This is a genomic window from Coprococcus sp. ART55/1, assembly GCF_000210595.1.
Taxonomy (GTDB): domain Bacteria; phylum Bacillota; class Clostridia; order Lachnospirales; family Lachnospiraceae; genus Coprococcus; species Coprococcus aceti.
Map to the genome: position 1 here is coordinate 2,330,129 of NC_021018.1, position 49,275 is coordinate 2,379,403.

A 49,275-nucleotide genomic window follows, 5' to 3' on the forward strand; every position below is an offset into this window, starting at 1 on the left:
TAGCTGAATGGTATTGGGTTTACAAAAGATAAAACTATACTTATAATAGAAAAATGGCTTTTTTTGTCATGTTTTGGGCATTTGTTATTGATCAGATGTACTCTGATAGTAATGTGTGCATGCCAGGTTGTTTTGATTCGTACAAATGTCATAATAAATCATTACAACAATTCTAGTACGTTGATTTTTCAACATACTAGAATACTAAAAAGTGGAATAATACTATAAGCGAACAATATATCAGAATATATCAGGAGGTAACGAACATGGGAATCATGAAGAATATCGCACAGTCAGAGGTACTTAAGCTCAAGGATCAGGTGGCATATCAGGAGGGACAGGTCGTAAGTAAGACACTTGCCCAGAATGTATGCATGAGTATAACCTTATTTGCATTTGACAAGGATGGGAGATCAGCACACACGAGTCTGACGGAGATGCATTTCGTGACGTGCCTTGACGGTGTGGGCGAGGTGACAATAGACGGTGTCAAGTATGAACTCCACGAGGGCGAGTCAATAGTAATGCCTGCAAAGCATCCACATGCCGTATACGGCAAGGAGCAGTTCAAGATGCTTCTGGTGGTTGTGTTCCAGTTGTAATTGAATCACGGAGAAAACCAATGAAAAAAGCACTTGTGGTATTGATCGTAATGGTGTGTCTGGCAGCCGGAATATGGGGAATCTTCATGCTGAGAGGCAGCGCGGGGAAAGCCGGAGGCCACGTAGAAAATGACAATGGAAATACAGGCGTAGCTGCTGATGTCACGGAGAGCGGAACTACGACAGAAGAGCAGACCGCGGATAGCCAGGAAACGACGGAGGTGACCGAGGAGGAGAAGCCGAGTCTGGTGGATGAGACACTTGCTGGGATGACGCTTCATGAAAAGGTCTGTCAGATGATGTTTGTGACTCCTGAGGAGCTCACGGGAGAGGACGGCGTGACTGTGGCAGGGGATGCGACCAGACAGGCTCTGGAGAATTATCCTGTTGGCGGTATCGTGTACTTTGCGAAGAACCTTGAGAGTCAGGATCAGGTGAAGGAGATGATCGACAACTCCCAGAAGTACAGCAGTATAGGATTATTTGTGGCGACCGACGAGGAGGGCGGCGTAGTAAACCGCCTGATGGATACTGTCGGAACCACATATATAGGCTCCATGTACTATTACAAGGACGACGGAGACGAAACGGCATATGAGAACGCATACACCATAGCAAATGATATGTCGGCGCTTGGCTTCAATCTCGACTTTGCGCCGGTGGCGGACGTGTGGTCGAACCCAGACAATACGGTTATCGGCGAGCGCGCATACAGCGATGACTACGCCCAGGCGGCAGAGCTCGTTGGAAATGCGGTGAAGGGCTTCAACGACGGAGGAGTCATGTGCACCCTGAAGCATTTCCCGGGGCATGGAGACACGGCGGAGGACTCACATTATAGCAGTGCCTATGTGCATAGAACAAAGGAAGAGATTATGGCGGATGAGATGCAGCCGTTCAGGTCGGGTATAGAGGCGGGGGCAGAATTTGTCATGGTCGGACATCTGATCGTCCCGGATATAGACGAGGCTCCAGCCACTCTCTCATACAAGATAGCGACCGGTATTCTTAGGGATGAACTGAAGTTTGAAGGAGTTGCCATAACCGATTCATTTGAGATGGAATCCATAGCGGACAATTACAGTGTGGATGATGCGGTAGTGATGTCGGTAAAAGCCGGAATGGATATGATACTGCAGCCGAAGGATATGGCGTCGGCGGTGAATTCCATAGAACAGGCAGTGGCGGACGGCGAGCTGTCAGAGGACAGGATAGACGAGAGCGTCCGAAGGATACTCACCCTGAAGGAGAGCCGCGGACTGCTCAAATAGCAAACTATGTAGTAATCAAAACTATTTAACCTTGTTATATATATTACATTGTGGTAAAATTATTTTTATCTGGGGTGCAAAAATGCACTGTCAGCAGATAGAATGAAAAATACGAGGTATGAGATGAAAAGAGTAGTTGTAACAGGCATGGGTGCTGTGACACCTATAGGAAACAGTGTAGAAGAATTCTGGGATAATATAAAGAAGAATACAGTTGGTATCGGAGAGATCACAAAGTTTGATGTCAGCGATTACAAGTGCAAGCTTGCTGCTGAGGTGAAGAACTTTGATCCAAAGCAGTATATGGATCCAAAGGCGGCAAGACGTATGGAGCCATTTTGTCAGTATGCCATAGCAGCTACAGGCGAGGCAATCAAGGATGCAGGTCTTGACCTTGAGAAGGAAGACAGAACAAGGATCGGAACATGTATAGGAAACGGACTTGGCGGTGTGGCAACCATAGAGAAGGAGCACAAGAAGGTTGTAGAGGGCAAAGCGAACAGAGTCAGTGTAATGATGGTTCCTATGATGATATCCAACATGGCTGCGGGCAATGTTGCAATACAGTTTGGCCTTGAGGGCAAATGTACTGACATAGTTACAGCCTGTGCCACAGGAACAAACTCTATAGGAGAGGCTTACAGATATATACAGGCAGGAGAGGCCGATGTCATGGTTGCAGGTGGTGCAGAGTCACCTATCTGTGAGACAAATGTATCAGGATTTATCTCAATGACAGCGCTTTCAAGTGCAGAGGATCCTATGAGAGCGTCCATACCATTTGACAAGGACAGATGTGGATTTGTAATAGCAGAGGGCGCAGGAGTTGTTGTACTTGAGTCACTTGAGCATGCTCAGGCGAGAGGTGCCCAGATCCTGGCTGAGGTAGTCGGATATGGTTCAACCTGTGATGCATATCACATCACATCCCCTAAGGAGGATGGAAGTGGTGCAGGACGTGCCATGAAGCTTGCCATGGAGGAGGCCGGAATCACACCTGCTGACGTTGACTACATCAACGCACATGGAACAAGTACCCATCACAATGACCTCTTTGAGACAAGAGCCATCAAGTATGCTATGGGCGATGACGCATACAACGTGAACATCAATTCCACAAAGTCCATGATAGGACATCTGTTTGGAGCTGCCGGAGCAGTTGAGTTCATAACATGTGTGAAGTCCATAGAGGATTCATACATCCATCCAACAGTTGGTCTCCGCGAGACAGAGGGTGAGATGGATCTCAACTACACCATGGGCGAAGGTGTACACAAGGATATTACATATGCGCTCAGCAACTCACTGGGATTTGGCGGACACAACGCAAGTATACTTGTGAAGAAGTTCGAGGCATAATACAGGCAGGATTACTGATAATTACATATAACAGGAAAACATCACTTCAGACACAGGGGTGATGTTTTTTTGTGCGCTGTCCCAGGTTAATAAAATAAATATTTGGGGGACACAAACTAATAAAACCACAAAACAACACAAAAAAACATGAAAAACAAATGAAAACCAGAAAAACCCACAAAATGTGTTGACAATCCCACATGGCGTGGCTATGATACAAAGCAAAACAGAAGCGCGTATCTGATTTTAGAGTGCAAAGGGGCACGGAGATAGAACTGTAAAGTTTCATCTCTGTGCCCCTTTTGTTTTAACAGGGAAATCTTTTGGAGGTGGAATATGGCTACTAAATCAAGCATTATGGACACTAACAGCTACAGTGATGACTACAGTTCACTGCTCAGTAACACGACAAGGGATATGATAAACCGCCGTGAGAAATGGATGGGTGGTGCATACAGACTTTTCTATAGAAAGCCGGTCAACCTTGTGAGAGGACAGGGACAGTACCTCTGGGATGCAGAGGGGAATAAATATCTGGACATGTACAACAATGTGGCAGGAATCGGTCATTGCCATCCTGCTGTGGTCGAGGCAGTTACAGAGCAGATGAAGCTTTTAAATACCCACACACGTTATCTGCATGAGAGGATCATTGATTACAGTGAGGATCTGCTGAAGATGATGCCGGACGAGATAGACAAGATAATGTTCATGTGTACCGGTTCTGAGGCAAATGACCTGGCACTCCGAGTGGCACAGGAATACACGGGCGGCACCGGAATCATAGTTTCAAGGGAGGCGTACCACGGAACAAGTGCTCTGACATCTGGATGTTCACCAGCCCTTGGAAGTGAGCAGCCACTGCTTCCGAATGTAAGACTCATTGAGACCCCTGACTATTACAGACATGGCGGTACACCTGAGGAGTTCACCGCATGGTACTCAGGAGAGATGCAGAAGAAGATCGATGAGCTGGAGGCAGCAGGATATAAGTTCTCATGCTTCCTTGCAGATTCTATATTCTCATCAGATGGAGTACATCCGAATCCGGTCGGTTTCCTGAAGGCGGCCATCGATGTGGTACATAAGAATGGCGGTGTATTCATAGCTGATGAGGTGCAGCCGGGATTTGCAAGAACGGGAGATGCGTTCTGGGGATTCGCCAGACATGGGATCATACCTGACATGGTGACAACAGGAAAGCCTATGGGTAACGGAATCCCGATATCAGGACTTGCCGCCAAGCATGAGGTACTCGCCGCATTCAGCGACAAACTTCCATATTTCAATACATTTGGAGGAAATCCAGTGGCTATCGCAGCCGCACAGGCTGTGCTTAATGTCATAAAAGAAGAAAAGCTGCAGGAGCATTGCAAGGTGGTCGGTGCAAAGCTTCTGAAAGCATTGCAGGAGGTAAAGGACAGACATCCTGATTCTGTGGGAGACGTCAGAGGCGCAGGCCTGTTCATTGGATTTGAGCTTGCGAAGAATGACGGCAAGAAGACTCCGGATCAGCAGAAGGCACTGGATGCCATCGAACTTCTGCGAGACAACAATGTACTGACTTCTGTTGCAGGCCCTTATGGAAATGTCTTAAAGCTTCGTCCGCCTATGGCATTCCAGGAGTGCGATATCGACTGGATAGCATCAACCCTCGATAAATGTCTGCATCAGCTTGAGTCATAGATAACACACGAAAAGGAGGAAGAATTATGAAAAAGAAGATTTGCTCAATACTTTTGGCAGCCGCACTGGCACTTACGGTGACTGCATGTGGAAGCTCTGGAGGAAGTACAGATGGGAGCACACAGGCAGTGACAACAAGCTCTGAGTCCAAGACGGACAAGGACACACTGGTGATCCTGGGAGCAGAGAACTGGCAGGCATCACTCAGCCCTCTGAAGCACACTTCCACGATGATGCTTCACGCAGAGGCCATAGCTCTGGAACATCTACTGGTCATGGATGAGAAGACACAGGAGCCACAGCCTAATCTTGCTACTGAGTGGTCATATGACGACAGTCAGACAGTCTTGACGGTCAAGCTCCGTGAGGGCGTAAAGTTCCACGACGGTTCAGACTTTACCGCAGAGGATGCCGCAGCATCATGTGAGGCATATTCAAGCTCACAGAACGTATCCGGTTCATGGTGGGCAGATGAGTTAAAGTGTAAGGTCATAGACGATTATACATTTACCATAACTCCGGCATCGGGAAAGCCTCTTGGCTCTTTGGTCAACATGCTTTGTTCAACTCCGATAATGTCCGCTGACGATCTTGCAGATCCTGAGAACACTCTGGATAAGAGATACAACGGAACCGGCCCATACAAGATGGTAAGCTTTGAGAACGATACAGCGACATATGAGCTGTTCGACGATTACTGGGGAACTCTTCCTAAGATAAAGAAGATCGAGTACAAGTACGTTGCGGATGCCACAACACGTCTGTCAGCATTGCAGTCAGGTGAGGCCGATGTCATCGAGCGTGTTGATTCCGATGCGGTGTCTGTGCTTGAGTCAGACAGCAATATCGTGGTTGACAAGTTTCTCACCACAGAGTGTAAGCACCTTATTCCAAAGTTCAAGATGCCGCCTATGAATGAGAAGCTTGTCAGAAAGGCGATAGCCTACGCGATCGATTATGACGGAATCGTAAATGATATATTTGGCGGATATGCAGAGAAGGCAGACAGCTTTATCTCCTCAACTATATGGGGCTACAAGGCTGTAGGTGGTGTCGGCGAGTACGATCCTGAGAAGGCTGCAGAGTGCCTGAAGGAAGCCGGCTATGAGAATGGCGAGGGCCTTCCAGAGCTCAACATTTACACATCCGTTGGTTTTTACCCTAAAACAAAGGAATATTACGAGTACATTGCAGCTTGTTTACAGGCTGTCGGTATCAACTGTAAGGTCGTTCCACTTGATACTTCATCATGGGGCGATGTGTTATATGAAGAAACTCCTTGCTACATGATCGACTGTGGATGGCAGCCATCAGGTATCGAGCCTGAGCTGAAGCTGAATTCATGGTATGCAGCAGGTCGAATCAGCCACTATGAGCCTACGGCAGAGCTTCAGGACATCATGGACAGATTCGCAACTGAGACAGACCCAGATAAGAGAAAGCAGATCCTTCAGGACGAGTACCTTCCGGCCCTGGCAGAGGAGATGCCTGATATCCCTATCATCAAGTCCATGACTATCTTCGGAGTAAGATCAAATGTCAAGGGTCTTGAGTACACAAGTGGTGCAGATTATATCTTCACAAATGTCACAAAAGAGTAAGCGCATAGCAATATATTAGATTCACAAAAAGGGGACGTGCATGTGTAAGGATACAGCATGTGGCCCTTTTTAAGAAGGGAGGAAATCAAAGTGCTGGGAACCGTTTTAAAAAGACTTGCACAGGGCATTTTTGTTACCTTTTGCGTTATATTTATCAGCTTTGTAATACTTCGGATGATACCGGGAGATCCGGCGAAGGTCATGGCTCCGACAGCAACAGTAGAACAGCAGCAGGCGATCAGAGACAGTATGGGACTGGAAAAGTCCATCCCGGAGCAGTTTAAAATGTACATGGTGAATCTGTTCCACGGAGATCTTGGAGAGTCATATTTCAAGAGCGATACAGTCCTGAATGTTATGGAGCAGGCCACACCTTTATCATTGATACTGCTGATATCTTCAGTGGTCATATCGATCATATTATCCCTGATCCTGGGAACCATCGCAGGACTAAATGGAAATAAATGGGAGGATCGTCTCATCTCGAGTATTGCGGTACTGTTCCAGTCAATGCCTAACTACTGGGTATCCTCCGTGTTGATCATTATTTTCTCAGTCAGACTTGGACTGCTGCCGTCAATGGATTATTCGGGACCTGCATCCTGCGTGCTCCCGACAGTTGCACTGGCACTTCCGCTCACGGCGGTGCTCACCAAGGTGGTGCGTTCCTCACTGATCGACAGTTACAATCAGGAATTTGTCAAGGTTGCATATGCGAGAGGAATATCGACAGTGGCGATATATTTCAAATACGCACTCAGGAATTCACTTATCCCTGTACTGATATCCCTAGGAACACAGCTTGGCTTTCTGGTAGGAAGTATCGTTGTTGTCGAGTATGTATTTAACTTCCCGGGAATCGGATACACGGTGTTAAATGCGATCCTTCGAAGAGACTACAACCTGGTCCAGGGAATTATCATTCTGTTTTCCGTATTCTTTATTGTTTTGAATATTGCCATTGATCTTGGAAGTATCCGTCTTGATCCACGAATGAGAAAAGCACAGGGAGGACTGTAATTATGAAGAAAAAAAGTAAATTTAGATCAGTCCTTCAGTGGATTGGTAAAAACAAATTATTTACACTTGGAATCATTATTGTAGGAATCTATCTCCTTGCCGGAATCTTTGCGCCGCTCATCGCGCCGTCGGACCCGGGCAAGGCAAATCCATCCATCAGATTATTGAAACCATTTCAGGATCCGGCACACTGGCTGGGAACTGATGCCATAGGACGTGATCTGTTCTCGAGACTTTTGTATGGAATCCGTACCTCAGTCATAATTGGTTTCTGCAGCGTTCTGCTGGCCGCTCTCATAGGACTGATAGTCGGAATCATATCCGGTCTCACAAGTCCGGGACCTCTGGATTCAGTGCTGATGAGAATCACCGATGTACAGATGGGATTCCCATTTATCGTACTTGCCATGATCGCACTCACACTGTTCGCACCTAATGAGGTGTCGGTAACCATAGTGCTGAGTCTGGCACTGTGGCCGGCCTATGCGAGAACGGTGCGGTCAAATGTAATACCCCAGAAGAGCACAGATTATATCGCAGCGGCAAAGCTCATGGGGGCGAGCTCATGGAGGATATCCACGAAGTATATCGGCAAGAATCTGATCCCTGCCATGCTTCCTCTCATACCGCTTGATATCGCCGGAATGATCATCAACGAGAGCTTGCTCAGCTACATGTCACTCGGTATAAATCCGCCAAAGATATCCCTTGGAAACATAATGTCCGATGCCCGTGGCTATATTGCATCTGATGCATGGTATATCATGATCCCCGGCATCGTTCTTATCATCATGGTTCTCGGACTGAATTTTATCGGCGACAATCTTCAGGTTCATTTCGATCCAAAGCTTCGCAAATAGGAGGATAACAGTATGGATAATAATACAGAAAAAGATACAGATGTGATCCTTGAGGTAAAGGATTTAAAGACCTATTTCAAGACCGGTCCGCACAAAGTCGTGAAAGCAGTTGAGGGAGTCAACTTCTCACTGCGGAAGGGCAAGGTGCTTGGAATAATAGGAGAGAGTGGTTCCGGCAAGAGCGTGACGGCGAGATCGATACTGAGGATCGTGGAATCTCCGGGTTACATAGCAGGCGGCGAGATCAGGTTCAAAGGTCAGGATATACTGAAGCTCCCGGAGAAGGAGATGAAGAGCATCCGTGGAAATGAGATCTCCATGATATTCCAGGATCCTACTACATCGTTCAATCCCTACATGACAATTGGAGCACAGCTTGCCGAGGCCTATAACGCACATACCCCATCGGGTTCAGAAAAGGCAAAACAGGAGATAATGAGAGTTCTCAAGCTTGTCGGAATAACCAACGGCGAGGAGGTCATAAAGAAATACCCGTGTGAGTTCTCAGCGGGTTTCAGACAGAGGATATTCATAGCGATGTCAATGATATTGTACCCGGATCTGCTCATAGCGGACGAGCCTACAACAAGTCTTGGAATCACCATTCAGGCGGAGATCATCGAAGCCCTCAGTGAGGTGCAGAAGCAGACCGGCATCTCCATCATGATAATCACCCACGACTTTGGCGTGGTGTCCCAGTTCTCAGACGACATATTTGTCATGTATGCGGGAAGATGCGTGGAGTCGGCATCCAAGAAGGATCTGCTCAGAAATCCAAAGCATCCTTATACGGTTGGACTTATCCGTTCTGTTCCGCTTCTCGAGGCTCGTAAGACGAAGAGACTGAAATCCATTCCGGGATTCCCGCCGGATATGTCAAATGTCCCGGAGGGATGTCCATTTGCTTCCCGTTGTGAATATGCGAAAGATATATGTCATAAAGAGGTGCCGGCACTGAAACCGGTTGGAGAGGGACATATGTGTGCCTGCCATTTCCCACTGGATTATGACATTAACGAAGATACAGAATTGGGGTGATCATATGAAGGATATAGTATTATCTTGCGATAATCTGCTGAAGCAGTATCCGGTGAAAAAGGGAATGTTCAACAAGGTTGTCGGACAGAAGAACATAGTCGACCATGTCTCGCTGGAGCTGGAAAAGGGCAAGACACTTGCGATCGTCGGAGAGTCGGGCTGTGGCAAGACGGTGCTGACGAGAGTCCTGCTGGGAATTGAGGACAAGACGGACGGAAGTATCGTATTTGAAGGAAAATCCGTGGACGATATGACGCCCCAGGAAAAGAGCGATATGAAGGCAAAGATACAGATGATCTTTCAGGACACTCTGGGATCGCTGCATCCGAGAATGAGTATCCGTGAATCACTTGAGGAGCCATTGATCCTGAATGGAGTGAAGGACAAGGAGGAGAGGGAGAAGATCATTCTGGACACACTTTCACAGGTCGGAATGGCACCGATGTTCCTTGACAGATACCCGCATCAGTTATCCGGTGGACAGAGACAGAGGATAATCATAGCGCGGTGTCTGGTCGTCACACCGAAGATCATATTTGCCGATGAGCCTATATCGGCACTGGACGTGTCATTGCAGGCACAGGTCATAAATATGCTGATGGATCTGCAGGACAAATATAAGTTGTCCATGCTGCTGATCGCCCACGATCTGGCTGTGGTGAGACAGATCGCGGATCAGATAAAGATCATGTATTTCGGAGAGATAGTCGAGAGTGCACCGAGCAGCGAGATATACAAGAATGCGCAGCACCCATATACAAAGGTTCTGCTCAAGGCGGCTCCGAGTATAAGCAAGGGACTTGAGGATGCGGGCTTTGACATAGACCTTAAGCCAGGTGATATACCTGATCCGGCAAAGCCGATGCCGGGATGTCCGTTCTGTACACGCTGTATATATGCGGATGAACGTTGCATGAAAGAGCGCCCGGAGGAGACAGAGGTATCACCGGGACATACGGTTCGCTGTCACAAGGCAGGACAGATATAACAGAGATTAAGGAGGAATCGTGATGGAATATAGTGCAGTCAGTACGATATGGATTATGGTAGGAACGGTACTCATTTTCTTCATGCAGGCGGGCTTTGCGATGCTTGAGACCGGCATGACGAGGGTAAAAAATGCAGGAAATATCGCCATGAAGAATCTGGTTGACTATTGTATCGGTTCGGTGACGTTCTGGTTGATAGGATTCGGAATTATGTATGGCGGCGACGGAGCTGTACTGGGCAAGATCAAAGGTGTGGCAATGGAATCGGTATATGGAGGCGGCATGCTTCCTGACGGGATCCCATTCTGGGCATTCCTGATATTTCAGACAGTATTCGCTGCGACGGCGGCGACCATCGTGTCGGGTGCCATGGCGGCGAGAACTAAATTTGCAGCATATTGTATCTACAGTCTGATGATAAGTCTGGTGATCTATCCTATATCGGGACACTGGATATGGGGAGACGGCTGGCTGGCACAGCTCGGATTCCATGATCTTGCCGGATCCACAGTTGTACATATGGTGGGCGGTGCCGCTGCATTTGCAGGAGCGTGGATGCTCGGCCCGCGTATCGGAAAGTATTCAAGAAGCGGAAAGTCGAAGAAGATACCGGGACACAGCATGCCGCTGTCAGTGCTTGGAATATTTATCCTGTGGTTTGGCTGGTTCGGCTTCAACGGAAGCTCGGTTCTGCCACTGACAGGAGATACGGTGTCGCTAGTTGGCAAGGTGTTCTGTAACACCAATCTATCCGCTGCGGCGGGAGCAGTCACAGCGATGTGTATAAGCTGGGCGTGGAAGAAGAAGCCAGATATCGCCATGACACTCAACGGCGCTCTGGCAGGCCTGGTTTCTATCACTGCGGGAGCCGACGTTATAAGTACGCCACTTGCGGTGTTGGTCGGAATCGTGGCCGGAGCGATAGTAGTTGGGGGAATGCATTTCATAGAGAACGTGGTAAAGATAGATGATCCTGTGGGAGCCATCGCGGCACACGGATTCGGTGGCCTGTGGGGAACTGTAGCGGTTGGATTGTTCTCAGACGGAACCGCCACAAAGACAAAGGGCCTGCTGCTCGGCGGTGGTGGCTACCAGTGCGGAATCCAGATCCTTGGCGGAATAGTTGTGTTCCTGTATGTATTTGCAGCTTCGGCACTACTGTTCAAGATCGTTCAGAAGACCATCGGCCTTCGTGTATCGGCTGAGGATGAGATGGATGGACTGGATATCAGTGAGCACGGATTTTCAAATACTTACACAGAGGTGCTGTCCTCAGACGGAATAAGCGCGCCTATGATGAATGTGCCTAAGATCGATGGCAAGGCATTTGACAGCCCAGAAAATGCGGAGAATCTTAACATATCCAAGGTGGTCATCATAGCGAGAAAGAATAAGCTTGACGCACTGCTTCACGCCATGAATGACATAAATGTAACTGGAGTTACGATCACGGATGTGACCGGATATGGTATACAGAAGGGAAATAATGACAAATATTACCGCAGCTCGGATGCGGATCTGAACCTGCTTCCTAAGGTGAAGGTCGAGGTCATAGTCAGCGCTGTACCTGTGTCCAGGGTTGTGGAAACTGCGGAGAAGGTGCTGTACTCCGGCAACTATGGCGATGGCAAGATATTCGTATACGATGTGAAAAATGTTGTGAAGGTTAGAACCGGAGAGGTTGGAAGAGAAGCATTGATTGATGAGAGCAAGTAGGAGAGGAGGCTTTTTTATGCGCAGGACAACAATTGATGAGGCGATCGCAAGGGTCGATGACTGGAAGGGCAAGGAGATCAGTTACAAGCCCGTTTCAGGAGGAATAACGAATCCGAATTTCAAAGTGGATGTGGAGGGAGAGCATTTCTTCCTCAAGATACCGGGAGCCGGCACGGATTACATAAACCGTGAAGTATGCCACGAGGCAAATATGATCGCGGACGAGAGCAAGGCAGGCCCAAGGGTCTATTATTATTTCGAGGATACAGGTGTTGAGATATTCCAGTGGCTTGACGGCTACCGCCAGGTGACATTTGGCGATGTGTATGACAAAGATATATTCCAGTCGATATTCGAGAGGATCAGGGACTTCCACCATCTCGAGACAAAGCCGCTGAACCTGAAGCAGAGCATATTTGAACAGGCGTGGGATATGAACGCAAGGGCGAAGAAGGGCGGCTATATATCACCGTTTAATGACAAGATGGAGTATCTGCTCTCTGCTATTGAGAAGGCGCTGGCGGGCAGTGAGGAGCTGTGTCCGTGCCACAATGATTTCTGGACAAACAACCTGATGTACAACGAGGAGACAAATGATCTGAAGATCATAGATTATGAGTATGCGTCCATGAATGATCCTTATGTGGATCTGGGGCTGATATCTGCTGTGAACTATTTCACCGAGGATATGGACGTGGAGATGATGAAGATATACGGCGGAGGCAAGGTTGATGAGAGAGCATTTGCTAGAATGAAGCTGAACAAGATAGCCTGCGATATCAAGTGGGCGTATTGGGCACTGTATCAGGCGGCCAGCTCCAACGTGGAGTTTGATTACATGAACTGGTATGGACAGAAGATGGCGAGACTGCAGCATTTCTGGCTCGATTCAAGGCTGGATTACTGGCTCGACGTTGCGAGGGAGAAGAGTACCCGTATCAGTTGATGATCAGCAGATCGTATTATGAAACCGGTTCAGGAAAGGGAGATGTATAGCATGAAGGATTATTATAAGAATATGGAAGATTCATGGGTAGAATTTGTCAGTAAGAATATACGCGCACAGGCATATTCCGGGGAGGAGAAAGCCACCTCGGAGGTGTTTATGCAGGCCATGGAGGAGCTTGGTATTGAGCATTTCCGCGATGAGTGCGGCAACGTGGTCGGAGTCATCCGCGGAGAGGGCGACGGTCCAAACGTGCTTCTGACTGGACATATGGATGTTGTGCCTGAGGGAAGCATAGATGCATGGAGTCCGTATTCGCCATTTGAACCGAAGGTGGAGGATGGAAAGTTATACGGCAGAGGCATAAGCGATATGCTTGCTGGCCTGACTTCGGAATTCTTTGCATTTATGGAGATCAAAAAGCTGGTGGATGCCGGGGCGAAGATATCGGGCAATCTTATATTTGCTGCAGTCGTCTATGAGGAGCCGGCGGAGAGTATCGGAACGATTTATCTTATGGAGCACACTCTTCCGGAGCACGGCCTTGATGTTGACCTGTGCTATCTGGGGGAGCCGTCAGACGGCAATCTTGCCATCGGACAGCGAGGCAAGATCGAGCTTGTCATAGAGGTGTACGGTAAGGTGGCGCACTCGTCCGCTCCGCAGGAGGGCATAAATGCTGTTGAGAAAGCGCTCCCTATAATGGATGCGATCATGCATAACTTTGGCAGTGAACCGCTCGTACATGAGATGGGTAAGACGTCCATGGTCATCACTGATGTGGTGGTAACACCGGGACAGAAGTATTCCTGTGTGCCGGACTATTGTGAGATCACAGTGGATCAGAGATATGTGCCACCTATGACCATAGAGGATACGGTGAGCAGGGTTCAGAAATTCCTGGATGAGCAGAAGAAAAAGGATCCTGAGCTCAGAGCTGTCGTTCATCCGAGAATGAATAAGAGGACGTGTTACACCGGTTATGAGGCGGAGGCGGCAAAGCAGCATCCGGCGTGGGTGACCGGCAAGGATAATGAGTATGTCGAGCTGACATACAGGACGCTTAAGGAGCTTGGTCAGGATGTTGAGAAGATATACTGGCAGTTTGGAACCGACGGAAGCGTTATATGCGGTAAATACAACATACCGACTATAGGATATTCGGGTGCGATGATGAGTCAGGCGCATCAGGCACAGGAGCATGTGGAGATCGACAGGATCCTCGACTGTATAGAGGGATATACTGCGGTTCTCTGCAGGCTGTATGGACTGGATATGCCGGAATAAAGGTTTACACGGCCCCGCTTATTTTGATACAATCATGTTGCAGGTTAGAAAACATAGGGCTCAGTTTATAAGGAAGTAAGGGAGGGGACAGATGTTAGCAGATCAGCGTAAACAGATAATATTAGATCAGGTAAATCTTAATCATTCGGTTACTGTTGCCAGACTGGTTGAGCTGCTGGGCGTGTCGACCGAGACGGTGAGACGTGATCTTGAGGATCTTGAAAATAACAACATGCTCACGAGGGTACACGGCGGTGCGGTTTCTGTGAAGAAGAGATACCGGTTTGAGGATATGGATGTCAGGGGCACATCCAATATGGAACTCAAGGAGCAGATAGCCAGGAAAGCGCTTGAGTATGTGAAGGATGGAGACACCATAGCGATAGATTCAGGCAGCACGGCGTCATTGTTCGCCATGGCATTGAAGGCGCGCAAATTTGACTCACTATCCGTCATAACCTATTCCTCGGAGGTGTTCTCCATATTATCGGAATGTGGAAATTACAGGATAACCCTGCTGGGCGGTGAATATCTCCCGAAGGAGAAGTTGTTTTATGGCTTCCTGACACATGAGGCGATGCAGAAACTGTATTTTTCAAAGGCATTTGTAGTACCTTCGGCACTTTCGGTCGAGGATGGCGCACATGATTTTATAAGGGAGACCTATGAGAATCAGTGCATGCTGATAGGCCATGCTAGCGAGGTATTTCTGCTGGCGGACAGCACGAAATTCGAGACAAAGGGAGATTTCAAGCTCAGTGATCTCCAGCCGGAATTCACCATCATAACCGACGATAAGCTTCCGGAGTCCGTATACAATATGTATAGAGATCACAAGCTGAACGTGGTAAGTTGATGACAGTCAAAAAAGTGTCTGTTTGCCTCTCTTTGGGTGTACAGAAGATCGATAAAATAGTATAATAAATGTGCTATATAAAAGATTGGACGGACAACTAAAGGAGGGTTATGGTTATGTACGAGAACAAGGATATGCTCAGTTGGCTTGGCTATTTTGCAGACATGATGAAGGTCAGTCCTGAGAAGATAAAGATGCTGAATATATGCGGAAAGCAGAAGAACGTTGTTCCGACTATAGACACACACAAGAGAGTTCTTATATTTGCAGATCAGAGTCATGAGGATCTGTTGTACACGCTTTGGGAGAAGGGCTTTGGCGAGTATGACATGTGGTATGCAGAGGGTGTGGAGCCCGGCGGCGAGGTTCATCATGACAAGTTGGAGAAGGTGCTGAACAGGAAGATAACAGGGTCAACAGTTATATTCATCATGAATGAGAAGACAAGGGAATCCGTCAGATACGGAATTGCAAATGATTTCTTCTCGGCTGGAACAGTACACTATGTCGGCAAGGAGATAAGAGCAGTCATCATGAGTCTGCTGGATGTGGATACGCATGACACCATCTTGGCACTCCAGGCCGAGAGTATAGTCATTGAGGCTGCGATCGTGGCAAGCGAGGGCAACATTATAGCCGTTGAGCCGGACGAGGGTTCGAGAAGATCCATGGAGGAGAATGTTGACAAGTTCGGAGTACATAATGTACAGATAATCCCAGATATGAGCGAGGAGACTCTGGCAGCCATACCTGTTCCGAGACTGGCATTCATAGTTGCAAATCATTATCTGGAGTCAGATATGGAGAGACTGCTCAAGATCAATCCGAATATGCAGTTTGTCATATACACACTTGATCTTGGAATACTTGCACAGGCAAAGCTCATATTTGACAAGCTCGGAATAAAGAATATGGAGGCTATTCAGATATCTGTATCCAAAACCAACAAGGACAACATGTTCGTTACCCAGCCGTCACCATGGCTTATCACCGGTGGAGCAGAGTAATCGACATCATAATATTTATATATAAGAAAAACCGCCTTTATGTAATAGGCGGTTTTCTTGTGTCCTCCAGACGGACGATTCCGAGGATCGTTCCCAGACAAATGATATCACTTGTGAGATACAGGGATCTATCACATCTGCTGACAGCTTCAAGGTATGGTGAGCCATCCTTTTCTGTATATTTTCTGATCATCTCGACTCCATTCTCGTTCAGGAATAACGCAATATCTCCGAAATGAGGAAAGTTTTGTTCCACGGCTATAATATCATCCTTAATATAGATAGGATGGAGCATATTGGTCGTGAGCCTCAGACAATAATCTGCATTTGGAAAATAATCGGCGGGTATCTCTATAAATTCTGTCGCGTGTGTTGAGTAGTCTGAATTGGAAGCAAGCGTGTGAGTTGAGGAAATACACGGAATCCTGCGCGTTTTGGCGCGGTACGCATCCGCTGAAGGAAGCTTCTTCTGCATGTGATCTTCAGAGTCCGCCATTAGCATGACCATCCGCTTGCCGTGGATGTTGAGTGTTCTGTATTTTTGCAGGAGATACAATTCCTCGTCCGTAAGGCTGCGCCTATGGAGAAATCCATCCATGGTACATCCAAGTGCGTCTGCGATGGATATCATAAGCTGTATTCCCGGGCTCTTGGTCTTGCCGCTCCTGATGGCTTTTATCGTATCCTCAGAGACATCTGTCAACTCAGCTAACTGACTGATCGTAACCCCGCGTTCAGCCATGACTTCCCTGAGTCTTTTCCCTATATCGTATTGTTGCTGCATGTAATTCACCTCAGTAACATTATATAATAGAAGAAACAGGCTTGTCCAGTTGAAAAGTGTAAGAATATACACTTTTGCGATTTGTGTATGCGCAGGAAAGTGTATGAACTGCTCTTTAATATGAAATTAAATATGATATAATGAATTTATCTGTTACATCGAGAGATGACAAGGGGGTCATTTTCTACAATAGTCTGTCACAATGGGGGTGACGGATTACGGCAGAGGGAACAAGGCTATCACGTGTCGAGCGTTAGGGCGTCGAACACGAGATAGCCTTTTTTCGTGGGGGCGAAGGACGGACGGCTGGGTATTCTTCCGCGGGGCGGGTATATCATCTGCTATATATGTGGTATCACGCTCTACTTCCTTCGCTTCGGCTTAGCTTCTATATGCACTCGTTTCCGGCCGCGATAAGGGCGATGCGGCTTCCAACTCGGCAAGAAGCATCGAAGCTCAGTCGTATTCGCTACCGATACCACATATATAGCAGATGATATACAGCCGCGGAAGAATACCCAGCCTGTTTCTGGCGGAAGGGTGATGGGAGTGGCGAATTTTACTTTGATGATTTGGAAGAAAAGCTAATTATAAACGAAATGTTAAAATTATAAAAAAAGTATAAACTGGTGATACACTAGGTTTTATGCGGGCTTCTTGGGAAAACTGTGACAAAAAACTGTTTTTGTTACGAAAAATAATACAAAAATAAAAAATGATTAAAATTTGACTATAAGGGCAAATAAATGACTTTAAATTTGTTTTGAATGGTGATAAAATACGCAAGCAAGGAGCGAGAGTAGCTTTTTAGAAAAAAAGATAGGGGAGTATGACCGTATGAATGTAGTATTTTTTGATGTAGACGGTGTACTGAATTCAGAAAAATTCCTGTGTGATAAACAAGGGGAGTTTATCAATCCAAAGAATGTGGCGAATCTTAAAATGATAGTTGATGCCACACATGCTAAGCTGGTTATGACCAGTGACTGGAGAAAACAGGTGATTGATAAGGATGTCAGTAAAGCTCATGTAAGAGAACTGATAGGCAGACTTGCCGATGCTGGAATGGAAGTATATGGGGCAACTTCTTCAGGGGATGAGCTCAGAAGCAAGTATGGGGATTATACCAGAGCCTGTGCAGTCAAGGATTATGTGACTGCGAATTCCGTAGAGGGATATGTCATACTGGATGATATGGATATGGACTGGGAGGCTCATGAACTCGATTCTCACTGGATCAACACAGAGAACGTACTTGTGGGGCTGTCTGAGGCAGATGCCATGAATGCTATTTCTATAATAAACCAATAATAAACTGGAATAGCATTTTGACATACAATAAAACAGTGTGAAAGGAAGTGATGTCTTACGGATCTGGCAGAAGAGTTATCCAATGAACTCCAATGCAAAACAGTATTTACAATACCAATATTTGGTGGAATACCGGTAACGGAATCTGTGGTGGTAACATGGATCATTATGGCAGTGCTTGTGCTGTTGTCGATTATCCTTGTAAGGAATCTCAAAGTTGAGAATCCGGGTAAGAAACAGCTTGTGCTGGAGACCATAATAACTACTTTTAACAACCTGTTCAAAGGTGTTATCGGAGAGGCGGGCATGAAGTATGTTCCGTATCTGATAACGGTTATTCTGTACATCGGCATGGCCAACATCATGGGTGTATTTGGCTTTAAACCACCGACAAAGGATCTGAATGTGACAGCCTCACTGGCCATCATGAGTATCATACTCGTACAGGTGGCAGGAATACGAGGAAAGGGGACAAAAGGCTGGGTCAAGAGTTTTGCAGAGCCGGTAGCAATAGTTGCACCGCTTAATGTACTTGAGCTTGTCATCAAGCCGCTGTCGCTGTGTATGCGACTTTTTGGTAATGTTCTCGGAGCATTCGTCATCATGAAGCTGATAGAGGCAGTAGTTCCACTCATTGTCCCTATCCCACTCAGCCTGTACTTTGATTTTTTTGATGGATTTTTACAGGCATTTGTATTTACTTTCCTGACTACGCTTTACATGCAGGAAGCGATGGAGTAAAGATTATCTGATTTTAAAAATGAAAATAAGAAGGAGAAAATGATATGAACGGATTATTAGCAATTGGAGCAGGTATAGCAGCATTAGTAGGACTTGGCGCAGGACTTGGAATCGGTCTTGCAACATCAAAGGCAGTTGAGGCTGTAGCTAGACAGCCGGAGGCAGACGGAAAGATCACAAAGCTTCTTATCATCGGTTGTGCCCTTGCAGAGGCAACAGCTATCTACGGTTTCGTAATCGGACTTCTTGCAATCATTCTTCTTAAGTAATCAGATTTTTGGTCAGATGGATATTTTAATAGAAATATCTAATAGAAATCTGGAATTGCAGAAGAGATGCGGATAATAGAAACAGAAAGATAGGAGTGGCTATATGATTGATATAGAATTTTCTACAATAGCATCACCATTATCAACTTAATAGTTCTGTTTCTTCTTTTGAAGAAGTTCTTGATAGGACCGCTCAACGATGTCATCAAGAAGAGAGAAGATATGATCGCTGGCACCATATCGGATGCCAACAATCAGAAGGCTGAAGCAATGAAACTCAAGTCTCAGTATGAGGATACCCTTGCAGGGGTTGATGCTGAGTGCAGGGATCTCCGTGAGAAATCCCGTGTGGAGGCCCAGAATGAGTACAGCCGTATCATAGATCAGGCTGATGCAAAGTCAGTCAAGATGATAAAGGATGCGGAGAAGACCATAGAGATCAAGCAGAACAAGGCACTTTCTGATATGCAGTCACAGATCGCAGAGCTTGCAATGGCAGCAGCCGGCAAGATCGTGGGCGGTGAAGGTGATGCGGAATCAGCAGGAGCTGCCATGTATGACGAGTTTTTGAATGAAGTAGGTGATTCAGGTGACACAGAAGGCAATTAATTACGGAATTGTCCTCTATCAGCTTGGAATCAGTCAGGACATGGTGGAGGAGATAAAGGCGCTTGTGGATGGTAGTCCGGAGCTGGTATATGCACTGGCAGATCCGGTGGTCAGCCACGCGGACAAGCGCAAGGTCGTTGACAGGGTATTTGACAGATTTGGCAATAAGGATCTGGTAAATTTCATGAAGACCCTGTGTGACAACGATGGATTTGACATGATACATGACATATTTGACGAGTATGAGAAGTATGCCAGAGAGCAGCAGGATATCCTTTCGGCAACTCTCTATTATGTCACACCGCCAACTGATAAGCAGAAGGCAGGTATCGAGAACTTCCTTATGAAAGAGTATGGAAGCAAGGCGGTACAGCTTTCTATGGTGGAGAAAAAAGAATTGATAGGTGGATTTGTCATAAGAACGGGAGACCGCGAGTACGACAGAAGCATTCTGGGCAGGTACAAATCCCTTAGACAGAAACTGGTTATGAGGTGATAAATTGAGTTCAATTAGTTCAGAGGATATTATTTCTATACTCAAAGAAGAGATAGAGAATTATGATTTTGACTCCAGGGACAAAGAAGTCGGTAAGGTCATCTATGTAGGTGATGGAATCGTAACCGTATACGGTATAGACAATGCCATGTACGGTGAGATCGTTGTTTTTGAGAATGGTGTCAAAGGTATGGTTCAGGATATCAGAAGAACAGAGATAGGATGTATTCTGTTCGGTCGTGATACAGGAATCAAAGAAGGAACAAAGGTCAGCAGAACGGGAAAGCGTGCAGGCATCCCTGTAGGCGATGCATTTATCGGACGTATAGTTGATGCCCTTGGAGCACCTATAGATGGAAAGGGCAGCATAGAGTCAACGGATTATCGTCCAATAGAGAATCCGGCTCCAAGCATAGTTGATCGTAAGTCGGTCAACCAGCCGCTTCAGACAGGAATCCTCTCGATAGATGCCATGTTCCCAATCGGAAGAGGACAGAGAGAGCTGATCATAGGAGACAGACAGACAGGTAAGACATCCATAGCGATAGATACCATTCTGAATCAGAAGGGCAAGGATGTCATCTGTGTATATGTGGCTATAGGCCAGAAGGCTTCAACAATAGCCAAGGTTGTAAATAACCTGAACAAATATGATGCCATGGACTACACGATAGTCGTTGCATCTACAGCAAGTGATTCAGCACCACTTCAGTATATTGCGCCTTATTCAGGTACAGCGATCGCTGAGTATTTCATGCATAAGGGCAAGGATGTGCTGATCGTGTACGATGATCTGTCAAAGCACGCTGTTGCTTACAGAACATTGTCACTGCTTCTCGGACGTTCACCAGGACGTGAGGCATATCCTGGAGATGTATTCTATCTCCATTCAAGACTTCTTGAGAGATCAAGTAAGCTTAAGGATGAGCTGGGCGGAGGCTCCATCACAGCCCTTCCTATTATCGAGACACAGGCAGGCGATGTATCTGCTTATATACCTACAAATGTTATATCTATCACAGATGGACAGATATTCCTCGAGAGCGATCTGTTCTTCTCAGGTATGAGACCTGCTGTCAACGTTGGTCTGTCGGTATCACGAGTTGGTGGTGCAGCGCAGACAAAGGCGATGAAGAAGGCCGCAGGAAGTATCCGTATCGATCTGGCACAGTACAGAGAGATGGAGGTGTTCACACAGTTCAGTTCAGATCTTGATGAGAACACCAAGGAACAGCTTCAGTATGGCAAGGGACTTATGGAGCTTTTAAAGCAGCCTCTGTGTAATCCGCTGTCAATGGCCGAGGAGGTTATCATTCTGGTAGCAGCTACCAATAAGGTATTCCTTCCAGTTGAGGTTTCAGAGGTCAAGAAGAAGAAACTTGAGATGCTTGAATACTTCCACAGTGCCCATAAGGATATCGTGGATGAGATCGAGGAGAAGCAGGTGCTTACCGATGAGCTGAAGGACAAGATAGTCGCAGCCGCTAAGGAGTTTATCGAGAGATAGATTTCAGGAGAAATAAGAAGATTCGTTGAGAGGTGATTTGATTGGCAAATACCAAAGAAATCCAGAATAGAATAAAGAGTATCAAGGATACTCAGAAGATCACCAATGCAATGTATATGATCTCATCTTCCAAGCTTAAAAAGGCGAGGACAGATCTTGAGAACACGGAGCCTTACTTCTACACACTCCAGGTTGCTCTTGCCAGAATGCTCAGACATGTTCCTGAGATGGAGCATCTGTACTTCGACAGCAGAGAGGGAATCAAGGAAGAGGACAGAAGGCGAGGTTATCTGGTCATTACCGCCGACAAAGGTATGGCTGGTGCCTACAACCACAATGTAATCAAGATCGCTGAGCAGGAGCTTGCAGCCCACCCAAACAGTGAGCTGTATGTAGTCGGCCAGGTGGGAAGACACTACTTCGCAAAGAAGGGAGTGCCTATAGATATACATTTCCAGTATACAGCGCAGAATCCTAGTCTTCACAGAGCCAGAGTCATAGCGGACAAGATGCTTGAGAACTATGAGAATGGCGATATAGATGAGGTATACATCATATATACCAACATGAAGAGCAGTGTGGTCGTTGAACCGCAGATGATACAGCTCCTCCCTATGAAGAGGACTGACTTCGCAGGCGTTCCTGCGGATGTGTTCCACGAGGAGATTACCATGGAGCCTTCACCGAAGGCAGTGCTTGACCGAATCGTGCCAAACTGTGTCATGGGATATATATACGGCGCTCTGGTAGAGTCCTTCTGCAGTGAGCAGAACAGCCGAATGATGGCGATGGACTCAGCCACAAAGAGTGCCAAGGAGATGCTGGATGATCTCAATATCAAATACAACAGAGCAAGGCAGGCAGCCATAACGCAGGAGATCACAGAGATCGCGGGCGGCGCCAGAGCTCAGAGAGACAGGAGCTAATAAGCTCAATAAATAATTGTAAAGGAGGTCTGATGTTTTGAAAAATGGTAAGATAGTACAGGTCATGGGACCTGTCGTAGACGTAGAATTTCCAGACAACGATCTGCCATACATCAAGGATGCTCTTGAAGTAGATAATCATGGAAAAAAATGTGTTATGGAAGTAGCACAGCACGTAGGAAATAATACAGTAAGATGTATCATGCTGTCCGCCAGCGAGGGACTTTCAAGAGATATGGAAGTCGTTGCGACCGGATCAGGAATCAAAGTTCCAGTAGGAAATCAGACACTTGGACGTCTGTTCAACGTGCTTGGTGAGACAATAGATGGCAAGGAGGATCTCTCAGACACAGAGCACTGGGTAATTCACAGAGAGCCGCCAACATTTGAGAATCAGAGTCCTGTCATTGAGATACTTGAGACAGGTATCAAGGTCATAGATCTTCTTGCACCTTACTCAAAGGGTGGTAAGATCGGTCTGTTCGGCGGTGCCGGAGTTGGTAAGACAGTCCTTATCCAGGAGCTTATCCAGAATATCGCATCCGTACATGGTGGATACTCAATATTCACCGGTGTTGGAGAGCGTTCAAGAGAGGGAAATGATCTGTGGACAGAGATGAGCGAGTCAGGCGTTATCGACAAGACCGCCCTGGTGTTCGGACAGATGAATGAGCCACCTGGAGCCAGAATGAGAGTTGCAGAGACAGGACTTACAATGGCAGAGTATTTCCGTGATGTAAATCATCAGGATGTGCTTCTGTTCATCGACAATATATTCAGATTTACACAGGCAGGTTCAGAGGTTTCATCACTTCTTGGACGTATGCCATCAGCCGTTGGTTATCAGCCAACACTTGCAAATGAGATGGGTGAGCTTCAGGAGCGAATCGCTTCTACCAAGGAAGGATCAGTCACGTCAGTCCAGGCCGTATATGTGCCAGCCGATGACCTTACAGATCCTGCCCCAGCCACAACATTTGCGCATCTGGATGCAAATACAGTTCTTTCAAGAAAGATCGTTGAGCAGGGTATCTATCCGGCAGTAGATCCGCTGGAGTCAAGCTCACGAATTCTTGAGGCTGATATAGTCGGCGAGGAGCATTATAATGTTGCAAGACGTGTACAGGAGATACTTCAGAAGTACAAGGAGCTGCAGGATATCATCGCAATCCTCGGTATGGAGGAGCTGTCAGATGAGGATAAGCTTACAGTTACCAGAGCCAGAAAGGTTCAGAGATTCCTGTCACAGCCATTCCATGTTGCTGAGAACTTCACAGGTATTCCTGGAAAGTATGTAAGTCTCAAGGATACGATCAAGGGCTTCAAGATGATCGTTGACGGTGAGATGGACGAGTATCCTGAGTGGGCATTCTTCAATGTAGGTACTATAGAGGAAGTAAAGGAAAAGGCCGAGAAAGGTCAGTAAAGGAAGTGCGTAGATGAATACATTTTATCTGAGAGTTATTTCCAGCAATAAGATATTCTTCGAAGGCCGAGTAGAGAAGATCATTCTTCCACTTGAAGATGGAGAGAAAGCGGTTCTTGCACATCACGAGAACATGGTCATAGCCACCAGCATAGGCGAGATCAGGATTACCACCAGCAAGGGTGAGCAGGTAGTCGGTGTTGTCGGTGAGGGCTTTGTTCAGATAGTAAATAACCGAGTTGTCCTTATCGTGGATTCCGCAGAGAAGCCGGAGGATATCGACAGGGTCAGAGCCAAGGAGGCAAAGATCAGAGCGGAAGAGAGACTCAGACAGAAAGAGAGTCTGAAGGAATACAAGCAGAGCGAGGCATCACTTGCCCGTGCACTCACAAGACTCAAAGTAACAGAGAAGATATAAAACCCAGCGCAGAAACCCCAAGCGCCTGCTTGCAGGCATTTGGGGGTTTCAAGCGGTTTTAACGAGAAGTCGTTCGGCGTAAGCCGAACATAGAGCGCGTCAGCGCGGGACTTCGAGTCTATTATAAAAGGCAGTGCCAGCAGCGGGACGATGAAACCGATGTGGCGTTGCCTTTTTATGTGCAGACACAATAGATAAAATGTTACTTGACAACTTTTGCCTTTACTGAGAAAATTACTAGATAGTATATGGTGAACTGTATATACAGTGAACTATGTATATAAGAGTTTATGAAAAAGAGGACGTGTGCATGTATATGCACACATTTTTGAGTTAAAGGTATTTGGTTAGAGGTATTTATGTTAAGATTTATTTGGGTAATAGTTTCGTGCTTGTTTCTGATCATGTACTATGTGCCAAAGATGTCGTATTATGCTAGACACCCGGAAAAATATGGTGAGGATATATGTTATCAGATGGCACAGGTTATGTGTAATCATGTGAGACGTCGTGCTTTTATCAAGACGGTTGCCACGGGTATGGAGAACCTTCCTAAGGAGGGCGGATATATCATGTATGCCAATCATCAGGGTAAGTATGATGTACTGGGAGTTATAGTTTCCCATGACAAACCGATTACGTATGTCATGGATGCCAAGAGGTCGAAGCTGTTCATAGCAGATCAGCTTACGGATCTTGTGAAGGCACAGAGACTTGACAAGGAAGACATAAAGCAGCAGGTACAGGTTATAAACGATGTATCCACGGAGATCAAGGCGGGAAGGAGATATATTTTATTCCCGGAGGGAGGATACGATCACAGTCACAATGAGCTCAAGGAGTTCATGCCGGGAAGCTTCAAGATCGCCAAGAAGGCGAAGTGTCCTATCGTTCCAGTCGTGCTGTATGATTCCTTCAAGCCATTTGAGGGATGGTCACTGAGGCGTGTGACGACACAGCTTGCATTTCTGGAGCCGATCCCATATGAGGTTATAGCGGATAAGACGACCACAGAGATCAGGGATATGGTCGTTGACAAGATCCAGAGGAAGCTTGATACGATGGAGACAATGAATTGTTGGTAACGATATATGGATAATTATTCTGAACGGGCAGGTCATGTTGATGATCTGCCCGTTCGGGTGTTACGGAAGCTTGGTGTTGACTATATCAAATCAGGTGAATACAATATAAAAGGGTATTTAACCACAAAAACAAGGATTGGGAAGTAGAGATATGGGACAGAGTAAAGAGAGAAACAGTAATGAAAAAAGCGGATTCCTCAAGAAGCTTATAATAGTTCTGGCAGTGGCGATCGTGGTAGTATTTGCGGTATTTTATGTGATCTATTACAGATTTTCATATCAGGCGGACAAGCTGGCAAAGGAGACCGCCCGCATATACGCATTTGGCGATGGCGGAGAGATGGCTGACATGATAGCCCCGGGATACGTGAAGAAGTTTGAGGATTCGTCAAAGGTTTTGTCGGTGAGTGACATACAGGACATATATATAAACAAGTTCAGAGCGTATACAGATGAGCAGGTCGGGGATATAGATACGATCGAGTGCAAGGTCACCGATATACAGGCGGTGAGCAATATAGAGGATGTGCAGCAGCAATTTGCGGACAACGGAGTTAAGGGCGTGTCCCAGTACAGAAGTGTGGAAGCCGACTGGATAGTGACAGGCAAGGATGGCGGCGAGGTCACGGTACACGTTCAGGAATGTATGTTGAAGTGCGACGATGGCTGGTATGTGGACTATGTCCGTATGCCGGATGAAATAGACAGCATGAGTACGCCGGTCGATTCCGGGGATGCTGACAGTGAGGAGACAACAGAGGCGGAGATCACTGAATAATATTGTGTGTATAAGATTGGAAGGGCATACAGTATACAAGAAAGAAGGCTGACAAAAAATGTATGATGTGAGATCCATGAAGGCAGAGGACTTCATAGATGATGGCGAGATCCGTGAGACGCTGGACTATGCGGATCAGAACAAGGACAATGTGGAGCTTATCGACAGTATCATAGAGAAGGCAAAGCTCAGGAAGGGGCTTACCCACAGGGAGGCATCCGTGCTTCTTGCGTGTGAGATGCCGGACAAGATAAATGAGATATATGATCTGGCGGAGCAGATTAAGAAGGACTTCTACGGCAACAGAATAGTTATGTTCGCGCCGCTGTATCTGTCCAACTACTGTGTAAATGGGTGTGTGTATTGTCCGTATCACATCAAGAATAAGCATATAGCCAGAAAGAAGCTCACCCAGGAAGAGGTGAGACGGGAGGTCATAGCACTGCAGGATATGGGTCACAAGAGACTGGCCATTGAGGCCGGTGAGGATCCTCAGATGAATCCTATCGAGTACATCCTGGAGTGTATAGACACGATATACAGCATCAAGCACAAGAACGGTGCAATAAGGCGTGTAAATGTAAATATAGCGGCGACCACAGTGGAGAACTACAGGAAGCTGCACGAGGCAGGAATTGGAACGTACATCCTCTTCCAGGAGACCTACGATAAGGAAGCGTATGAGAAGCTTCATCCATATGGACCGAAGCATGACTATGCATATCACACAGAGGCTATGGACCGTGCTATGGAAGGTGGTATAGACGATGTGGGTCTGGGAGTGCTCTTTGGTCTGGATAAGTATAGGTACGAATTTGCGGGGCTGCTGATGCATGCGGAGCACCTTGAGGCTGTTCATGGAGTTGGTCCGCACACCATCAGTGTGCCAAGAGTCAAGAAGGCTGACGACATAGATCCAGAGGCATTTGACAACGGAATAAGCGACGATGTATTCTGTAAGATCGCAGCATGTATCAGAATCGCCGTTCCTTATACAGGAATGATAATCTCCACAAGGGAGAATCCAACGGTCAGGGATGAGATCATAAGGCTTGGAGTGTCGCAGATAAGCGGTGGTTCAAAGACCAGTGTGGGGGGCTACTATGAGCCGGAGCCAGAGGATGAGAAGTCGGAGCAGTTCGATGTCAGCGACACGAGAACTCTGGATCAGGTTGTGAACTGGCTGATGACCAAGGGCTATATACCATCGTTCTGTACGGCATGTTACAGAGAGGGCAGAACCGGCGACAGGTTCATGAGCCTGTGCAAGAGCGGACAGATACAGAACTGCTGTCATCCGAACGCACTCATGACGCTGGAGGAATATCTGGTGGATTATGCTTCGCCGGAGACCGCGGAGATCGGCAGGAGACTCATACAGGATGAGCTGAAGAATATTCCGAATGAGAAAGTCAGACAGATAGTGGTCGAGAGACTTGACAGGATAAAGCACGGAGACAGAGATTTTAGATTCTAACACATTGTGGAGGAGCAAAATGAGTTTAAACGATACACCGTCGGCAAACAGAGTGCATATAGGTTTCTTTGGATGCAGGAACGCAGGCAAGTCCAGTCTGGTAAATGCAGTGACGGGGCAGAGCCTTGCTGTTGTGTCGGATGTGGCGGGAACCACCACGGATCCGGTGTACAAGTCCATGGAACTGCTTCCGCTTGGACCGGTGGTCATCATAGATACACCGGGAATAGACGATACCGGCGAGCTGGGTGAACTCAGGGTGTCGAAGACCAGACAGGTGCTTGCGAAGATAGATGTCGCTGTGCTGGTGGTTGATGGTTCGGTTGGCCTTTCGGCGGCGGACAGGGAGCTCACAGAGCTTTTCAAAGAGAAGAATATAAATTATATAATTGCGTACAATAAGAGTGATCTAGTTAAGGATGATATACAGGTTCAGAATTCAGCGGAGAATTCCATATGGGTCAGCGCAGAGCGCAGACAGGGAATAGAGGAGCTGAAGGAATTGATAGGAAAGCTCACGGTGACAGACACCATGACCAGGAGACTGGTCGGAGATCTGATACAGCCGGGTGATATGGTGGTGCTGGTCATACCGATAGATTCTGCAGCTCCGAAGGGCAGGCTGATACTTCCGCAGCAGCAGGTCATAAGGGATGTTCTTGAGACCGGAGCTACGGCTGTGGTGTGCAGGGACACGGAGCTTGAGGATACTCTGAGACGGCTGGAGGGGAATGTATCTCTGGTGGTCACTGACTCCCAGGCATTTGCAAAGGTTATGAAGATAGTGCCGGATGACATATATCTGACATCGTTCTCCATACTGATGGCAAGATTTAAAGGGCAGCTTGATGCGGCGGTAAATGGCGCATATGTCCTGGACAGGCTGAGGGATGAAGGCCAGCGTACAGATGCGGACAGCAGACCTCCAAGGATACTCATAGCTGAGGGCTGCACCCATCACAGACAGTGTGATGATATAGGAACTGTGAAGCTGCCAGGATGGATACGCAGATACACAGGACTTGAGCCTGAATTTACATTTGTCAGCGGAACGGAATTCCCAGAGGATCTGACAGGATATGATCTGGTGATACACTGCGGAGGCTGTATGCTGAATGAACGCGAGATGAAGAGTCGTCAGGGAAGGGCGGAGCAGCAGAGTATCCCGATGACGAATTATGGAACTGCTATAGCTCATATGAATGGGATTCTTGACAGGAGTCTGAGGATTTTTCAGACAAAGACGGACATATAAATATTTGGATGAAAGGTGATCGATATGGCAAAGACAGGTTTGGTACTTGAGGGCGGCGGCCAGAGAGGCATATATACCGCCGGAGTCCTGGATGTGTTCATGGACAATGATATAGAGGTCGACGGTGTCATAGGGGTGTCGGCGGGAGCCATACATGGACTCTCCTTTGTTGCGAGACAGAGGGGACGCAACATGCGTTACAATATGAAGTACAGGAACAACAAGCACTACATGAGCCTGTACTCCCTTTTAACTACAGGAGATATATGTGGTGAGCAGTTCTGCTACCACGATATCCCGGAGAAACTGGATCCACTTGACTACGATGCATTCCTTGCAAATCCTACGAAGCTCTATGTGGGATGTTCTAATCTGGATACAGGAGAGGCGGAGTATCTGGAGTGTACAGATATGAGAAAGCCTGAGGATGTGAATAAGGTGAGGGCTTCGGCATCCCTCCCACTGGTGTCCAATATTGTTGAGGTAGACGGAATGAAGCTGCTGGATGGAGGTGTATCCGACAGCATACCGATATTTGCATTCAGAAGGATGGGCTACAGGAGAAATATAGTAGTTCTGACAAGACCGGAGGGATACCGCAAGGGCCCGGACAAGATGCTCAGGCTGGAGGCCGGAAGGTACAGGGAGTACCCTGAGTTCGTTAAAAGATGTCACATGAGACACATGTATTACAACAAGACCCTGGACAAGCTGGAGGAGCTTGAAAAGGAGGGTGATACGTTGATAATCAGACCGAGTGAGACTATAGAGATATCAAGGCTTGAGAAGAAGCCGGAGATGATCGAGGCCATGTATGAGCTGGGTGTGTACGATGCAAAGGAGAAATTGCAGCAGGTTAAGAAATTCCTGCGTGAGAGTAAGGAAGAAAGCAGGGACTACACACATGGACAGGCGCAGCAACAGACGGCGGTTACACAGCAGACCCGATAATGGAATATATGACAGATTGATACTTTCGGGAATGGACATTCCTGAGAGTGTGGATACACAGAAGAAGGCACAGGAGAATCACAGCAAAATGGCTGAGACTCCTGTGCCTTCGCTCATACTGTCACTTTCGGTATCTACAATATTCACCATGCTGATTGCAACCTCCTACAATATTGTGGACACTTATTTTGTCTCAGATCTTGGAGAAAGCAGTGTGGCCGCAGTTGGGATCATGTTCTCTGTTATGGCATTGATACAGGCTGTGGGTTACACCTGGGGCATGGGAGCTGGAAGTGAGATAGCGAGACTCCTCGGTAAGCAGAAGAAGCGTGAGGCGGAGCAGACGCTTGCCACGGCACTGGCGGGAGGAATACTGTCGGGCGCGGTCATGGCGGTTATATTTGCCGTGTTCAGGGAGGATGTGGTAAGACTTCTCGGGGCCACGGACACAAGTCTTGCTCCTGCGGAGCAGTATGGAATATATATCATGCTCGCGGCTCCAGTTATGTGTGGTGCTTATGTCCTGAACAATGCCCTGCGGGCTGAGGGGCAGCCGTATCTAGCCCTGTTGGGTATTCTGGCAGGCGGACTGTCAAATGCGTTATTTGACTATATATTGGTGAGAGTGCTTGGACTTGGAATAGCCGGTGCAGGCATAGCGACCCTTGCCGGACAGGGGATAAGTCTTGCCATAATGTATATATGTGTCAGGTCAAGGTGCAGCGTGGTAAGGCTTCATGTGTCTGATGTGTGGAGCTTCAGATATGGGGTGCGTATAGTGAGAACAGGGCTGCCATCCTTCCTGAGACAGGGGCTCATGTGCCTTGCGGCGGTCATGATAAGCAGAAGCTGTAGGCAGTACGGAGATGGAGCCATGGCGGGCGTCACAGTTGCAAATAAGATATTTGCAGTCATATTTGCGGTGCTGGTGGGCTATGGGCAGGGATTTGCCCCGGTGTGCGGGTTTGCCTATGGTGCAGGACTTGAATCCAGAGTGAAAAGGTCGCTGAGATTTACCATGATAACTGCGGTGATATTCATGTGCGCTATGGGTGCTGCGACCTGGGTGTGGGTATCCGAGGTGGCCGGTGTATTCTTGCATGAAGGTGGCACTCAAGCTATGCAGCTTGCGGCGCTGTCTCTCCGGGCGCATGCCATATCCATGCCGTTTGCAGCTGTGTGTCTGGTGACCGGAATGTACTATCAGGCTCTTGGAGCATATGGAAAAGCCACCCTCATATCCGCCCTGCGGCAGGGAGTATGTTTTATACCATTGGTATTCATACTGCCGCGCATGTATGGCGTAGATGGAGTGGCTTTTGTCCAGGCCGCCGCCGATGTGCTGGCGGGGATTGTCTCGGCCTTTTATCTGCTATATACAAATGAAAAATAGTCCGTGTTTATCATCTCGTCCGATATATACAGCCGGTTTTCAACCTCCTCGATCATCTGATCCACGTATCCATCAGGGATCTGTGACTCAGGGACGAAGTAAGAGGTCTCCCCCGTGCTGGCATCGTACCTGACCTTGTCGGTCATAAAGCTTTGATCCGCGAAGATCACAAGCTCATCGGAATCGGACAAAATGTTGTGTCCTGCCAGGAGTCTTGAGTCAAAGTCGGCTCCGAGAAGGTTTAACACAGTTGGAAGTATGTCCACACTGGAGCAGAGCTTGTCGACAACTACTGGCTTCTCCATGGATGAGCTCCATATACCAAACTGGTTGTGGTGAAGCTCAAAGTCATCACTCTCTATGTCCTTGCCCGCAAGCTCGTTGTAGGTGCCGTCGCTGAGTCCGTAAGGATAGTGGTCAGGTGCCACGATGAACAGAGTGTTGTCCAGCTTGCCAGTCTCTTCCAGCTTATCCATCAGGAATTCCAGAGCCTTGTCAAGCTCCATCTGGGCTGCAACATAGGCTATGGCCTCATCTGAGTACCCTTTTTCAGAGAGGACATTCTCGGCTCCCTCCCTGTTAATCATACATATATACTGATTGTCGTAATTGTAAGGCAGATGGCCGGAGAAACTCATAAAATACATGTTAAATTTGTCATCCTGAATGAAATCCCCATACACAGCCTCCATACATTCGAGATCGGAATACATAACGTGGTCAGGAATATCCAATCCTGCGCCGATGGCCTTGAAGGTGGTGTAGCCCATATTCGGATGGGTTCTTGTTCTGTCGTAGTATGTGGCATCAAAGTCGTGGTAGCCGTAGCTCTTGTAGCCCTGTGCGTTCAGCATATTGCCGAGGGCGTATGGCTGGTAGGTGTCCGCGGATGCCTCAAAGCTCCATTTGGAGGATGCCGGATACTGGCTGAGGCAGTTGGTATATTCGCCGTCTATGGTGCTGTGATACCACAGTGGGTTGTAGAAGTTAGTAAATTCAAAGCCTTCGTGATAAATCTTGTACAGTGTCGGTGTGGCCTCCCTGGATATTCCATATGTACTGAGACTTTCAGCGGTGACAAATACCACATTGTACCCCTCGAACATGCCGGTGTATTCGTCCGTGTAAGTTGGCTGTACCCCCGAGAAATATGCCGTCAGGCTTTTAAGCTCCTCGTCATCTGTCTGATTATACAGACTTTGGAAATCTATGCTTTCATCGACCTGCGGAACATATACAGGCTCGTTGGCCTGGGTTGATCCTGCCGCCTGATCTGAGCCGCCGGTCTGAGAAGCTGATGAAAAATCTGTCTCGTCCGCAGATGCGGCATTGATATCTGATGCGGCAGTCTGTGCATCTGACTGATTATCTTCAATATCTGCAAGCTCAAATGTCTTGCTCTGGCTGCTCTGAGTCACCATGGTCACACAGTCTCTTCCCGTGGTGACCATGACTCCAAGCTTGTTCATGGACAGTTCAAGTACATAGCGTCCGTGGAACAGCGCATATGGAGTGTAGGCCGCAGTCCCGTGCACTGCCAGAATACAGATGGCAAGTACCCATGCAGCTGCGGAGATACCCAGCTGCACCAGCACTGCCCTGAGCACACCAGGCTTCTGCCCGATGCGGCATCTGCCAAATGAAAACCAGAACCTGTTCATGATGATAAGACATATAAGTGGCAGCAGGAACAGCACTATGATATACCAGTTGGATCGCAATGCTGAAAAAAGCACAGTCCTGAAGTTCATAGCATCCTGGGCACCGCCGATGGACACCAGACTCAAAAATGTTCTGAATATCTTATAGTATACAAATTGTGCAATATAGTAGATCGTAAATATACTCCACAGCAGGTAGGCTATGGCTGCATTTGCATATCTGTGCCAGAAGGAGGTCAGTGCTGACAGGGTAAGTCCGCATGCCAGCGCAAATGTCAGGGGATGTAGTATGCTGCTGCCTGCAGATCCATAAATTGCAATGTGAAACAGGAGCTCCATATAAATAAAGGCCAGCGGAAAGAATATGGAACGCCACAGCAGACCACTGTGTCTGCTTTGAGTTGTATCTGTTTTCATCTGGCATCTCCTTATTCGCGTGTGAGTATGTCGTCAAGTGCGCCCCTCACTCCTATAGGATCTGTGACCAGAAGAGTGTGGAAACCAAGCTTTGCGGCGGCATCGAGATTCGCCTGCCTGTCATCAAGAAAAATGGATTCCTCAGGAACAAGGTTATATTTGCTGCAGAGATGCTCATAGATGGCGGCGTCTGGCTTGGTCACGTGGTATTCATAGGAGACCACTCTTCCGTCCGTGTAAGGCAGGAAGTGGAATCTAGGCGTGTGGAGTGCAAACAGTCTTCTTGGGTAGTTGGACAGGAGGTAGATGTTGTAACCTCTGGACTTGAGATCCTTGAGCCACATGTCGGCTCCCGGGAACATGTCCACCACTTCATCGAGATTGTTCATGAACAGGTCTATGTAGCTGCTGCATTCCGGGCTGAGTTCCTTGAAACGTTTGATGAGCTCTGGCTCAGGCATATCGTCCAGGTCAAAATGATTCCACATAGGGAGGTTTATCATGTTGTGATCAAGAGTATCTATCACGTCCGCTGGTATGCCAAGTTTCTCCATGGTGCTTTTCCAGTGGAAGTCTACGAGGACCATGCCAATATCAAAGATTATATTTTTCATATGTATATTCCTTTCGTGTCATATGCTGCCGTATAAGTGCAGATTATGTCGTCACAGAAATTTTAACTCATAATAGGACAAAAATATACTCAAATATTTGCGGAAATGCTGACAAATACCTAATATGCTTGTTTACAGTTTTCCGGTCACAGTGTTACAATGATTAAATCGGCAATGTAAGGGGAAATACAGTGTATGATATACGTATTTGTGGACTTTGAAATGAATATGATAGATTCAGAGTATAAGAAGGAAAAGAAAATATGTAAGAGTGAGATCATAGAGATCGGTGCGGTTAAACTGGATGAAGATTATAATGAGATAGATTCGTTTAAGAGTTATGTGAAGCCGGCATATGGAACCATGGCTTCGCGTATAATAAAGCTCACAGGAATAACAGATGATATGGTGGAGGATGCTCCTTCATATGCTTTTGCCATGGGGAGCTTTATAGAGTGGTGTGCTGATGCCGATGTGATATACGCATGGAGTGAGAATGACCTGAGACAGCTCCGCAAGGAGGCCAGGCTGAAGGAATACACGCACCCCGGGCTGGAAAGTATCATATCAAGGTGGAAGGATTTCCAGAAGGAATATGCCAAGCTCATAGGAACGTCAAGAAGGATATCACTGTCGGACGCTGTGTTTTATCTGGGAGAAAACTTTCAGGGGGCAGAGCATGATGCCCTGTGGGATGCCAGGAATACCGCTGAGGTGTTCAAGCTCTCAAAGGATGAGAAGAATTTTTTCAGGATCATGGCCCCGGTCATCGATGTGTACAAGCCCAAGAAGAATCTGACATATTCCCTGTCCGAGGCATTTGGAGATATACATCTGGATGAATAGATATGTAATTGATGACTACATAGAATAATAATGTGGATTATTAGGAGGACTTCATGAACTGGAATAAGAGGGATACAGTGAGGACCGTGATTATATTGTGCGGTGTGGTGCTGTTTGCATATGTACTGTTTAATTTTGATAAGGTGTCCAGTATGTTCAGCTGGCTCATCAATATACTCATGCCATTTGTCATAGGATTTGCCATAGCATTTGTGGTGAATGTACCTATGAAGGGACTTGAAAAGGTATTGTTTAAGAATAAAGACAGCAGACTGTACAGGTTCAGGAGACCAGTGTGCCTCATACTGTCGTTCCTGTGCATAATAGCTGTTCTCACGTTTGCAATAACTATGATCATACCTGAGATGTCCAAGACTATAACTATGTTTGCAGAGAAGCTGCCATCGGCCATGGATGATATACAGAGGAAGGCGATCAAGCTGATGAAGGACCAGCCGGAGATAGTGGATAAGATAAAGAGTATCAATATTAATTGGGATGCACTTATATCAAATGTGGTTGGTATTGTGAAGAACGGCGGCAGCAGTGTATTGTCTTCCACGTTCTCCATTGCCAGCAGTGTGGTAGGCGCCGTGGTCGATGTTCTGGTGGGACTGTTCTTTGCGTGCTACATACTGGCTCAGAAGGAGACTCTGGAGAAGCAGGTAAAGGGTGTATTGTATGCGGTGTTCAGGGAAGAAAAGGCGGACCGATTCATTCAGACTTGTGTTCTTGCGGATAAGACCTTCTCCAAGTTCATCTCAGGTCAGTGCCTTGAGGCGTGCATACTTGGACTTATGTTTTTCATTACGATGACCATATTCCGTATTCCGTATGCGCTTACGGTCAGCATCATCATAGCAGTATTTGCACTGATCCCGGTTGTTGGAGCATTTGTTGGATGTTTTGCCGGAACGATTATGATCCTGGTAGAGGATCCGAAGCGTGCCATAGTGTTTCTGATCATATTTGTCGTGTTGCAGCAGATAGAGGGAAACTTCATATATCCTCATGTTGTTGGCGGTTCGGTGGGACTTCCATCTATATGGGTACTTGTGGCGGTCATGCTTGGAGGTGATATGTTGGGCATTCTGGGTATGCTCATATTTGTACCGCTTTTCTCCGTCCTGTATGCGATGTCTGAAGAATATGTGGTTAAGAGACTCAGAGACAAGGGCATATCGTGGAGGAAATATAATCTGGCATGCAACATCCCCGAGGGGCGATGGAATGGAAGGCTGGATGAGGAATGTGCGTCTGATGTCAGCAAGGTGGACGCCGGGCAGACCGGGACGAATGAGTCGAATGCACCGGGCAGTACAGCCGGAAGCGGCAATTCTGGAAAAAATAATACAGGCAGAAATAGCACAGAAAGAAATAACATAGAAAGAAATAACACAGGCAGAAACAGTAACAGAAATAAAAACTACAAGAAGAGAAAGAAATAACGGCTCATATATGGCATCATCTGTGTGGTGATACATATAGCCGTTCAGAAAGAAGGATATACACATGTACAGAGACATAGCGAAATTGGTTTTATACAGAGATCTTGGTGAGGACAGCATACTTATGAAGCTGTCTGGAATATTTGAGGATTTTGATCTCAAGAGGTGTGAGAATGCGGAGCTGTGTGCCCGGATTTATGATCAGATCAAGAGACTGCTCGATCTTGCGACCAGCTATGGATTCGACAAGAATCTGTGGCACAACTATCTGGCATTTATACTCATCACCAATGAGAACTCATTCAGTATAACCAGTGAGAAGGTGGGAGCAAATGACGGAACAGTTAATTATTTTGCAAAGAATGATTTCAGGATATTCAAGAAGCTGTTCGACTTTGATTTCTCAGAGATAGAGAGCGCACTTGGAATAGATTGTTTCTCAACTATCAACAATTACAAGTCTATTGGCAAGAAGGAGAGAATGTACAATAAGAATGTCAGCGAGAAGGTTCAGGCTGTCAGCAATGCGATAGAGGAGGCTGAGAACGAGGACCAGATATTTGACATAGTGACATCATTCTACAAGGCATATGGTGTTGGTATGTTCGGTCTCAACAAAGCGTTCAGGATCACCCGTGAGCATGGAGATCTGGAGTTTGTACCTATAAATAACACAGAGGATGTCATGCTGGATGATCTCATCGGATATGAGATCCAGAAGAAGAAGATCGTGGACAACACTGAGGCATTTGTGGAGGGCCGCAAGGCGAACAATGCACTTCTCTTTGGTGACAGTGGAACAGGAAAGTCAACCACGATCAAGGCGATCATCAACGAGTACTATGACAGAGGACTTCGTATGATAGAGATATACAAGCATCAGTTCCAGGATCTGTCGCAGGTCATATCGCTTATCAAGAACAGAAATTACAGATTTATCATATACATGGATGATCTTTCATTTGAGGAATTTGAGATAGAGTACAAGTACCTCAAGGCTGTCATCGAGGGTGGACTTGAGATCAGACCTGACAATGTGCTCATATATGCCACATCCAACCGCCGTCATCTCATCAAGGAGACATGGAACGACAGGAATGATATGGAGAATAACAATGGTATTCACAGAAGTGATACCATTCAGGAGAAGCTGTCACTGGTCAACAGATTCGGAGTCACGATCAGCTACAGCGCACCTTCACAGAAGGAATACTTTGAGATCGTCAAGGGACTTGCTGAGAAGGAGCACATCACCATGGACGAGAAGGAGCTCTGCGCAGAGGCAAACAAGTGGGAGCTTGCACATGGCGGCATAAGCGGACGTACTGCACAGCAGTTTATCAACTACCTTAAGGGGCAGGGATTGTAAAAATAATTGCTGTTGAACTACGGTTTATATTTTGTTATTATTAAGTTAATTTTGTAGAGCAAGATACTTTGATAAGGAGTGTGGAAAGATGATAGATCTTAGCAGCAAGAAAGGTAAGACACTGGTATCCAGAATAATTGTTGTGGTTCTGTGTATCGCAATGGTTGTTACACTTTTAGTTTCAGCATTCTAATAGGAAAACAGGTCGAATTGGAGAGTAGATATGAGAGGAAAGTTTGGAGAGCACCAGACGGTGCGATCGATACTTAAGAGTCTGCCACGTACTGTCCACGACGATGTGACGAGAGCCGGAATAGGAGATGACTATGCCCGGCTCTTGTTGCGTGATGGGGGTAGCGGAGACACCGGCGCAGCTAAAAGCGTGAATGTTGCGGCTGGTGTGTGCTGTGACAGCGGGTATATGGGACTCAGACTTGATATAGCGAGACTTTACAACAGTATAAGGATTGGCGGATATATGCCATGGGCGGCAGTAGATACCATAGTTATGCCTGATGACGATGAACGACGCATGAAGAAACTGCTCAGAAAGCTTGCGGGCATATGTGTGGAATATAAAGTAGATATTATTACGGGGCATACCGAGGTGAATAATGCTGTATCTGAGCCGGTTATAAGTGTGACTATGATGGGAAGGCATGCAGGTCAGGGCGAGGATATGCAGGAATTGCAGAATCAGGATGTTCACGGATACCAGATGCCTGCAGGACATGGTGTAGCTGGTACGCGAGGACTGAAATGGCCGGCTGGCATGGATATAGTTATGTGTGGACAGACCGGTGTTGGTGGAACCCTGAAGATCTATTATGATAATCAGAAGGAGCTTTTTGAGAGGTATTCGGAGAGCTATCTGAGACCTGTGGAGCAGCTCGAGCAGCTTATACTGCTTGGCGGCCAGGTTGACATAGCATTAGATCATGGCTGTATATATTCACACGACATATCGAGGGGTGGCGTATTTGCAGCTCTCTGGGAGATGGGAGATGCGCTGAAGTGCGGGCTTGAGGTATGTCATGACAATATACCGATACTTCAGGAGACAATAGAGATATGTGAGCACACCGGGGATAATCCGTATATGATAGATGGTTGTGGCGCAGCACTTTTTGTGGTTCCAGACGGAGACCATCTGACTGATAAGTTATACGAGGCAGGATATGAGGCTTCAGTCATAGGCCATCTTACGGAAAAAAGCGATAGGGTTGTGGTGCACGACGACGAGAGGAGATTTCTTACACCGCCAAGGTTTTTATAGGAGGAGTAGTATGCTAAATATAGTATTACATGAGCCGGAGATCCCGGCCAATACAGGCAACATAGGAAGAACATGTGTGGCAGCAGGCGCAAGACTGCATCTCATAGAGCCGCTGGGCTTCCAGATAAATGAGAAACAGCTGAAGCGTGCCGGGCTTGATTACTGGGACAAGCTGGATGTGACAACGTATGTGAATTTCGAGGATTTCCTTGCAAAGAATCCCGGAGCAAAGATATACATGGCGACAACCAAAGCCAGGAAGAAGTATACAGATGTGAAGTTTGAGGATGACGCATACATCATGTTCGGCAAGGAGAGCGCGGGTATACCTGAGGAGATCCTGGTTGATTATAAGGATACATCTATCAGGATTCCGATGTTCCCAGACATTCGTTCACTGAATCTGGGCAACTCTGTGGCAATAGTGCTGTATGAAGCACTCAGACAGAATGATTTCCCAGGTCTAGAGGAAGCGGGAAATCTACATCGTCTTAGTTGGAACATGTAGTGATAGAGGGGGAATATACATGGCGTATCCTACAAGTGGAAAAAAGATGCTGAACATATGCATTCTGGATATACTGAAGAAATATACGGACTGTGACCACACCATGGATCAGAAGGATATCATTGCGAAGCTCAAAGAGGATTATGATATAACTGTGGACAGAAAATCCGTAAAGGCAAATCTCAACTGTCTGGTGGATTATGGTTATGACATTGAGTATACCGAGACGGAGAGAGAGAAGAAGGACGGCACAAAGGAGACACTTACATCAAACTGGTATTATAATCACGAGTTTGACGATGCAGAGCTTCGAATGATGATAGACAGTATCCTGTTCTCCAAGACCATACCGGCTGGTCAGGCAAGCCAGCTCATAGACAAGATAGCAGGTCTGTCAAATATATATTTTACAAACAAGATGACGCATGTGAGCAGTCTTCCGGGTCTCGAGCACACCAGCAACAAGCAGACACTGTTCAACGTGGGAATGATAGATGATGCCATATCTGAGAAGAAGCAGATATCATTTGTTTACAATAATTATGGTGAGGACAAGAAGCTTCATCCGAGGCGGGAGGAGCCGTACGTAGTCAATCCGTATCAGATGGTGGCGAATGACGGAAAGTATTACCTCATCTGCAATTACGACAAGTATGACAATCTGTCGAATTACAGAGTGGATAAGATGACACAGGTCCAGATAGTTGACAGGCCTGTGAAGAACCGCACAGAGGTAAAGGGAATGGAGCATGGACTCAACCTTCCAAAGCATATGGCTGAGCATATCTATATGTTTGCCGATGAGCCGGTGACCATAGTGATGCGTGTCAGAAAGGCTGCCATATCGGATGTGGTGGATTGGTTTGGAAGAAACTTTGATGTGGTCGATGAAAATATAGCCAGACAGTACGAAGGCTTCAGGGAGACTGATGATGATGTAACTTACGTGCGGCTTGTGTGCAGCCGTCAGGCGATGGCGCACTGGGCGATGCAGTATGGAACCTCGGTGGAGGTCATTTATCCCACAGAGCTCAGAGCCCAGATCGGTGAGGCTGTAAAGGAAATGAATAACAAATATAATAATTAAAGAGATGGCTGTCAGTATAATTCAAAAAACTGGCAGCTTTTTTATAAAAAAAATCGCTTTTACCGCAAGAAAACACAGATTTTGATCGGAATATATATTAGAAACACACGGGGAGGTGAATGATATGGTAACTAGGAACAATTATATATCGAAGCTGAAACGGCATAATGAGAAAGCTCTGGAGTTTGTGGTTCAGGAATATGGAGGGCAGGTGAAAGCTGCTGTGTACAAGAATCTTTCGGGCATGCCGGAGGAAATTGAAGAGTGCATGGACGATGTGTTTCTGGATGTATGGAACAATATAGACAGATTTGACGAGAGCAAAGGCTCGTTCAGAAGCTGGATAACGGCAATTGCAAGATTCAGATCCATAGATTATCTGAGAAGATACAGCAGAAGATGTTCGGAGGAAGACATAGCAGACTATGAGAACAAGCTTGCAAATGACAACCTGCTGGAGATACTCAATGAGGAGATATCGGACAGCATGGAAAAGCTGCTGAGTGGTCTGTCGGACGAAGACAGGGACATCATTCTGAGGTACTACTGGGATGACCAGTGTGTAGATGAGATAGCGGAAGATTATGGGGTATCTTCATCATCTATCTACAGCAGAATGTCCAGAGCAAGAAGTCGATTGAAACAAGTGTAAAGGCGGTGAATGATCATGAAAAACGGAAAAGACAGAAATGTATATGATGTTATGAACGATGTAAATGTGGACATTGAGACCATGGATATGTCGGATGAAGAGAAGGATGCCTGTGTGAAGAGGCTCAGGCACAAGGTGAAGGCGAGGGAAACCGGAAGAAATCATGGATGGAAGACGGCGGCAGCGGCAGTGGCGGCTGTTCTGATCCTGTCGGGAGGCGGACTGACATATGCGGCAGAGAACGGCTCGCTGGCATGGTTTTTTGACAGTCTGAGCAGGGAGACAGGAAGTGTTATTCCATCAAAATATGTGGACGAGAGCTACATAAATAACGAGTATAAGGGCAGTGTAAAGGTGATAACCGAGTCCGATGCAAAAGTAAGCTTTGATCTGAAGAAGGTAGCAGTGGATGGCAATCAGGTCAACATTGCGATGGTGATAACATACGATGACTTTGACACAGAAAAATATGAGAGCTTTGATGCTCAGATGCAGATAATAGAAGGCGGTGCGAACATCGTCAGTGAATATGCGGGCAGCACGGCTCCTGGCGATGGAATCTCGCTCACGAACAAGCAGACAATGTCTGATATTGTATACAAGTTAAAAAAGAAAAATGCATACAAGGTGGGGGATGTCATCACCATGAGATGTAACAGCATTACCCTGTTCAACAAAAATAAATCAAGTGATGGCGCGGTCACCTATGTAGCAGACGAGGTGGATGGCCCTTGGACCTTACAGTTTAAGGTTCAGGATGATATGCAGGGACATAGTGTGGATGTATCCGGCATAGATGGCATTGAAAAATGTACAATAAATACAAAGGGCATAACCATTGACATTGCTGAAAATGCGGCGGTCGATGATGACTCGCTGGAGAATATAATACTTGAGATGACAGACAATAAAGAATTGAAAGATGTAGTATATGGAATCGGCAAGACCGGTGATGGCGACAGCATACAGAGAATGGAGTTGAACTTCACTAAGCCGATAGATGTTTCACAGGTGAAAAATGTGTGGATAGATGGTAGGAAATGTAAAGTGAAATAAATAGAGCCGGGGTATTACAACAGAGACATTCTCTGGGGTAATACCCCGGCTTTAATATTCTGCGATATCTTATGAGTCCTTGATCCTGAATTTGCCATTGCTCTTCACGCCGGACGATGATATGTCTGTATCGGAGTGGTGTTCAGTGTGCTCGACATGCACAGGCTTGATAGGCACCTGCATATCCTTCTCCTTAGGAAGAGAGAAGATAAATTCGCTTCCCTCGCCCTCCTCGGATGTGAGGGTGATCTGCTCGCCGTGAGCCTTGATGATCTCTTTGGTTATGGCCAGTCCCAGTCCGGTTCCGGTCTTGTCCTTGCCACGGCTCGGATCCGTCTTGTAGAATCTCTCAAATACCTTCTTCTGGGCATCCTTTGGAATTCCCACGCCTTCATCCTTGACGCTTGTATATATCTTGTTGTCCTTCTCAGTCACCTGAACCCTGATCTGGCGTCCCTCAGGTGTGAACTTTATGGCGTTGTCAACCAGATTGTATATAACCTGCTGTATCTTGGTTCTGTCGGCGTATACCACTGTGTTGTCGGTGAGGAATACGCTGTCCAGGAAAATTCCCCTGTCCTTGCACCTTTTCTCAAATGTGTTGATGGTCGGTGTGATGATATCCCTGATATCGAAGTTGGACTTGTCAAGCTGCAGGTCAAATGAGTCAAAGTTGTTCAGCTCCAGAAGTCCCTGTGTCAGCTTGGTCAGTCTCTGTGCCTCATTTAACACTATGCCGAGGTACTTCTCATGCTTTTCCAGTGGAATAGTGCCGTCCAGCATGGCCTCTATGTAACCCTTGATGGATGTGAGTGGCGATCTGAAGTCATGGGATATATTTGATATAAATGACTTCCTGTACTCATTTGAACGGCTCAGCTCATCTGCCATCTCCTCCATGTATCTCGCAAGTTCGCCGAATTCGTTCTTCGCGGTCACATTTACCCTGGCATTGAAGTTACCCTGGGCGTATGACTTGGACGTCTTGATGATCTCACGTATAGGCTTGAGCAGGCTGTTTGACATGAGCATAAGCGCGATCATGGCGATCAGCATGAGGATCAGGAATGGCACAAATGTCGTTGAAAGCATCCTGCTCTTTATATCCTGCTTGAATGTCATAGGTGATGTCAGGATGATAGTTCCCATGTAATTGTTCCACGAGTAGAGAGGCTGGCCAATCACCAGAGTGTCCTCCGAGAAATAGCCGCCAAATGTATTCTCGAAGCAGAATGATGCAAACAATTCATCCGGTTCCACATAATTCTTGAGGTTGTCATTTGTGCTGCTGTGTGAATCTGAATCCTTGGAAGATCCACCGGATTCACTGCTTCCTGAAGAGCTTCCCGACCTGAAAATAATGTTGCTGCGTTCATCGGTGAGCCAGATTCCCATGTCCAGGGTATCCGCCGCATGTTGAAGCTCCTTGTATAATTCCTTGCTGTCAATGGTTCCGTTGCTGTAATCAGTCATGGCGCCGTCGGCAAGCATTGTGATCTCGTTTTTCATGGTGGATTTGCGCTCTGAGAGAACAGAATTCTGTGCTGTTGATATACTGTACACCATGAGCAGTGCAAATATGATCACAACCAGCACTACGAATCCGACCACGATCTTGTCAAATGCTGTTTTCTTCATTATGATCTCCATTCAAACTTGTAGCCTATGCCCCATACAGTGGCAATGCTCCAGTTATGATTGTTGTTCAGCTTCTCACGAAGTCTCTTGATATGTACATCCACGGTTCTAGTGTCGCCCACATACTCGTATCCCCACAGCTTGTCCAGAAGCTGCTCTCTGGTAAATACCTGATTTGGTCTGCTGGCGAGGAAGTAGAGGATCTCCAGCTCCTTTGGCGGCATCTCAAGATTGTGTCCCTCAAAGGTTACTGTGTAGTTGGAGATATTTACGACCAGCCCGTCATACTCCACAAATGTACCTACATGGTCTGCACTTGTGACATCGTAAGCTGCGCTCTGTGGCTGCTTCTGTGCACTCTCAGTCATGGCTGACCTTCTGAGAAGGGCGCCGACCCTTGCCACCAGCTCATTGGAGTCAAATGGCTTGACGATATAATCATCTGCACCGATCTTCAGCCCCAGCACCTTGTCAAATACCTCACCCTTGGCAGAGAGCATGATGATAGGCGTGTTCGATGTCTTTCTTATCTCTGTACACACCTGGTAGCCATCCATTCCCGGAAGCATGACATCCAGGAGAACCAGATCAGGTGAATATTCCTCAAATAACTGTAGAGCTTCCGTTCCGCTTGCGGCTATCTCGGTCTCATAACACTCTTTGTTGAGGTAGAGTGATATAAGCTCTGCGATGTTCTCGTCGTCGTCAACGATGAGAATATTATTTTTGCTCATATATATAAACCTCCCAGTAAATTTATAATAATATAGTTTGTAAAAAATCCGAAGGCGTACACCGATTTCATTGTTGAAGCATTATTTTAAAGTTCCACTATGGTGACTCCCGCATCACCCTCTCCGAATTCTCCGAGACGGAAGGACTTGACATGTGGCTGTGATTTCAGGAACTGATGTATTCCCTTTCGAAGAGCACCGGTGCCTTTTCCGTGGATGATGGTGACTCTGTGCAGATGTGCCATAAGGGCATCATCAAGGAATCTATCCACAAGTGATGTGGCTTCGTCGACCGTCATACCGAGTACATTTATCTCAGGCTTGATATTCATCATCCTGTTCATGCTCTTGCCACCTGTGACTGTGGCCTTCTGCGGTTTCTTCTTTTCATGCTCAACCAGCAGAAGATCAGTAGGTGGAAGAGCCGCGCTGATTATACCCATCTGGACCTTCAGCTTACCCTTGGAGTCAGCCAGTGCCATGATGGTTCCCTCGGAATCCATGCTGATGACATGTACGGTATCGCCAACCTTGAAGTCGGATGCCTTGTGGTCTGACTTTACAGTTTTGCGCTTCTCCTCGTTCATCTTGCCGAGGTCGTTGATCTTCGCGCGGAGCTTCTGTCTCTCGGCCTCCATCGCTTTTGCATCGGCCTTTGCCGGGTTAGTGGTCCATTTGTTGTATTTCCTGATGGCGGCATCGGCCTCAGCCTTCGCCTCCTCTATGATCTCGGATGCCTCCTGACGTGCCTTTGCCAGAATCTCGGCTTTCTTGTCGGAGAGCTCAGAGTCTTTCATCTGTGCACGCTCCTGAAGCTGCTTTGCATCCTCCTTGAGTCTTGCAATGTCGGCTTTGTCCTGTTCAATCTCCCTCTTGCTTCTCTCAAGATCCGCAATCAGGGTTTCAAAGTCAACTGTATCGCTGTCGATATTGGCCTTGGCGCTCTCGATGATGCTATCGTCGATTCCAAGCTTCTTTGCTATGGCGAAAGCATTTGACTTTCCAGGAATACCGATCATCAGTTTATATGTCGGCTGGAGTGTTGCCACGTCAAATTCGCAGCTTGCATTCTCGACACCCGGTGTGCTCATGGCAAATGTCTTGAGCTCACTGTAGTGTGTGGTCGCCATACATCTGACACCCATGTTGTTCAGATGTGACAGGATGGCGATGGCAAGTGCTGCACCCTCTATAGGGTCCGTACCGCCGCCCAGCTCGTCGAAGAGGACCAGACTGCCTGGAGTTACGTGATCCAGTATGTACACGATGTTGCTCATGTGGGATGAGAAGGTGGACAGATTCTGTTCTATACTCTGCTCATCTCCGATATCGGCAAATACGTCGTCAAATACATTCAGTCTTGAACCGTCAAGTGCCGGAATATGAAGTCCGGACTGTCCCATGAGTGAGAAGAGTCCCAGAGTCTTAAGTGATACCGTCTTACCACCGGTGTTAGGACCGGTCACGATGAGGAGGTTGTAGTCCTCACCCAGTTTGATGTCCACAGGTACGACGGTGTGCTTCTCCAGCAGCGGATGTCTTCCCTGCTTTATATCGACAATCCCATCGGTGTTGAATATCGGTTCGGTTCCCTTGTAGCTTCTTGCAAATGATGCCCTTGCGAATATAAAGTCCAGTTCTGCCAGAGTGTCGAAGTCGTATTTGATATATTCTATCTCAGCCGCTGTCTGGGCGGAGAGTGATTCAAGTATCTTCTCGATCTCGGCAAGCTCCTGATTGTCCAGCTCCTTCAGCTCGTTGTTCAGGTTCACGATGGCCATAGGTTCGATGAACACTGTGGCACCGGTTGACGACTGGTCGTGTATCATACCGGGAAAATGGTTCTTGTACTCGGCTTTGACCGGTATACAGTATCTGCCATTTCTCATGGTTACCAGGTTATCCTGGAACATGGTCTGCTTGCTGGTATCGCTGACAAGTTTTGCAAGCTGGTTGTGCAGCTTTTCATTTGTCAGGCGCTTGTTCCTTCTCACTGCCTTGAGACCTGATGAAGCGTCATCGGCAAATTCGTTCTCGGAAATTATGCATCTGTGGATCTCTCTGGACAGATGCTCCAGAGGCATGAGCTCCAGGAATCTCGTGCGCAGGCTGTCCGGACATGTGGTGCCATCCGGGTTCATGCTCAATCCTAGCATCTTGTTGGAGGCCTTCTCCTCCTCGATCTGCTCCTTGCTGCGTCTTCTCGTATCTGTCATGCTTGTGCCCTCGTTCTCACCATATCTCTTGGCGGTGAGTGCGAGGTCCAGCATGCTTGCCACATCAAGCAGTTCTGCGGTTGTGAGGATTCCCTCAACCTCAAGTCTCTTTAGAGATGCCCCGATATCTTTAAGTCCTGCAAATGACAGATTGCCCTGGGTGTTCAGACGCCTTAAGGCATCCCTTGTCTCCTGCTGAAGAGCCTCGATCATTGCGAGATCCTTGCGGGGCTTTATGCGCTGACACTTCCTCTTCGCCATGGGTGATGAGGCAAATGTTGTCAGCATCTCAACTATTTTGTTGTATTCTATAACTCTTAATGTTCTTAGATTCATTTTCTGTGTTCCTTATTTGTTTTTAATGTCGTGTTCTATATTTTATGTATATAATTATGTAGATTTTGAATCGGATAGGTACTAAACATGATAAGTGCATGAAAAGCATAATTAAATATACATAAAGTCTCTAATTCTACACATACATAATTGATTATACCCCTTATAATTATAGAGCGTCAACATATTGCAGGTGTAGAAATAGGCACATTTTCCCTGATTAATTCAGCGGCTGTGGTTGCGGGAGAAACACAAAGCTGATATTATAAAATACAGTTTGATCTGGGAAAAATAAAGCGATATATGACTTAAGACAAAGAGAGTTACGTATTACAAAAGGAAGAGGAGAAAAAGCGGATGAAAGAGTTATTGCAGTTTTTGTTGGGGATAGTATTGATGATAGCAGGCGGTGTGATGTTTCTTAAGAATGTCGTCGTGTCCGACTGGGGACTTTTAAGTTCACTGTTTCGTATAGGTGGTGGTGTGAATATTGGAGGAATCTTTATTGTCCTGCTGGTCATCGCATTTATCGCACTTCTGGTTAAGCCGAACATGGGAACAGGACTTGTGTTCACAGGACTTTGTATAGCATTCTTTGTATGCATCATAATCTCACTGAATGTTTCACTGAGATATATGTCAGGACTTGAGCTCACACTGATCCTTGGAACACTTTGCGTGGGAATAGCATTTGTCATCAAGGGGCTGTTTGGAGTGAGAAAGCTTGACAGGGAGGAGTCACGAAAGAAAGGCAAGGCGGCTTCGGATAAGATTCATGAGTATGACAAGATGTAGTGTAGGGATAATACATTGAATGTGAATTTGTATGTGGAACATGTTGAGGAGATGCATATAAGAAATCATGCTTGGGCGTGTGTAGGTCATAACACTGACGTGTGATGACCTGTAATACAGGCGGTTGTGGAAATGTTCAGTAAATACTGGATTTTCACAACCGCCTATTGTATTCTTATATATGATTAAAATTAAAGCATACAATAATAATTAAACATAGAAAGAGGAAAAGAAAAAATGGTATTTATAACAGATTTCAACGAAGGCGACATGATATCGAATGTCTATCTCTGCAAGAACAAGCAGACAGGAACTACAAAATCAGGAAAGACATATTACAACCTGGAGCTTGTGGATAAGACTGGAAGCATAGCCGGAAAGGTCTGGGAGCTGACCAATGCTATAGGGCACTTTGAGGCAAAGAATTTCATCAAGATTGATGGTCAGGTGACATCGTTCAACAATGAGCTTCAGCTCAACATCAAGAAGATCAGGATTGCAGACGAGGGAGAGTACGTTGAGGCTGATTATATGCCATGCACCAAGAAAGATATAGAGCAGATGTACAAGGACCTGATGGCACTCGTAGAGTCACTCGACAAGGATTACTACAAAGTGCTTCTGAAGAAATTCTTCGCCGAAGATCCTGCATTTGTCAAGGAGTTCAAGAACCATTCAGCGGCCAAGTCAATACATCACGGATACATAGGAGGCTTACTTGAGCACTCACTGGCAGTTGCCAAGATGTGTGACTACTACACCACATATTATCCGGTGCTCAACAGGGATCTGCTGATCACAGCGGCACTTCTCCACGACATTGGCAAGGTCTACGAGATCTCCAAGTTCCCTGAGAACGACTACACAGACGCAGGTCAGCTTCTGGGACACATAGTCATGGGAACGATGATGATCCGCGACAAGATCAATACCATAGACAATTTCCCTGCAAAGGCGG

At 46.7% G+C, this 49,275-nt stretch carries 45 protein-coding genes; 39 read left to right on the top strand and 6 right to left on the bottom strand.

All coding sequences use genetic code 11. The features are described from left to right. Window positions 1–266 precede the first annotated feature (266 nt). The 14 genes from CCU_RS10465 to CCU_RS10530 all read left to right on the top strand — a co-directional run bounded on the left by CCU_RS10465 (window position 267) and on the right by CCU_RS10530 (window position 16,238). Window positions 267–602 carry a cupin domain-containing protein gene (locus CCU_RS10465; RefSeq protein WP_015534625.1) on the top strand — a complete coding sequence of 112 codons (336 nt, stop codon included), beginning with the start codon at window positions 267–269 and terminating at the stop codon, window positions 600–602. A gap of 20 nt (window positions 603–622) precedes the next feature. Further along, window positions 623–1,873 (top strand): glycoside hydrolase family 3 protein, encoded by a 1,251-nt coding sequence (locus CCU_RS10470; protein WP_015534626.1) that lies wholly within the window; start codon window positions 623–625, stop codon window positions 1,871–1,873. A 123-nt stretch (window positions 1,874–1,996) separates the two neighbouring features. Further along, on the top strand, window positions 1,997–3,232 hold the full coding sequence (gene fabF, locus CCU_RS10475; protein ID WP_022216985.1) for a beta-ketoacyl-ACP synthase II: 1,236 nt from the start codon (window positions 1,997–1,999) through the stop codon (window positions 3,230–3,232). A 336-nt stretch (window positions 3,233–3,568) separates the two neighbouring features. Beyond that, window positions 3,569–4,918, top strand: a complete 1,350-nt coding sequence (locus tag CCU_RS10480) for an aspartate aminotransferase family protein (protein WP_015534628.1) — start codon at window positions 3,569–3,571, stop codon at window positions 4,916–4,918. Between the two features lie 26 nt (window positions 4,919–4,944). After that, window positions 4,945–6,519, top strand: a complete 1,575-nt coding sequence (locus CCU_RS10485) for an ABC transporter substrate-binding protein (protein WP_015534629.1) — start codon at window positions 4,945–4,947, stop codon at window positions 6,517–6,519. Window positions 6,520–6,609: 90 nt separating this feature from the next. Further along, window positions 6,610–7,539, top strand: coding sequence for an ABC transporter permease (locus CCU_RS10490; RefSeq protein WP_055145097.1), 930 nt, complete (start codon window positions 6,610–6,612; stop codon window positions 7,537–7,539). A gap of 2 nt (window positions 7,540–7,541) precedes the next feature. Beyond that, window positions 7,542–8,399: an ABC transporter permease gene (locus CCU_RS10495; protein ID WP_015534630.1), complete on the top strand. Its 858-nt coding sequence runs from the start codon at window positions 7,542–7,544 to the stop codon at window positions 8,397–8,399. Between the two features lie 12 nt (window positions 8,400–8,411). Beyond that, window positions 8,412–9,437: an ABC transporter ATP-binding protein gene (locus CCU_RS10500; RefSeq protein WP_015534631.1), complete on the top strand. Its 1,026-nt coding sequence runs from the start codon at window positions 8,412–8,414 to the stop codon at window positions 9,435–9,437. Between the two features lie 4 nt (window positions 9,438–9,441). Continuing rightward, window positions 9,442–10,425: an ABC transporter ATP-binding protein gene (locus CCU_RS10505; RefSeq protein WP_015534632.1), complete on the top strand. Its 984-nt coding sequence runs from the start codon at window positions 9,442–9,444 to the stop codon at window positions 10,423–10,425. 22 nt (window positions 10,426–10,447) lie between these two features. Further along, a complete protein-coding gene (locus tag CCU_RS10510) occupies window positions 10,448–12,142 on the top strand; it encodes an ammonium transporter (protein ID WP_015534633.1) in 1,695 nt (564 codons plus the stop codon). Between the two features lie 16 nt (window positions 12,143–12,158). Beyond that, entirely contained in the window at window positions 12,159–13,088 is a 930-nt protein-coding gene (locus tag CCU_RS10515; protein ID WP_015534634.1) for a choline kinase family protein, read from the top strand. A 51-nt stretch (window positions 13,089–13,139) separates the two neighbouring features. Continuing rightward, entirely contained in the window at window positions 13,140–14,375 is a 1,236-nt protein-coding gene (locus CCU_RS10520) for a M20 family metallopeptidase (protein ID WP_208896165.1), read from the top strand. Window positions 14,376–14,466: 91 nt separating this feature from the next. Continuing rightward, the gene (locus CCU_RS10525) at window positions 14,467–15,231 is read left to right on the top strand and encodes a DeoR/GlpR family DNA-binding transcription regulator (protein ID WP_015534636.1); all 765 of its coding nucleotides are present in this window, start codon (window positions 14,467–14,469) and stop codon (window positions 15,229–15,231) included. Between the two features lie 116 nt (window positions 15,232–15,347). Beyond that, on the top strand, window positions 15,348–16,238 hold the full coding sequence (locus CCU_RS10530; RefSeq protein WP_015534637.1) for a Precorrin-6B methylase 2: 891 nt from the start codon (window positions 15,348–15,350) through the stop codon (window positions 16,236–16,238). 37 nt (window positions 16,239–16,275) lie between these two features. Here CCU_RS10530 and CCU_RS10535 read toward each other — a convergent pair whose 3' ends face one another. Next, window positions 16,276–17,022: a helix-turn-helix domain-containing protein gene (locus CCU_RS10535; protein WP_015534638.1), complete on the bottom strand. Its 747-nt coding sequence runs from the start codon at window positions 17,020–17,022 to the stop codon at window positions 16,276–16,278. 837 nt (window positions 17,023–17,859) lie between these two features. Here CCU_RS10535 and CCU_RS10540 point away from each other — a divergent pair. From CCU_RS10540 to CCU_RS10610, 15 genes are all read left to right on the top strand, one after another. Further along, complete coding sequence (locus CCU_RS10540; RefSeq protein ID WP_015534639.1) at window positions 17,860–18,333, top strand: HAD domain-containing protein; 474 nt, start codon at window positions 17,860–17,862, stop codon at window positions 18,331–18,333. A 63-nt stretch (window positions 18,334–18,396) separates the two neighbouring features. Further along, on the top strand, window positions 18,397–19,074 hold the full coding sequence (locus tag CCU_RS10545) for a F0F1 ATP synthase subunit A (protein ID WP_071849465.1): 678 nt from the start codon (window positions 18,397–18,399) through the stop codon (window positions 19,072–19,074). Window positions 19,075–19,118: 44 nt separating this feature from the next. Further along, entirely contained in the window at window positions 19,119–19,343 is a 225-nt protein-coding gene (atpE, locus tag CCU_RS10550) for an ATP synthase F0 subunit C (RefSeq protein ID WP_004852001.1), read from the top strand. 180 nt (window positions 19,344–19,523) lie between these two features. After that, the gene (locus CCU_RS10555; RefSeq protein ID WP_243440887.1) at window positions 19,524–19,952 is read left to right on the top strand and encodes an ATP synthase F0 subunit B; all 429 of its coding nucleotides are present in this window, start codon (window positions 19,524–19,526) and stop codon (window positions 19,950–19,952) included. Then, the gene (atpH, locus tag CCU_RS10560) at window positions 19,933–20,448 is read left to right on the top strand and encodes an ATP synthase F1 subunit delta (protein ID WP_055145112.1); all 516 of its coding nucleotides are present in this window, start codon (window positions 19,933–19,935) and stop codon (window positions 20,446–20,448) included. Before CCU_RS10555 ends, atpH begins: the two co-directional genes overlap by 20 nt. A gap of 4 nt (window positions 20,449–20,452) precedes the next feature. Beyond that, a complete protein-coding gene (gene atpA, locus CCU_RS10565; RefSeq protein ID WP_022216972.1) occupies window positions 20,453–21,955 on the top strand; it encodes a F0F1 ATP synthase subunit alpha in 1,503 nt (500 codons plus the stop codon). Between the two features lie 41 nt (window positions 21,956–21,996). Then, window positions 21,997–22,881, top strand: coding sequence for an ATP synthase F1 subunit gamma (gene atpG / locus CCU_RS10570; RefSeq protein WP_022216971.1), 885 nt, complete (start codon window positions 21,997–21,999; stop codon window positions 22,879–22,881). Between the two features lie 37 nt (window positions 22,882–22,918). Next, a complete protein-coding gene (atpD, locus tag CCU_RS10575) occupies window positions 22,919–24,307 on the top strand; it encodes a F0F1 ATP synthase subunit beta (RefSeq protein ID WP_022216970.1) in 1,389 nt (462 codons plus the stop codon). Window positions 24,308–24,320: 13 nt separating this feature from the next. Next, entirely contained in the window at window positions 24,321–24,725 is a 405-nt protein-coding gene (atpC, locus tag CCU_RS10580; RefSeq protein WP_015534641.1) for an ATP synthase F1 subunit epsilon, read from the top strand. A gap of 359 nt (window positions 24,726–25,084) precedes the next feature. Next, on the top strand, window positions 25,085–25,810 hold the full coding sequence (locus CCU_RS10585) for a lysophospholipid acyltransferase family protein (protein ID WP_022216968.1): 726 nt from the start codon (window positions 25,085–25,087) through the stop codon (window positions 25,808–25,810). 151 nt (window positions 25,811–25,961) lie between these two features. After that, window positions 25,962–26,588 (top strand): hypothetical protein, encoded by a 627-nt coding sequence (locus CCU_RS10590; RefSeq protein ID WP_015534642.1) that lies wholly within the window; start codon window positions 25,962–25,964, stop codon window positions 26,586–26,588. A gap of 58 nt (window positions 26,589–26,646) precedes the next feature. Next, complete coding sequence (hydG, locus tag CCU_RS10595) at window positions 26,647–28,065, top strand: [FeFe] hydrogenase H-cluster radical SAM maturase HydG (RefSeq protein ID WP_015534643.1); 1,419 nt, start codon at window positions 26,647–26,649, stop codon at window positions 28,063–28,065. Window positions 28,066–28,084: 19 nt separating this feature from the next. After that, window positions 28,085–29,320: a [FeFe] hydrogenase H-cluster maturation GTPase HydF gene (gene hydF / locus CCU_RS10600; protein WP_015534644.1), complete on the top strand. Its 1,236-nt coding sequence runs from the start codon at window positions 28,085–28,087 to the stop codon at window positions 29,318–29,320. 24 nt (window positions 29,321–29,344) lie between these two features. Continuing rightward, window positions 29,345–30,271 carry a patatin-like phospholipase family protein gene (locus CCU_RS10605; protein WP_015534645.1) on the top strand — a complete coding sequence of 309 codons (927 nt, stop codon included), beginning with the start codon at window positions 29,345–29,347 and terminating at the stop codon, window positions 30,269–30,271. Beyond that, a complete protein-coding gene (locus CCU_RS10610) occupies window positions 30,225–31,664 on the top strand; it encodes an MATE family efflux transporter (protein WP_015534646.1) in 1,440 nt (479 codons plus the stop codon). Before CCU_RS10605 ends, CCU_RS10610 begins: the two co-directional genes overlap by 47 nt. On the opposite strand, the gene CCU_RS10615 is transcribed toward CCU_RS10610, so the two are convergent. Together CCU_RS10615 and CCU_RS10620 are read right to left on the bottom strand one after the other, a co-directional pair. Beyond that, complete coding sequence (locus CCU_RS10615) at window positions 31,637–33,742, bottom strand: LTA synthase family protein (protein WP_015534647.1); 2,106 nt, start codon at window positions 33,740–33,742, stop codon at window positions 31,637–31,639. The genes CCU_RS10610 and CCU_RS10615 overlap by 28 nt on opposite strands. An 11-nt stretch (window positions 33,743–33,753) precedes the next feature. Beyond that, window positions 33,754–34,356, bottom strand: coding sequence for an HAD family hydrolase (locus tag CCU_RS10620; RefSeq protein ID WP_015534648.1), 603 nt, complete (start codon window positions 34,354–34,356; stop codon window positions 33,754–33,756). A 195-nt stretch (window positions 34,357–34,551) separates the two neighbouring features. On the opposite strand from CCU_RS10620, the gene CCU_RS10625 reads away from it, so the two are divergent. The 8 genes from CCU_RS10625 (at window position 34,552) to CCU_RS10660 (ending at window position 42,598) form a co-directional block, all read left to right on the top strand. After that, on the top strand, window positions 34,552–35,202 hold the full coding sequence (locus CCU_RS10625; protein ID WP_015534649.1) for a 3'-5' exonuclease: 651 nt from the start codon (window positions 34,552–34,554) through the stop codon (window positions 35,200–35,202). Between the two features lie 53 nt (window positions 35,203–35,255). After that, window positions 35,256–36,650 carry an AI-2E family transporter gene (locus CCU_RS10630; protein WP_015534650.1) on the top strand — a complete coding sequence of 465 codons (1,395 nt, stop codon included), beginning with the start codon at window positions 35,256–35,258 and terminating at the stop codon, window positions 36,648–36,650. A gap of 64 nt (window positions 36,651–36,714) precedes the next feature. Continuing rightward, complete coding sequence (locus CCU_RS10635) at window positions 36,715–38,019, top strand: ATP-binding protein (RefSeq protein WP_015534651.1); 1,305 nt, start codon at window positions 36,715–36,717, stop codon at window positions 38,017–38,019. Window positions 38,020–38,242: 223 nt separating this feature from the next. Next, window positions 38,243–39,295 carry an AIR synthase family protein gene (locus CCU_RS10640; RefSeq protein WP_015534653.1) on the top strand — a complete coding sequence of 351 codons (1,053 nt, stop codon included), beginning with the start codon at window positions 38,243–38,245 and terminating at the stop codon, window positions 39,293–39,295. Between the two features lie 10 nt (window positions 39,296–39,305). Then, entirely contained in the window at window positions 39,306–39,803 is a 498-nt protein-coding gene (trmL, locus tag CCU_RS10645) for a tRNA (uridine(34)/cytosine(34)/5-carboxymethylaminomethyluridine(34)-2'-O)-methyltransferase TrmL (RefSeq protein ID WP_015534654.1), read from the top strand. Window positions 39,804–39,822: 19 nt separating this feature from the next. After that, on the top strand, window positions 39,823–40,890 hold the full coding sequence (locus CCU_RS10650) for a WYL domain-containing protein (protein WP_015534655.1): 1,068 nt from the start codon (window positions 39,823–39,825) through the stop codon (window positions 40,888–40,890). A 124-nt stretch (window positions 40,891–41,014) separates the two neighbouring features. Then, window positions 41,015–41,542: a sigma-70 family RNA polymerase sigma factor gene (locus CCU_RS10655; RefSeq protein ID WP_015534656.1), complete on the top strand. Its 528-nt coding sequence runs from the start codon at window positions 41,015–41,017 to the stop codon at window positions 41,540–41,542. 15 nt (window positions 41,543–41,557) lie between these two features. After that, a complete protein-coding gene (locus tag CCU_RS10660; RefSeq protein WP_015534657.1) occupies window positions 41,558–42,598 on the top strand; it encodes a hypothetical protein in 1,041 nt (346 codons plus the stop codon). Between the two features lie 69 nt (window positions 42,599–42,667). Here the strand turns inward: CCU_RS10660 and CCU_RS10665 are convergent, their stop codons facing one another. From CCU_RS10665 to CCU_RS10675, 3 genes are all read right to left on the bottom strand, one after another. Continuing rightward, complete coding sequence (locus CCU_RS10665; RefSeq protein WP_238050974.1) at window positions 42,668–44,236, bottom strand: HAMP domain-containing sensor histidine kinase; 1,569 nt, start codon at window positions 44,234–44,236, stop codon at window positions 42,668–42,670. After that, on the bottom strand, window positions 44,236–44,970 hold the full coding sequence (locus CCU_RS10670; protein ID WP_015534659.1) for a response regulator transcription factor: 735 nt from the start codon (window positions 44,968–44,970) through the stop codon (window positions 44,236–44,238). The genes CCU_RS10665 and CCU_RS10670 overlap by 1 nt, the downstream gene beginning before the upstream one ends. Window positions 44,971–45,056: 86 nt before the next feature. Then, the gene (locus tag CCU_RS10675; protein WP_015534660.1) at window positions 45,057–47,522 is read right to left on the bottom strand and encodes an endonuclease MutS2; all 2,466 of its coding nucleotides are present in this window, start codon (window positions 47,520–47,522) and stop codon (window positions 45,057–45,059) included. Between the two features lie 357 nt (window positions 47,523–47,879). On the opposite strand from CCU_RS10675, the gene CCU_RS10680 reads away from it, so the two are divergent. Together CCU_RS10680 and CCU_RS10685 are read left to right on the top strand one after the other, a co-directional pair. Next, window positions 47,880–48,317: a hypothetical protein gene (locus CCU_RS10680; protein ID WP_208896166.1), complete on the top strand. Its 438-nt coding sequence runs from the start codon at window positions 47,880–47,882 to the stop codon at window positions 48,315–48,317. 237 nt (window positions 48,318–48,554) lie between these two features. Further along, the coding region (locus CCU_RS10685) for a 3'-5' exoribonuclease YhaM family protein (protein WP_208896167.1) at window positions 48,555–49,275 on the top strand (721 nt) is incomplete at its 3' end.

What these genes read in the sequence shown, in the direction of transcription:
- CCU_RS10635 (WP_015534651.1), top strand. Translation starts at nt 36,715, where the DNA reads ATGTACAGAGACATAGCGAAATTGGTTTTATACAGAGATCTTGGTGAG.
- CCU_RS10540 (WP_015534639.1), top strand. Translation starts at nt 17,860, where the DNA reads ATGAATGTAGTATTTTTTGATGTAGACGGTGTACTGAATTCAGAAAAA.
- CCU_RS10485 (WP_015534629.1), top strand. Translation starts at nt 4,945, where the DNA reads ATGAAAAAGAAGATTTGCTCAATACTTTTGGCAGCCGCACTGGCACTT.
- CCU_RS10615 (WP_015534647.1), bottom strand. Translation starts at nt 33,742, where the DNA reads ATGAAAACAGATACAACTCAAAGCAGACACAGTGGTCTGCTGTGGCGT.
- CCU_RS10520 (WP_208896165.1), top strand. Translation starts at nt 13,140, where the DNA reads ATGAAGGATTATTATAAGAATATGGAAGATTCATGGGTAGAATTTGTC.
- CCU_RS10465 (WP_015534625.1), top strand. Translation starts at nt 267, where the DNA reads ATGGGAATCATGAAGAATATCGCACAGTCAGAGGTACTTAAGCTCAAG.
- atpE (WP_004852001.1), top strand. Translation starts at nt 19,119, where the DNA reads ATGAACGGATTATTAGCAATTGGAGCAGGTATAGCAGCATTAGTAGGA.
- CCU_RS10590 (WP_015534642.1), top strand. Translation starts at nt 25,962, where the DNA reads ATGGGACAGAGTAAAGAGAGAAACAGTAATGAAAAAAGCGGATTCCTC.
- CCU_RS10675 (WP_015534660.1), bottom strand. Translation starts at nt 47,522, where the DNA reads ATGAATCTAAGAACATTAAGAGTTATAGAATACAACAAAATAGTTGAG.
- CCU_RS10680 (WP_208896166.1), top strand. Translation starts at nt 47,880, where the DNA reads ATGAAAGAGTTATTGCAGTTTTTGTTGGGGATAGTATTGATGATAGCA.
- CCU_RS10505 (WP_015534632.1), top strand. Translation starts at nt 9,442, where the DNA reads ATGAAGGATATAGTATTATCTTGCGATAATCTGCTGAAGCAGTATCCG.
- CCU_RS10665 (WP_238050974.1), bottom strand. Translation starts at nt 44,236, where the DNA reads ATGAAGAAAACAGCATTTGACAAGATCGTGGTCGGATTCGTAGTGCTG.
- CCU_RS10510 (WP_015534633.1), top strand. Translation starts at nt 10,448, where the DNA reads ATGGAATATAGTGCAGTCAGTACGATATGGATTATGGTAGGAACGGTA.
- CCU_RS10630 (WP_015534650.1), top strand. Translation starts at nt 35,256, where the DNA reads ATGAACTGGAATAAGAGGGATACAGTGAGGACCGTGATTATATTGTGC.
- fabF (WP_022216985.1), top strand. Translation starts at nt 1,997, where the DNA reads ATGAAAAGAGTAGTTGTAACAGGCATGGGTGCTGTGACACCTATAGGA.
- CCU_RS10660 (WP_015534657.1), top strand. Translation starts at nt 41,558, where the DNA reads ATGAAAAACGGAAAAGACAGAAATGTATATGATGTTATGAACGATGTA.
- CCU_RS10650 (WP_015534655.1), top strand. Translation starts at nt 39,823, where the DNA reads ATGGCGTATCCTACAAGTGGAAAAAAGATGCTGAACATATGCATTCTG.
- CCU_RS10670 (WP_015534659.1), bottom strand. Translation starts at nt 44,970, where the DNA reads ATGAGCAAAAATAATATTCTCATCGTTGACGACGACGAGAACATCGCA.
- CCU_RS10585 (WP_022216968.1), top strand. Translation starts at nt 25,085, where the DNA reads ATGTTAAGATTTATTTGGGTAATAGTTTCGTGCTTGTTTCTGATCATG.
- CCU_RS10530 (WP_015534637.1), top strand. Translation starts at nt 15,348, where the DNA reads ATGTACGAGAACAAGGATATGCTCAGTTGGCTTGGCTATTTTGCAGAC.
- CCU_RS10495 (WP_015534630.1), top strand. Translation starts at nt 7,542, where the DNA reads ATGAAGAAAAAAAGTAAATTTAGATCAGTCCTTCAGTGGATTGGTAAA.
- atpC (WP_015534641.1), top strand. Translation starts at nt 24,321, where the DNA reads ATGAATACATTTTATCTGAGAGTTATTTCCAGCAATAAGATATTCTTC.
- hydG (WP_015534643.1), top strand. Translation starts at nt 26,647, where the DNA reads ATGTATGATGTGAGATCCATGAAGGCAGAGGACTTCATAGATGATGGC.
- trmL (WP_015534654.1), top strand. Translation starts at nt 39,306, where the DNA reads ATGCTAAATATAGTATTACATGAGCCGGAGATCCCGGCCAATACAGGC.
- CCU_RS10500 (WP_015534631.1), top strand. Translation starts at nt 8,412, where the DNA reads ATGGATAATAATACAGAAAAAGATACAGATGTGATCCTTGAGGTAAAG.
- hydF (WP_015534644.1), top strand. Translation starts at nt 28,085, where the DNA reads ATGAGTTTAAACGATACACCGTCGGCAAACAGAGTGCATATAGGTTTC.
- CCU_RS10605 (WP_015534645.1), top strand. Translation starts at nt 29,345, where the DNA reads ATGGCAAAGACAGGTTTGGTACTTGAGGGCGGCGGCCAGAGAGGCATA.
- CCU_RS10515 (WP_015534634.1), top strand. Translation starts at nt 12,159, where the DNA reads ATGCGCAGGACAACAATTGATGAGGCGATCGCAAGGGTCGATGACTGG.
- CCU_RS10625 (WP_015534649.1), top strand. Translation starts at nt 34,552, where the DNA reads ATGATATACGTATTTGTGGACTTTGAAATGAATATGATAGATTCAGAG.
- CCU_RS10640 (WP_015534653.1), top strand. Translation starts at nt 38,243, where the DNA reads ATGAGAGGAAAGTTTGGAGAGCACCAGACGGTGCGATCGATACTTAAG.
- CCU_RS10480 (WP_015534628.1), top strand. Translation starts at nt 3,569, where the DNA reads ATGGCTACTAAATCAAGCATTATGGACACTAACAGCTACAGTGATGAC.
- CCU_RS10470 (WP_015534626.1), top strand. Translation starts at nt 623, where the DNA reads ATGAAAAAAGCACTTGTGGTATTGATCGTAATGGTGTGTCTGGCAGCC.
- CCU_RS10535 (WP_015534638.1), bottom strand. Translation starts at nt 17,022, where the DNA reads ATGCAGCAACAATACGATATAGGGAAAAGACTCAGGGAAGTCATGGCT.
- CCU_RS10655 (WP_015534656.1), top strand. Translation starts at nt 41,015, where the DNA reads ATGGTAACTAGGAACAATTATATATCGAAGCTGAAACGGCATAATGAG.
- CCU_RS10620 (WP_015534648.1), bottom strand. Translation starts at nt 34,356, where the DNA reads ATGAAAAATATAATCTTTGATATTGGCATGGTCCTCGTAGACTTCCAC.
- CCU_RS10525 (WP_015534636.1), top strand. Translation starts at nt 14,467, where the DNA reads ATGTTAGCAGATCAGCGTAAACAGATAATATTAGATCAGGTAAATCTT.
- CCU_RS10610 (WP_015534646.1), top strand. Translation starts at nt 30,225, where the DNA reads ATGGACAGGCGCAGCAACAGACGGCGGTTACACAGCAGACCCGATAAT.